This is a genomic window from Geodermatophilus obscurus, from assembly GCF_900115395.1.
GTDB classification, from domain to species: Bacteria; Actinomycetota; Actinomycetes; order Mycobacteriales; family Geodermatophilaceae; genus Geodermatophilus; species Geodermatophilus obscurus_B.
Window position 1 is genome coordinate 55,591 of sequence record NZ_FOWE01000007.1, and the last position, 57,457, is coordinate 113,047.

A 57,457-nucleotide genomic window follows, 5' to 3' on the forward strand; every position below is an offset into this window, starting at 1 on the left:
CAGCGGCCCCCGTCGAGCTCCCCGACGGCGGTCTCGAACACGCGGGAGGTGGGGTGCTCGGTGCGGGCGTAGGCATCGGCGCCGTGCGCCCGGGGCGGCAGGTCGCCGAGGTGGTAGGGCGCGGCGAAGACCGGCGAGGGGCGCAGCGGCGTGCCGGGCACCGGCGGCGCCTCACCGGCGCGGACGGCGCGGGTGCCGTCACCCCAGCCGGGAGGGGGACCGCTCACTCCGGCTCGGCCCGGGCGTGCGTCGTCACTCCGGCTTCGCCTCCCGCGACATGATCTCCTTCACCATCTGCCCCGCCGGGACGCCCTCGTGGCAGACCCGCACGACCGCCTCGGTCACCGGCACGTCGACGCCGTGGGCGCGCGCCAGGTCGAGCACCGGCCGGCAGCTCTTGACGCCCTCGGCGGTCTGGCGGGTGGTGGCCTGCACCTCCTCCAGCGACAGGCCGCGGCCGAGCTTCTCCCCGAACGTGCGGTTGCGCGACAGCGGCGAGCTGCAGGTGGCCACCAGGTCGCCCAGGCCGGCCAGCCCGGCGAAGGTGGTCAGCTCCGCGCCCAGCGCGATGCCCAGGCGGGCGGTCTCGGCCAGCCCGCGCGTGATGAGCGAGGCGCGGGTGTTGTCGCCGAACCCCATCCCCTCGGCGATGCCGCAGGCCAGCGCGATGACGTTCTTCACCGCCCCGCCGAGCTCGCAGCCCACCAGGTCGGTGTTGGTGTAGGGCCGGAAGTAGGGCGTGTGGCAGGCCGCCTGCACGGTCGCGGCCCGGTCGCCGTCCGGGCAGGCGATGACGGTGGCCGCCGGCTGCTCCTCGGCGATCTCGCGGGCGAGGTTCGGCCCCGACAGCGCCGCCACCCGCTCGGGGCCGGCGCCGGTCACCTCGCAGATGACCTCGCTCATCCGCTTGGTGCTGCCCAGCTCGATGCCCTTCATCAGCGACAGCAGCGTCGCGTCCGGCGGCAGCAGCGGCGTCCACTCGAGCAGGTTGGCGCGCAGCGACTGGGAGGGGACGGCGAGCACGACGACGTCGGCGCCGTCGAGCGCCCGCCCGGCGTCGGTGGTGGCCGTCAGCAGGCCGGGCAGCTTCACCCCGGGCAGGTAGTCGGGGTTCTCGCCGGTCGCGGTGATCGCCGCGGCCAGCTCCGCGCGGCGGGCGTGCAGGGTGACCGTGCAGCCGGCGTCGGCGAGCACCTTGGCGAACGTCGTCCCCCAGGAGCCCGCGCCGAGGACGGCGGCGCGCATCCCGTGCCCGGAGCGCTCCGGGCCGCTCACGCAGCGCTCCCGGGCAGGTCGCCGGGCAGCGACCGCCGCGGGCGCGCCGCGAACCCGGGTGGCGCCGGTTCGCCGCGGACGTCGGCCAGGAGGTCACGCACCCGGCCCATGATGGTGTCGGTGACCTCGCGCAGCAGGTCGGGGGTCAGCGGCCGCCCGTCGCGGACCTCGGCGCGCAGCGCGGTGAGGTCGACCGGCTCACCGATCGAGTAGTCCGTGGGCGTGCGCAGCCGCAGGCGCAGCTTCCTGGTGTGGTAGTCGTGCACGCGCTGCGGCCCCCACTGCGCCACGGGCAGCACGACGGCGTCCGTGGTCAGCGCCAGCCGGGCGACCCCGGTGCGGGCCTGCATCGGCCACCAGTCGCCGTCTCGGGTGACCGACCCCTCGGGGTAGATGACGACGACGTTCCCGGCCTCCAGGTCGGCGGCCGCGGCGGCCAGCGCACCGCGGGCCTCGGACGAGCCGCGGGCCACCGGGATCTGCCCGGCGTCGCGCAGGATCACCCCGGCCAGGCCCTTGAACACCGCCTCCTTGGCCAGGAAGTGCGGCACCCGCCCGTGGTCGTAGACCAGCCGGGCGCAGGCCAGCGGGTCGAGCACCGAGACGTGGTTGGCCACCAGCAGCACCGGGCCGGTGCGCGGCAGCCGCTCGCCGTTCCGGTAGCGCAGCCGGAACAGCAGCGAGGCGATGGGATAGATCACGACGACGGCCAGCTTCAGCGACCAGGGCAGCCGTCCGCGCTCGTGCAGCAGCCGCGGTGCCGGCAGCCCGGGGACCGCGGGGGTCCCCCGGGTCGGGTCCTGGGTCACCGGCATCCCTCCGCTCGTCGTGACGACGGCCCATGATCGACCCTGCCCCGGGCCGGTGCGCGCACCGGGGGTCCCGCGCCGCGCGTCCTCCTCCCCCAGGTGTGCTCACATGGGATCGTGCGGTGGTCCCTGGTCGTGCCGGCCAAGCGTCTGGAGGCGGCCAAGACCCGCCTGACGCCGCTCACCGGCGGCGGCCGCGCCGACGGCCGGGGCCTGCACACCGAGCTGGTCCTCGCCCTGCTCGCCGACACCGTCGCCGCGGCGCGGGCCTGCCCGGCGGTCGACGACGTCGTCGTGGTCACCGACGACGCGCGGGCCGCGGCGACGGTGCGGGCACTGGGCGCGCGCACCGTCCCCGACGAGCCCGATGGCGGCCTCAACCCGGCGCTGGCGCACGGGGCGCGAGCCGCCGGCTCCCCCGCCGTCGCGGCGCTGTCCTCCGACCTGCCAGCGCTACGGCCGGCCGAGCTGGCCGCCGCGCTCGCCGCGGCCGCCGCCGCGCCACGGGGCTTCGTCGCCGACGCCGCCGGGACGGGCACCACGCTGCTGACCGCCGCCGGTGTGCCGCTGGACCCGCGGTTCGGCCGGGACTCCGCCGCCGCGCACGCCGCCTCGGGAGCACGGGCGCTGGCCGGGGACTGGCCGGGCCTGCGCCGCGACGTCGACACCCCCGCAGACCTGCGCGAGGCCACCGGGCTCGGCCTCGGGACGGCGACGGCGGCTCTGCTCCCGCGACTGCCCCCGCACCCGGCCTGAGACCCGGCGGCCGGTCCTCGCCGTTTCCCCGGGTGGGGCACGATGGCGGCGTGGCAGCCGAGACGACCTCCCCCATCGCAGGGCCCGCGACCAGCGCGCCACCCGAGGGCACGCCGCTCCCGGGGACCCCGGCGTCACCCGCGCTGCCGGCCGACCGGTTCCTCAACCGCGAGCTCTCGTGGCTCGACTTCAACGCCCGCGTGCTGGAGCTGGCCGAGGACGAGTCGATGCCGCTGCTGGAGCGGGTCAAGTTCCTGGCGATCTTCGCGGGCAACCTCGACGAGTTCTACATGGTGCGCATCGCCGGGCTGAAGCGGCGGCAGAGCACGGGACTGACCGTGCGCTCCCCCGACGGGCTGACCATCCGCGAGCAGCTGGCGCGGATCACCGCCCGCACCCAGGAGCTGGTGCACCGGCACGCGCTGGCCTTCGAGCAGGACATCGCCCCGCGCCTGGAGGCCGAGGGCATCCGGATCGTGCACTGGGCCGACCTCGCCGAGTCCGAGACGCGGCGGCTGCGCGAGTACTTCCGCGACCAGGTCTTCCCGGTGCTCACCCCGCTGGCGGTCGACCCCGCCCACCCGTTCCCCTACATCAGCGGGCTCTCCCTCAACCTCGCCGTCTCGGTGCGCGACCCCGAGACCGGCGCCCCCCGCTTCGCCCGGCTCAAGGTGCCCAACAACGTGCCGCGGTTCGTCGCCGTCGGGCCGCCGGACTCCGCGATGTTCCTGCCGCTGGAGGAGCTCATCGCCGCGCACCTGTCGGCGCTGTTCCCCGGCCTCGACGTCGTCGACCACCACCTGTTCCGGGTCACCCGCAACGCCGACGTCGAGGTGGAGGAGGACCGCGACGAGGACCTGCTGCAGGCCCTCGAGCGCGAGCTCGCCCGCCGCCGCTTCGGCCCGGCGGTCCGGCTGGAGGTGACCGAGACGATGGACCCGCAGATCCTCGGCGTGCTGGTCTCCGAGCTCGAGGTCGACCCGCAGGACGTCGTCACCGTCCCGGGGCTGCTGGACCTGTCGGCGCTGTGGGCGCTCTACGCCCTGGACCGCCCCGAGCTCAAGGACGAGCCGTTCGTGCCGGCCACCCACCCCCGGCTGTCGGAGGGCGAGACGCCCAAGAGCGTGTTCGCCACCCTGCGGGAGGGCGACGTGCTGGTGCACCACCCCTACCACTCGTTCGCCACGAGCGTGCAGCGCTTCATCGAGCAGGCGGCCGCCGACCCGCACGTGCTGGCGATCAAGCAGACGCTGTACCGGACCTCGGGCGACTCCCCCATCGTCACCGCGCTCATCGAGGCGGCGGAGGCCGGCAAGCAGGTCGTCGTCCTGGTGGAGGTCAAGGCCCGGTTCGACGAGGAGGCCAACATCAGCTGGGCCCGGTCGCTGGAGCGGGCCGGCTGCCACGTGGTCTACGGCCTGGTGGGCCTGAAGACCCACTGCAAGACGGCGCTCGTGGTGCGGCGGGAGAACGGCGTCATCCGCCGCTACGTGCACATCGGCACGGGCAACTACAACCCCAAGACCGCGCGCCTGTACGAGGACCTCGGCATCCTCACCGCCGACCCACGGGTGGGTGCCGACCTCACCGACCTGTTCAACGTGCTGACCGGCTACTCCCGTCAGACCTCCTACCGGCAGCTGATGGTGGCCCCCCACGGCGTGCGCTCGGGGCTGCTGGAGAAGATCCGCCGCGAGGCCCGGCACGCCGCCGAGGGCCGGCCGGCCGGCATCCGGATCAAGGTCAACTCACTGGTCGACGAGCGGCTCATCGACGGCCTCTACGAGGCCTCCCGGGCGGGGGTGCCGGTGGAGCTGTTCATCCGCGGCATCTGCGCGCTGCGGCCCGGGGTGCCCGGGATGTCGGAGGACATCCGGGTCCGCTCGATCGTGGGCCGCTTCCTGGAGCACTCGCGCGTCATGTCCTTCGCCAACGGCGGGGAACCGGAGTGGTGGATCGGCAGCGCCGACCTCATGCACCGCAACCTCGACCGCCGCGTGGAGGTGCTGCTGCGGGTCTGCGACGACACCGCGCAGCGGGAGCTGCAGGGCGTCTTCGACGCCGCGATGGCCCCGGGGGTGCGGTCCTGGGAGCTCGGCCCCGACGGCACCTGGGTGCGCAGCGGCACCGACGACTACCAGGCCCGGCTCATGCGCGCGGTGACCGAGAATGCCGGCTGAGCGGACCCGCGTCGTCGCGGCGGCCGGGGGTGCGGTGTGGCGCCCGGCCGACGGCGGTGGCATCGAGACCGTCGTCGTGCACCGCCCGCGCTACGACGACTGGTCGCTGCCCAAGGGCAAGCTGGACGCCGGCGAGAACGCCCTGGCCGCCGCCGTCCGGGAGGTGTGCGAGGAGACCGGCCTGCGCGTGGTCGCCGGGCGGCGGAGCGTGCGCACGCACTACACCGTCGCCGCCGGCCCCAAGCACGTCGACTACTGGCTGATGCAGGCGGTCGGCGGGGCGGCGTTCGAGCCCAACGACGAGGTCGACGAGCTGCGCTGGCTGCCCGTGGCCGAGGCCTCGGCGCTGGTCACCCACCACCACGACCGCGCGGTGCTCGCCGACCTCGACCGCGACGACGTCCCGCGGGCGCCGTCGCTGCTGCTGGTGCGGCACGCGCGGGCCGGCAGCCGGCGTGACTGGGACGGCCCCGACGAGGAGCGCCCGCTGGACGGGCAGGGCCGGCGCCAGGCCGCGCAGCTGGCCGCGGTGCTGCCGGTGTTCGGGCCGCTGGAGCTGCACAGCGCCGAGCGGGTGCGCTGCCGGCAGACCCTGGAGCCGCTGGCCGCGCGCACCGGGCTCGAGCTGCAGGGGCTGCCGGAGCTCGGCGAGGAGGAGTTCTCCGCCGACCCGGAGGCGGGGATGGCCGCGATCGAGCGTCTGCTCGAGCCGCCGGACACCCCCGGCGTCCGGGTGGTGTGCAGCCAGGGCGGGGCCATCCCGTCGGTGGTGGCGGCCCTGGGCGTGCGCTTCGGCGGCACCCGGGTGCACCCCCCGGCGGCCAAGGGCAGCGTGTGGGCGCTCGGGGGCCGGCCCGGGGCGCTGGCCGCCGACTACTACCGCGACCTCGGCCCCGACCCCGACGCGCCCTCCTGAGCGCGCCGGGGCCGGTGGCTCACGCGGACGGGACGGGGAGCGCCCGGGGCAGCCAGGCCGGGCGGCGGGACTCGTAGGCCTCGACGTCGTCGAGGTGCCGCTCGGTGAGGCCGACGTCGTCGAGCCCCTCCAGCAGCCGCCAGCGGGTGTACTCGTCGACCTCGAACGGCACCGTGGTGTCGCCGTGGGAGACCGTGCGCGCCTGCAGGTCGACCGTCACCGGCGTCACCGGCTCGGCCTCGAGCGCCTGCCACAGCGCCTCGACGTCGGCCTGCGGCAGGACGACGGTCAGCAGCCCCGACTTGGTCGAGTTGTTCCTGAAGATGTCGGCGAAGCGCGAGCTGATGACCACGCGGAACCCGCCGTCGAGCAGCGCCCAGCAGGCGTGCTCGCGGGAGGACCCGGTGCCGAAGTCGGGGCCGGCGACCAGGATCGAGGCGTCGGCGTACCGGGGCTGGTTGAGCACGAAGTCGGGCTCGTTGGTGCGCCAGGCGACGAACAGCCCGTCCTCGAACCCGGTGCGGGTGATCCGCTTGAGGTACTCGGCCGGGATGATCTGGTCGGTGTCGACGGCGCTGCGCCGCAGCGGGGCCGCGGTGCCGGTGTGCGTGGTGAAGGGCTGCATCTCAGACTCCAGCGCTCGTCAGGTCGGCGGACTGCAGGTCGGCGGGGGCGGTGAGCCGGCCGGTCAGCGCGGTGGCCGCGGCGACCGACGGCGACACCAGGTGCGTGCGCCCGCCCTTGCCCTGCCGGCCCTGGAAGTTGCGGTTGCTCGTCGACGCCGACCGCTCCCCCGGCTGCAGCTGGTCGGGGTTCATGCCCAGGCACATCGAGCAGCCCGCGCCGCGCCACTCGGCGCCGGCCTCGGTGAACACCCGGTCCAGGCCCTCGGCCTCGGCCTGTGCCTTGACCCCGATGGAGCCGGGGACGACGAGCATCCGGGTGTCCGGGTCGATCCGCTTGCCGCGCAGCAGCTCGGCGGCGACCCGCAGGTCCTCGATGCGGCCGTTGGTGCACGAGCCGAGGAAGACGGTGTCCACCTCGATCTCCCGCAGCGGCGTGCCCGGCGTCAGGCCCATGTAGGCCAGGGCCTGCTCGGCGGCGCGCCGCTCGTTGTCGTCGGCGAGGTCGGCCGGGTCGGGCACGCGGCCGGTGATCGGCAGGCCCTGGCCGGGGTTGGTGCCCCAGGTGACGAACGGCGCCAGCTCGGCGGCGTCGATGACCACCTCGGTGTCGAAGACGGCGCCCTCGTCGGTGTGCAGCGTCGCCCAGTACTCCACGGCGGCGTCCCAGTCGGCGCCCTGCGGGGCGTGCGGGCGGCCGCGCAGGTAGGCGAGGGTCGTCTCGTCGGGGGCGATCACGCCGGCGCGGGCGCCGGCCTCGATCGACATGTTGCAGATCGTCATCCGGGCCTCCATCGACAGCGCCCGGATCGCGCTGCCGCGGTACTCGATGACGTGGCCGGCGGCGCCGTTGGTGCCGATCCGGGCGATGACGGCGAGGATGACGTCCTTCGCCGACACGCCCTCGGGGAGCTCGCCCTCGACGGTGACCGCCATGTGCCGGGGCCGGCTCTGCGGCAGCGTCTGGGTGGCCAGCACGTGCTCGACCTCGCTGGTGCCGATGCCGAAGGCCAGCGCGCCGAACGCGCCGTGGGTGGAGGTGTGGCTGTCGCCGCAGACGATCGTCAGCCCCGGCTGGGTCAGGCCCAGCTGCGGGCCGATCACGTGCACGATGCCCTGGTCGCGGTCGCCCATGGGGGCCAGCCGGATGCCGAACTCGGCGGCGTTGCGGCGCAGCGCCTCCACCTGGGCCCGGCTGACCGGGTCGGCGATGGGCCGCAGGACGTCGAGCGTCGGCACGTTGTGGTCCTCGGTGGCCATGGTCAGCTCGGGACGCCGCACGGTGCGGCCCGCTGCGCGCAGGCCGTCGAAGGCCTGCGGGCTGGTGACCTCGTGCACGAGGTGCAGGTCGATGTAGAGCAGGTCGGGCTCGCCGTCGGCGCTGCGCACGACGTGGGCGTCGTAGACCTTCTCCGCCAGGGTCTTCGGCACGGGTCCCTCCAGATGGGTGTCCCCACGGTGGTCATCCCGCTGTGTGGGATGAGAGTATCGCGGTGTGGGACAGCCTAACGCCGTCGCGGTGCTGGACAAAGCAGTCGCGATCCTCCGCGCCGTGGCGCACGAGCCGGCGGCGCTCGCCGACCTGGTCGCGCGCACCGGTCTGCCCCGGGCGACGGCCCACCGCCTGGCCGTCGCGCTGGAGGGCCACCGGCTGCTCCGGCGGACCCCGGCCGGCACGTGGACGCCCGGTCCGGCGCTGGCCGAGCTCAGCCACGGCAACGTCGACCTCGCGCAGGTGGCCGGCCGGCACCTGCCCGCGCTGCGGGACGCGAGCGGCGAGAGCGCGCAGTTCTACGTCCGCGAGGGCGGCTCGCGGGTGTGCGTGGCGGCGGCCGAGCGGGCGCACGGCCTGCGCGACACCGTCCCGGTCGGGGCGCGGCTGCCCATGACGGCGGGGTCGGCGGCGCACGCGCTGCTGGCCTTCGCACCGCCGGAGGAGGTCACCCCGCTGCTGCCGAGCGCGAGCTTCACCGCCCGCACGCTGCTCGACGTGCGCCGGCGCGGCTGGGCGCACAGCGTCGCCGAGCGCGAGGCCGGGGTGGCCTCGCTGTCGGCACCGGTGCGCGACCCCGCCGGCGCCGTGCTCGGCGCGGTGTCGATCTCCGGCCCGGTCGAGCGGCTGGGCCGCCGGCCCAGCCCCGAGGTGGTCGGCGCGGTCCTGGAGACGGCCGCCGCCATCGCCCGCGCGGCGGGTTAGTCCTTCCGCAGCGAGGGCCCGGCCGCACCGCTGCCGGCCCCCCTGCCGTCGTCCTCGGGGTCCTGCCGGTCCGGCGGGGCGTCGACGGCGATCGGGCGCAGCCGGGACCACAGCGCGAAGGCCGCGGCGAAGACGAGCATCGCCAGTCCCGCCCACAGGTTGGCGTTGACGTCGCCGGTCCGCTCCCGGTCGGCCGCGGTGTCGCTGAACAGTCCGAGGAGGACGAGGACGACGCCGTAGAAGCCGATCAGCGCGGCGATGACGTTGCGGACGTCGAAGGCGCCGGCCGCCTGCTTGGTCCCGCCGGAGCCGGAGGTGCTGCTGCTCATGACCGTGCTCCTGACGTCAGCGGAAGATGACATTGAGGACGACGACCATGACCAGCGCGATCCCGGCCAGCTTGGTCGGCGACTGGTACCAGGGCAGCCGGTGCGCGTCGGGGTCGGTGCGCTGCTCCCTGGGCGTCTCGGAGTAGACGAGCCCGGCGAGCTCGGAGACCGGCTTGGGCGCGGTCACCTGGCTGACGACGACGCTCACCACGATGTCGACGACGAAGGCGGCGCTCGCGGCGAGGAAGCTCGCACCCTGCCCGCCGATCGGCAGCACGCCCAGCGACACCGTCCCGAACGCGTCCTCGCTCAGGAAGGCGACCGCGACCGCGGCCAGCGTCCCGGACACCAGGCCCATCCAGCCCGCCGTCGGCGTCATCCGCTTCCAGAACATGCCGAGGATGAACGTGGCGAACAGCGGGGCGTTGAAGAAGCCGAACAGCGTCTGCAGGTAGTCCATCAGGTTCGTGTAGCCCGACGCGATGATCGCCGTCCCGATGGCGGCCACCGTCGCGCCCACGGTCGCCCACCGGCCCACGGCCAGGTAGTAGGCGTCGGGCCGGTCCTTCTTCACGTACTGCTGCCACAGGTCGTAGCTGAAGACGGTGTTGAAGGCGGAGATGTTGGCCGCCATGCCGGCCATGAACGCCGCCAGCAGGCCGGCGAGGGCGATGCCGAGCAGGCCGTTGGGCAGGGTGTCGCGGATCAGCAGCAGGATCGAGTTGTTGTAGTCGAAGTCGGCGTCGGCGTTGGCCCGCGCCTCGGCGACCTCCGGGACCAGGACCGTGGCGATGATGCCCGGGATCACGACGATGAACGGGACGAACATCTTCGGGAAGGCGCCGATGATCGGCGTCGCGCGGGCCGCCGACATCGACTTGGTCGCCATCGCCCGCTGGACCTCGACGAAGTTGGTCGTCCAGTAGCCGAAGGAGAGCACGAAGCCGAGGCCGAAGACGATGCCGATCACCGACAGGACGGGGCTGCCGATCCCGGACAGCTCCGTGGCCGGCCACGAGGTGAGCTCCTCGGCGCGACCGGCGTCGGTCACCCGGTCGACCAGCCCGCCGACGCCGCCGACCCGGTTCAGGCCGATGAGCGTCAGCGGGAGCAGCGCGGCGACGATGACGAAGAACTGCAGGACCTCGTTGTATATGGCCGCCGACAGCCCGCCGAGGGTGATGTAACTGAGCACCACGGCCGCGGCGACGATCAGGGACAGCCACAGCGGCCAGCCCAGCAGGGCCTCGACGATGGTGGCCAGCAGGAACAGGTTGATGCCGGCGATGAGGATCTGGGCGACGGCGAAGCTCAGCGCGTTGACCAGGTGGGCGCCGGTGCCGAACCGGCGGCGCATGAACTCCGGGACGCTGCGGACCTTCGACCCGTAGTAGAAGGGCATCATCACCACGCCCAGGAACAGCATGGCCGGGACCGCGCCGATCCAGAAGTAGTGCATGGTGCTCATGCCGTACTGCGCGCCGTTGGCCGACATCCCGACGATCTCGACCGCACCGAGGTTGGCCGAGATGAACGCCAGGCCGGTGACCCACGCGGGCAGCGAGCGGCCGGACAGGAAGAAGTCGAGGCTGTCGGACACCCTCCGGCGGGCGGCCGCGCCGATGAGCAGCACGACGAGGAAGTAGGCGGCCACCAGCAGGTAGTCGACGAAGGACGCGTCCAGTCTCAGGTCGTCCACTGCAGCCTCCACTCGGCTCGGGTCAGGACAGGCGACGCACTCCCGCCGAGGGGACCACGACGAAGGACCGGGGTGCCCCGGCGCGCTCGGTGACGGCGCTGCTGACGGCGTCCACGGCCCCGGCGTCGACCAGCGCCACGGCGCTGCCGCCGAAGCCGCCGCCGACCATCCGCGCGCCGTACGCGCCGGCGTCCAGGGCCGCCTCGACGACGGCGTCGAGCTCGGGGACCGAGATCTCGAAGTCGTCGCGCAGCGACGCGTGGCCGGCGGTGAGCACCGGACCGATGTCGCGCGGGTCGGCGCCGGCGCGCAGCAGCGCGACGACCTCGGCGACGCGCGCGTCCTCGGTGACGACGTGCCGGGCCCGGCGCAGCAGCAGCGCGCCCTCCGCCGTGCCGTCGTCGAGGGCCGCCAGGCCGGCGACGTCGGGCACGTCGCAGAGGAACTCCACGCCCAGCCGGCGGGCTCCCTCCTCGCACTCCCGGCGGCGGTCGCCGTAGCCGCCGACGGCGTGGTCGTGGGTGGTCCCGGAGTCGACGACCAGCAGCGCCAGGCCGGCGGCGGCCAGGTCCAGCGGCACCTGCTCGGAGCTGCGGTCGCGCGTGTCGAGGTGCAGTGCGTGGCCGGCGGTGCACAACACCGACGCCGACTGGTCGAGGATGCCGGTGGGCGCGCCGACGAAGTCGTTCTCCGCCCGCCGGGCCGTGTCGACGAGCTGGTCGGGGGTCAGCCCGAGGCCCAGCAGGTCGCTGACGGCGAGCGCGACGGCGCACTCGAGCGCGGCGGAGGAGGACAGCCCCGCCCCGGCCGGCACGTCGCCGTCGACGAGCAGGCTCAGCCCGCCCGGGACCGACGTCCGCACCTGGACGACGACGCCGGCCGGGTAGCCGGCCCACCCGCCCGGCGTGCCGGGGACGAGGTCGTCCACCGCGACGTCGGCATCGGCGTCCGGGTGCTGCAGCGAGGTCAGGACCAGCCGGCCGTCGTCGCGGCGGGCGACCGCGGCGCGGGTGGTGTGCGGCAGGGCGACCGGCAGCACGTGACCGCCGTTGTAGTCGGTGTGCTCGCCGATGACGTTGACCCGGCCGGGTGCGGCCCACACGCCCTCCGGCGCGGTGCCGAACCGGTCGGTGAAAGCGGCGACGGCGCGGGCCGCGGCCTCCTCGTCGGTGGGCAGGTCGGTGTCCACGGCGCGGCTCACGGGACCTCCACGGCACGCAGCTGCTCGGCGACGTCCTCGGGGTTGGTGTCGGTGATGAACGCACCCATGCCCGACTCCGAGCCGGCGAGGTACTTGAGCTTGCCGGGCGCGCGGCGCAGCGAGAACAGCTGCAGGTGCAGCCACCAGTCCTCGCGGCCGGTGCGCACCGGGGCCTGGTTCCAGGCGGCGATGTAGGGCATCGGGGTGTCGAAGCGGTGCGCGAAGCGGCCCAGCACGTCGAGGTAGATCGCGGCGAGGTCGTCGCGCTCGGCGTCGTCGAGGGCCGGCAGGTCCGGGACGCGGCGGGTCGGGAACAGCTGCACCTCGTAGGGCCAGCGGGCCGCGGCGGGCACGAAGGCCACCCACGAGTCGTTGGCCGCCACCACGCGCGGGCCGCTGCGCTCGGCCTCGACCACCTCGGCGAACAGGTCGCCGCCGGTGGCCTCCCGCTGCCGGCGCACCGAGGCCAGCAGCCGCTCCACCCGCGGGGTCAGGAACGGGTAGGCGTAGATCTGCCCGTGCGGGTGCGACAGCGTCACCCCGATCTCCTCGCCGGAGTTCTCGAAGCAGAACACCTGCTCGACGCCGTGGATCGCGCCGAGCGCGGCCGTCCGGTCGGCCCACACGTCGACGACGAGGCGGGCCCGGTCCCGGCCCAGCCCGGCGAAGTGCTGGTCGTGGTCGCTGGTGAACAGCACGACCTCGGTGCGGCCGAGGCCGGGGCGCAGCTCCGCCAGCGGGGACCCGGGTGCGGTCGGCGGGACGTCGGTGTCGACGGCCGTGGCCAGCGACGGGAACCGGTTCTCGAACACCACCACCTGGTAGTCGCCGTCGGGCACCTCGGTCGGCCGGCCGGGCCGCGAGGGGTCCAACGGGCACTGGTCGGCCGGCGGCAGGAAGGTGCGGGTCTGCCGGTGTGCGGCCACGACGACCCACTCCCCGAGCAGGGCGTCCCACCGCAGCTGCGAGCGGGTGCTCACCGGTGGGAGGTCGCGGGTGTCCGCGACGTCGTGGGCGCCGTGTTCGGGGACGCTGCCGTCCGCGTCGAAGTAGATGATCTCGCGGCCGTCAGCCAGCCTGCGGGAGGTCCGGATCACCCTGCTCTGCCTCCGTTCGGGCCCGAGGAGGGGGGCCCCGGGAACGCTACGTCCGCTCGCGATCACGGTCCACTCGGAGCCGGTCGCCGACACGCGCAGGGCCCCCGGCCGGCCGGCCGGGGGCCCTGCTGCGCTGTAGCCCCGAAGGGATTCGAACCCTCGCTACCGCCGTGAGAGGGCGGCGTCCTGGACCGCTAGACGACGGGGCCGTGGACGAGCGGATCGTGCCACAGCGCGGCACCCGCCCGGCAGCCGGGTCCGCACACGACGAGAGCCCCCGGTCGGTGTGACCGGGGGCTCTCGCTGCGCTGTAGCCCCGAAGGGATTCGAACCCTCGCTACCGCCGTGAGAGGGCGGCGTCCTGGGCCGCTAGACGACGGGGCCGTGCGGTGGTGCTGGTGGTGCTGAGGAGGTGGTGCTTCCTCGCTGGGGTACCAGGACTCGAACCTAGACTAACGGAGCCAGAATCCGTCGGGCTGCCAATTACCCCATACCCCAAGGTCTTGGCTGGCACCTCGCGGCGCCGCGGACGACGATACCCGACGCCCGGACCGGACGTGTCACCACCCCCGGGCCCGCGGGTCGCCGGCCGGGACGCGCAGGTCCCGCGCCTCCGTGAGCACCTCGAACCGCAGCCGCCGGCGCGAGGCCGCCACCAGCGCCACGTAGGAGCCCATGGCCAGCAGCGTGAGCAGCAGGGACACCAGCCCGACGCCCGCCGGGACCTCCTCGGTCGCGACGCCGTCGCCGAGCGTCCCGAACAGGACGAAGACCAGCACGTTGTTGACCGCGTGCAGCACGATCGCGGCCTCGAGGCCGCCGGTGAGCCACACCACGGCCGAGGCGGCCAGGCCGAAGGCGAACCGGTCGAGGAAGGTGACGACGTCGCCGGGCGCGTGCGCCAGCGAGAACAGCGCGGCCGTGAGGACCGCGGCGGTCACCGCCCCGGCGCGCGGGCTGCGCATCCACCCGGCGATCGCCTGCGAGAAGTAGCCGCGGAACACGTACTCCTCGGCGGCCGACTGCAGCGGCGTGGTGAGCACCACGACCAGCAGCAGCCAGCCGAGGTCGTCGACCGGGCCGGTCACCTCCGTGTCGTCGAGCAGGAACGTCAGCGCCACCGACAGGCCGATCCCCACCCCGAGGGTGGCCAGCGCCCGCAGGGTGAGCGGCACGAACAGCCGCCACCGCAGCCGCGCCAGCACCGACGACGACCACCCCGACCGCATGCCGTGGGCGGCCACCCACAGCAGCCAGACGATCGGGATCGCCACGATGAGCGAGAGGTTGGTGAGCAGCAGCACGCCCGGGTCGACCAGGTCGAGCAGCTGCAGGTCCGGCTCGACCCCGGTCAACAGGACCAGCAGCACGACGACGAAGGCCGCGACGACGTAGGCCACCGTGAACAGCAGCAGGCCCAGCAGCGGCCGCCACCACGCCCAGTCCCGGGTGCGCATCGCCAGCAGGTAGGGCACCGGCACGTCGTGGGGCGACGTCCCCGGCGGCGGCGCGAGGCGCACCCCCGGCGGGAACGGCGCCGGGCCCGCCGGCTGCCACGGCGGGGCGCCCGGCGGGTGGCTGTGCGGACCCTGCTGCGGCGGCACCGGCCCCAGCGGCCAGGGCACCGGCCCGAGGACGCCGCCGGGCGGCCCGGCGCCGCGGTGCGGGGCCCCGGGGACGAACGGCGGCGCGCCGTAGGGGCCCGTGGGCGGCGGGCCGGTGTAGGGCTCGTCGGCGGGCTCGCCGGGGGGCGGCCCGAACGGCCCCGCCCAGGGGGCGCTCATCCGCGCGTGTGCTGCTCGCGGGCGGTCTCGAGGCGGCGCACCGTCCGGTCCCGGCCGAGCAGCTCGATCGACTCGTAGAGCGGCGGGGAGACCGCCCGCCCGCTGACCGCCACCCGCACCGGCCCGAAGGCCTGGCGCGGCTTACGGCCGAGCCCCTCGACCAGCGACTCCTTGAGCGCCTGCTCGATGGCCGGTGTCGTCCACTCGGGGAGGTCGCGCAGCGCGGTGGCCGCGGCGTCGAGCACCTCGCCGTCCTCGGGCCGCAGGTTCTTGGCCGCGGCGGCGGGGTCGACCACGACGTCCTCGGTGAAGAGGAAGCCCAGCAGGTTCACGGCGTCGGAGAGGACCACGGTGCGCTCCTGGGCCATCGGCGCGATGGCGCGCAGCACCCGGTCCTGCTCGGGCGTGGGCGGCTCGGCGACCAGCCCCGCGGCGGCGAGGAACGGGACGACCCGGGCGACGTACTCCTCCACCGGCAGCGCGCGCACGTGGGTGGCGTTGATCGCCTCGGCCTTCTTGACGTCGAAGCGCGCGGGGTTGGCGCTGACCCGGGTGACGTCGAAGCTCTCGGCCAGCTCGGCCATCGAGAACACGTCGCGGTCCTCGGCGATCGACCAGCCCAGCAGCGCCAGGTAGTTGGCGAACCCCTCGGGCAGGAAGCCGCGCTCGCGGTAGACGTCGACGTTGGACGTGGGGTCGCGCTTGGAGAGCTTCTTGTTGCCCTCGCCGGTGACGTAGGGCAGGTGGCCGAACCGGGGGGTGCCGCTCGCGACCCCGACGTCGGTCAGAGCGGCGTAGAGGGCGAGCTGGCGGGGCGTGGAGGGCAGCAGGTCCTCGCCGCGCAGCACGTCGGTGACGCCCATCAGGGCGTCGTCGACGGGGTTGACGAAGGGGTACAGCGGGGCGCCGTTGGCGCGGACGACGACGAAGTCGGGCACCGAGCCGGCGGCGAAGCGCACCTCCCCGCGCACCAGGTCGGTCCAGGTGAGGTCCTCGTCGGGCATCCGCAGCCGCAGCACCGGCTCGCGGCCCTCGGCGCGGAAGGAGGCCTTCTGCGCGTCGGTGAGAAAGCGGTCGGCGTCGTCGTAGCCGAGCTTGGGGTCCTGCCCGGCGGCCAGCCGGCGGGCCTCGACCTCCTCGTTGGTGGAGAACGACTCGTAGAGGTGCCCCGCCTCGAGCAGCTTCCCGGCCACCTCGCGGTAGACGTCGGAGCGCTCGGACTGCCGGTAGGGGCCGTGCGGGCCACCGACCTCGGGACCCTCGTCCCAGTCCAGGCCGAGCCAGCGCAGGCTGTCGAGCAGGTGCCGGTAGGACTCCTCGGAGTCGCGGGCGGCGTCGGTGTCCTCGATGCGGAAGACGAACGTGCCGCCGGTGTGCCGGGCGTGCGCCCAGTTGAACAGGGCGGTGCGCAGCAGCCCGACGTGCACCGCGCCCGTCGGCGAGGGGCAGAAGCGGGTGCGGACGGTGGTCGCCGGGGTGGTCATCGGGCGCCGCCCGCGGTGGAGGCGGTGTCGGCGCCGCTCACGCCGTTGACCAGCGAGCCGAGGCCCTCGACCGCGCACTCGACGCGCTGGCCGGGCCGGATGGGCCCGACGCCGGCCGGGGTGCCGGTGAGCACGACGTCGCCGGGCAGCAGCGTCATGACCTGCGAGATGTAGCTGACCAGCGTCGGGACGTCGAACAGCAGCTGGCTGGTGCGCCCGGCCTGCCGCGGCTCGCCGTCGACGGTGCAGGTGATCTCCAGGTCGGACGGGTCCTTCCCCAGCGCGGGGAGGTCGGTCTCGATCCACGGGCCGAGCGGGCAGAAGGAGTCGAACCCCTTGGCGCGGGTCCACTGCCCGTCGGCCCGCTGCATGTCCCGCTCGGTGACGTCGTTGCCGATCGTGTAGCCGAAGACCGCGCCCGGGACCTGCTCGGGGGTGAGGTTGCGGGCCCCCCGTGCACCGATGACGACGGCGAGCTCCACCTCGTGGTGCACGTCGGTGCTGCCGGCGGGGATGCGGATGGCGTCGCCCGGGCCGATGACCGACGTCGAGGGCTTGAGGAACAGCAGCGGGCGCTCGGGCGCGTCGCCGGTGTTCATCTCCTTGACGTGGTCGGCGTAGTTCTTGCCGACGCAGACCACCTTGCTCGGCAGGATCGGCGAGAGCAGCCGGACGTCGGCCTGCGGGAAGCGCTGGCCGGTGAAGGAGATGGTCCCGAACGGGTGGCCCTCGATCTGGGCTACCTGGCCGTCCCCGTCGAGGACGCCGAAGGACATGCCCGAGGGCGAGGCGAAGCGGACGATGCGCACGCCGTCGAGGCTACTGACCCCGCGCACCGCGGCCGCCCGCCCTACGGTGACCGGGTGGCCTGCCGCCTGAGCGAGATCGTCGTCGACAGCCGGGACCCGGAGGGCCTCGCCGCGTGGTGGGCCGAGGTGCTCGGGTACCGGGTGCTCGGCCGCGACGACGACGGCGCCGTGGAGATCGGGCCGGAGGCCGGCTTCGGCGGCGCGGCGCCGACGCTGGTGTTCGCGCCGGTGGCCGACCCCTCGCCGCAGAAGTCGCGGCTGCACCTCGACGTCAACGCCACCGACCGCGACCAGGACGCCGAGCTGCAGCGCCTGCTCGACCTCGGCGCGACGCGCGCCGAGGTCGGCCAGACCGGCGAGGAGTCCTGGTACGTGCTCGCCGACCCCGAGGGCAACCCGTTCTGCCTGCTGCGCCGCCGGCTCGACCCGCTGTGACACCGAGGAGGTCCCCGTGATCCTGATCGTCATCAAGTTCCCCGTCCGCCCCGACCGGATCGAGGAGTTCCGGGCGAAGGCCGACGAGTACGCGGCCGCGGTGAACGCCGAGGAGGGCAGCCTCTTCTTCGAGTGGTCGCGCAGCGTGCTGGAGCCGGACACGTTCGTCTGCATCGAGGGCTTCCGCGACTCCGACGCCGGCGCCTCGCACGTGGCCACCCCGCACGCGAAGGCGGCCTTCGACTGGATGTCGGACCTGGTCGCCGAGCAGCCGCAGATCATCTACGTGGACGCACCCGAGGTGAGCGGCTTCGGCCCGATGGGCGAGGTGCAGCCGAGGGGGTGACGCCGCCCGTCGCGGTGACGTGCGGTCGGGGCGCGTTCCGTGCACGGGGAGCGCCACGGCCGCACGTCACCGGCGGGGCGCCGGCCTACCGGTGGCGGACGGCGTAGGTGAGCGCGTCGACCAGCGCGTGCCAGGAGGCCTCGACGATGTTGGCGTGGACGCCCACGGTGGTCCACTCCCCCGCGCCGTCGGTGGTGTCGACGAGCACGCGGGTGGTCGCCCCCGTGCCGCCGTTCCAGCCGAGGATGCGGACCTTGTAGTCGGCCAGCGAGACGTCGGCCAGCTGCGGGTGGCGGCTGACCAGCGCCTGCCGCAGTGCGTTGTCCAGGGCGTTGACCGGGCCGTTGCCCTCGGCGGTGCTGATCACCCGCTCGGTGGTGCCGTCGGCGGCGGGCAGGTGCACCTTCACCGTCGCCTCGCTGACGACCACGCCGTTGCCCCAGTGCTCGACCGTCGTCCGGTAGCTCTCCAGCGTGAACAACGGATCGGGCGCACCGAACAGCTGGGCGCGCAGCAGCAGCTCGAAGGAGGCGTCGGCGGCCTCGAACGACCAGCCCTCGGCCTCGAGCACCTTCACCTGGTCGACGACGCGGCCGATGGCGTCGGCGTGCCCGGCGAGGTCGACGCCGAGCTCGCGGCCCTTGAGCTCGACCGAGGCCCGGCCGGCCATCTCGGTCACCAGGATCCGCATGTCGTTGCCGACGACGGCCGGGTCGAGGTGGTTGTACAGCTCGGGGGCGACCTTGATCGCGCTGGCGTGCAGGCCGGCCTTGTGCGCGAACGCCGAGGCGCCGACGTAGGGCTGGTGGTCGTCGGGGGCGATGTTGGCCAGTTCGGCGACGGCGTGGCTGACCCGCTGCAGCTCGGCCAGGCACTCCCGCGGCACCACCTGCAGGCCCATCTTGGTCACCAGGTTGGCGACCAGCGCGAAGGTGTCGGCGTTGCCCGCGCGCTCGCCGTAGCCGTTGGCGGTGCCCTGCACGTGGGTGACCCCGGCCTCGACGGCGGCCAGTGAGTTGGCGACGGCGCACCCGGTGTCGTCCTGGCAGTGGATGCCCAGCCGCCCCTCGACCCGCGACCGGACGTCGGCCACCACCCGGCCCACCCCCATCGGCAGCATGCCGCCGTTGGTGTCGCACAGGACGCCGACCTCCGCGCCGGCGCCGAACGCGGCCTGCAGCACCTGCACGCCGTAGCCGGGGTCGGCGGCGTACCCGTCGAAGAAGTGCTCGCAGTCGACGAACACGCGGCGGCCGTGCGCGACGAGGAACGCGACGGTGTCGGCCACCATCGCGAGGTTCTCCTCGAGCGTCGTGCGCAGCGCGTCGCGGACGTGGCGCACGTCGGACTTCGCCACCAGGCACACCACCGGCGTCTGCGCATCGAGCAGAGCGCGCACCTGGGGGTCGTCCTCGACGGCGACGCCGGCCCGGCGGGTGGCGCCGAACGCGACGAGCACCGCGTGCCGCAGGTCCAGCTCGGTGCGGGCACGGGCGAAGAACTCGGTGTCCTTCGGCAGCGCCCCGGGCCAGCCGCCCTCGATGTAGCCCACGCCCACCTCGTCGAGCAGCCGGGCGACGGCGAGCTTGTCGGCGACGGAGAAGCTGATCCCCTCGCGCTGCACGCCGTCCCGCAGCGTGGTGTCGAAGACGTGGAGGTCGGGGGTGCTGGTGTCGCTGGCCACGGGGACTCCCGGGAGACGGACGGCGATCGGGCCCCTCACACGAAGAAGACCCCCCGGGAACGGAGGGTCTGCGCGCGGTCGGGGTGGTGACCGCGCGCTAGCCGATGATGAGGGTGGTGCCGATGGGGACCATCGCGGCGCAGTCTAGCCCCGCCTCCCCGGTCCCCCGCCCGTGCCTATCCCCCGGCCAGGGCGGCCAGCCGGTCGCCGACCTCGGTCGTGCGCACCCGGCCGCGCGGGTCGCGCGTGGACAGGTCGAAGGCGACGGCGGCGCCGACCTTGCGCGCCTGGTCGGTGCGGCCCAGGTGGTCGAGCAGCAGGGCCACCGACAGCACGGTCGCCGTCGGGTCGGCGACGCCCTGACCGGCGATGTCGGGTGCCGATCCGTGCACCGGCTCGAACATGCTCGGATTGGTGCCCGAGACGTCGAGGTTGCCGCTGGCGGCCAGGCCGATGCCGCCGGTGACCGCCGCCGCGACGTCGGTGACGATGTCGCCGAAGAGGTTGTCGGTGACGATGACGTCGTAGCGGCCCGGGTCGGTGATGAAGAACATCGACGCGGCGTCGACGTGCTGGTAGGTGACGGTGACCTCGGGGAACTCCGCGCCGACCTCCTCGACCGTCCGCGACCACAGCGACCCGGCGTGGGTCAGCACGTTGGTCTTGTGGATCAGCGTGAGGTGCCGGCGCGGGCGGGCGGTGGCCCGCTCGAAGGCGTAGCGCACCACCCGCTCGACGCCGAAGGCGGTGTTGAGGCTGACCTCGGTGGCCACCTCGTGCGGGGTGTCCCGGCGCAGCACGCCGCCGTTGCCGACGTAGGGACCCTCGGTGCCCTCGCGCACGCAGAGCATGTCGATCTCGCCCGGCTCGGCGAGCGGGCTGCGGACGCCGTCGTAGAGCTTCGCCGGCCGCAGGTTCACGTGGTGGTCGAGCTCGAAGCGCAGCCGCAGCAGCAGGCCGCGCTCGAGGATGCCCGGCGGCACGCCGGGGTCGCCGATCGCGCCGAGCAGGATCGCGTCGTGCCCGCGCAGCTCGTCGAGCACGGTGTCGGGCAGCAGCTCACCGGTGCGCTGCCAGCGGGTGGCGCCGAGGTCGTAGTCGGTCGTCTCCAGGTCGGGCGCGACCGACCGGAGGACCTTGAGGCCCTCGGCCACCACCTCGGGGCCGATGCCGTCTCCCGCGATCACAGCCAGGCGCATGGCGACGACCCTAGGTCAGCGCGGGTCGAGGTCGGCGGAGCGGGCCTCGCGCGCGCCGATCCGCTCGGCGATGTCGGCGAGGAGGTCCGCGCCGACCGGGCTGTCGACGGTCACCGCCATGAGCGCCTCGCCGCCGCGGGTGGTCCGGCTGACCTGCGCGCCGGCGATGTTGATCCCGGCCTCGCCGAGCGCCGCGCCGACGGCGCCGACGACCCCGGGGCGGTCCTGGTAGACGAAGAACAGCAGGTGGCCCGACAGGTCGAGGTCCATGTCGAACCCGTCGACCTCGACCAGCTTCGGCACCTGGTTCTTGCCGAACAGCGTCCCCGCGACGGCGACCTCGCGGCCGTCGGCCATGACACCGTGCACCCGGACGAGGTTGCGGTAGTCGGGGCTCTCGACGTCGCTGGTGAGCGTGACGTCGAGCCCGCGCTGCTCGGCCAGCAGCGGCGCGTTGACGTAGGTGACCTGCTCCTCGACGACGTCGGAGAAGACGCCCTTGAGGACGGCGAGCTGCAGCACGGAGTCGTCGAACTCGGCGAGCTTGCCGCGCACCTCGACGACCACCGACTGGGCCAGGCCGCCGGCCACCGCGGTGAACACGGTGCCGAGCTTCTCGGCCAGCGGCAGCCCGGGCCGGACCTCCTCGGCGACCACGCCGCCGGCCTGCACGTTCACCGCGTCGGGCACGAACTCGCCCTGCAGCGCCAGGCGCACCGAGTGGGCGACGGCGGTGCCGGCCTTGTCCTGCGCCTCCGTCGTCGAGGCACCCAGGTGCGGGGTGACCACGGTGTTGGGCAGCGCGAACAGCGGGCTGTCGGTGGTCGGCTCGGTGGCGTAGACGTCGATGCCCGCGGCTCCGACCTGGCCCGAGCGCAGCGCGTCGGCCAGCGCGGCCTCGTCGACCAGGCCCCCGCGGGCGGCGTTGACGACGATCACCCCGCGCTTGGTGGTGGCCAGCTCCTCCGCGCCGATCAGCCCGAGGGTCTCCGGCGTCTTCGGCAGGTGGACGGTGATGAAGTCGGCCTCGCGGAGCAGCTCCTCCAGCGACACCATGCGCACCCCGAGCTGGGCGGCGCGGCCGGGCTGGATGTAGGGGTCGTAGGCGATCAGCGTGGTGCCGAAGGCGGCCAGCCGCTGGGCGACCAGCTGGCCGATCCGGCCCAGCCCGACGACGCCCACCACCTTGTCGGTGACCTCGACGCCCATGAACCTCGACCGCTTCCACGCCCCCTCGCGCAGCGACGCGTCGGCGGCCGGGATCTGGCGGGCGGCGGCCAGCAGCAGCGCGACGGCGTGCTCGGCGGCGCTGACGATGTTCGACGTCGGCGCGTTGACCACCATCACGCCGCGCTCGGTGGCGGCCGCGACGTCGACGTTGTCCAGGCCGATGCCGGCCCGCGCCACGACCTTCAGGTTCGGCGCTGCCGCCAGCGCCTCGGCGTCGATCCGGGTGGCGCTGCGGATCATCACCGCGGCGGCGTCGGCGAGGGCGGGCAGCAGGGCGGACCGGTCGGCGCCGTCGACGTGGCGGACCTCGACGTCGCCGCCGAGCACCTCCAGCACGCTGGGAGCGAGTTCCTCGGCGATCAGGACGACGGGCGCGCTCGGGGTCACGGGACCACAGCGTAGGGACGAGGGGCGCCGCTCCCCTCCCCCGCCCCTGCGTCCGCGCCGGTCACGGGCCGGGAACTTCCCGCACCAGCGGCCACGACACCCCGCCCGGGTGAGGAGCGTGTTTGCCGTCGCCGGGACGCCCCCGCATCCTGGCGGCCAGCAGCACCGGCACGGGCCGGCGCCTCGGAGGGGACCATGACCGACTTCAGCAAGGACCGGGACGGGAACCAGGATCCCGGCCAGGGGGGCGCCACGCCGTACGGCTCGTCGCCCCACGGCCAGCAGGACCCGTCGTCCGGCTCGTCCTACGGGCAGCCGCCGGAGCAGTACGGACAGCAGCAGTACGGACAGCAGCAGTACGGCCAGCAGCAGTACGGCCAGCCGCAGTACGGCCAGCAGCAGTACGGCACCGAGCCCTACGGCCAGCAGGGGTACCCGCAGCAGTACGGGCAGCAGTACGGGCAGCCCTACGGCCAGCCGGGGTACCCGCAGCAGTACGGGCAGCAGGGCTACGACGCCCAGCAGTACGGCCAGTACGGCCAGGGCGCGGTCCCGGCCAAGCCGGGCGGCGTCGTCACCGCGGCCGTCCTCGGCTTCGTCTTCGGCGCCATCGGCGTCCTGGTCAGCCTGCTGCTGATCTTCGCCGGGGCGGTGGCGAGCGGCGCCGGCGGCGGCCTGGACGAGGAGATCCCCGGCTTCGGCGCGGTCGCCGGCGCCGTCGGTGGCGTCATCCTGGTGTTCGGCCTGCTCGTGCTGCTGTGGACGGTCCTGACCATCTGGGGCTCGATCTGGGCGCTGACCGGCCGCAGCCGGGTGCTGCTCATCGTGGCCGGCTCGATCGCGCTGGCCTTCACCGGCCTGGGGCTCGTCGGCAACCTGGCCGACGCCGGCGACGCGGGTGCGGGCGGCATCATCACCAGCCTGCTGTTCTTCCTCGGCGCGCTGGCGATCGTCGTCCTGCTGTCGCTGAAGCCGGCCGCCGCGTTCTTCGCCGCCCACCGCGCCCGCCGGGGCCGCTGACGGTGGCCGACGGCCGCACGCCGGTCCCGCGCCCGGTCCCGGTCCGCGTCGCCGCGGGTCTGGGCCTGCTGGTGGCCGCCTACACCCTGGTGTCTGCCGTGCCCCTGTTCGCAGGCGTCTCGATCGGCGTCGGCTACGCGCTCTTCGGCGCCGTGTTCCTGGGCGTCTCCGTGCTCGCGGCCGTCGGCTCCGTCCGCGCGCTGAGCGGCCGGGGCGGCGGGCTCCTCTCCGCCGCGGGCGCCGTCTTCGCCGGCCTGGCGGCGCTGGGCCTCGTCCTGGGTGTGGTCAGTGGCCGCGACGCCGGGGTCCTGCCCCTGGTGCTGATCGCCGTCGGGGTGGCCGTCGTCGTGCTGCTCACCCGTCCGGAGTCCCGGGCCTTCTTCGCCGCCACCCGCGGCGGGCGCTGAGCCCTCACCCGTCCGGGGCGGTCGGCGTCCTCGGTACCGCCGCGGGCCTCCGGACTCCCCCTACGCTCCGCCGACCGCCCGACCGGCGCGGTTCCGTCCAGAGGAGAACGCAGCCATGACCACCCCGAGCCCCCACGAGCCCACCCCGCCGGGAGGTCAGCCCGGGTCCTACGGCCAGCAGCCCCACGGCCAGGCGCCCTACGGCCAGCAGCCGTACGAGCAGCAGCCCTACGGGCAGCCGGCGCCCTACGGCGGCTCCGGCGGACCGTCCCCGTACGGCGGTGCCCCGGCCGGCAGGCGACCCGGCACCGTGACCGCCGCGGCGGTCATCGGGATCGTGTGGGGCGCGATCGGCGCGCTCTTCTCCCTGCTGGTCATGCTCGCCGCGTTCAGCCTGGGCGCGACCCTGATCGGGCTGCTCCTGCTGCTCTCCCTGGCGGCCTACGTCGCGCTCCTGGCCGGCGGCATCTCGGTGCTGCAGGGCAAGTCGCCGAAGCTGCTGCTCTACACCGCCTACGCACTGGTGGCGCTGGGGCTGCTGAGCTTCGTCCTCTCGCTGTTCCAGGACGGCGGCAACGCGGCCAGCGGCATCATCGGCCTGCTGATCACCGCGGCCATCGCGGTGCTGCTGCAGCAGCCGCAGTCGAAGCAGCACTTCGCCGCGCGGGGCACGTCGTACTGACCTCCCGACACAGGACGGCCCCCGCTGCCGGCAGGCAGCGGGGGCCGTCCTCCGTTCCGGGACCTCACCCGCGGGCGGCGGTGCCCGTGTAGTCGTCGGAGGCCGACACCCAGCTCATCAGGCCACGCAGCTTGCGCCCGGTCTCCTCGATCGGGTGCGCCTCGGCCTCGGCGCGGCGGCGCTTGAAGTCCGGCGCCCCGGCGTCCTGGTCGGCGATGAAGGCCGCGGCCCAGGAGCCGTCCTTGATGGCGGCCAGGACCTCCTGCATCGACTGCTTGACGCGCGCGTCGATGATCTTCGGGCCGGAGGTGTAGTCGCCGTACTCGGCGGTGTCGGACACCGACCAGCGCTGCTTGGCGATGCCGCCCTCGTACATGAGGTCGACGATCAGCTTGAGCTCGTGCAGGCACTCGAAGTAGGCGACCTCGGGCTGGTAGCCGGCCTCGGTGAGGGTCTCGAACCCGGCGGTGATCAGCGCGCTGGCGCCACCGCACAGGACGGCCTGCTCGCCGAAGAGGTCGGTCTCGGTCTCCTCGGCGAACGTCGTCCTGATGACGCCGGCGCGGGTGCCGCCGATGGCCTTGGCATAGGACAGCGCCAGCTGCAGCGCCTCCCCGCTCGCGTCCTGCTCGACGGCGACCAGGCAGGGCACGCCCTTGCCGTTCTCGTACTCGCGGCGCACCAGGTGGCCGGGGCCCTTGGGGGCGACCATCGCGACGTCGACGCCGGCCGGGGGCTTGACGTAGCCGAACCGGATGTTGAACCCGTGGCCGAAGAACAGCGCGTCGCCGTCCTGCAGGTTGGGCTCGACCGACTCGGTGTAGAGCGTCCGCTGCACGTGGTCGGGCGCCAGGATCATCACGAGGTCGGCCTCGGCCGCCGCCTCGGCGGGGGTGACCACGCGCAGGCCCTCGGCCTCGGCCTTCGCGCGGCTCTTCGAGCCCTCCGGCAGGCCGACGCGGACGTCGACCCCGGAGTCGCGCAGCGACAGCGCGTGGGCGTGGCCCTGGCTGCCGTAGCCGATGACGGCGACGGTGCGCCCCTGGATGATCGACAGGTCGGCGTCGTCGTCGTAGAAGATCTCGGCGGCCATGCGGTGGTGCTCCTTCGTGGGTGGGTCGGGCGGGTCTAGGCGGTGCGGTCGACCGGGCGCAAGGTACCGGCGCCGCTCATCGAGCGCGGTCCCCTGCCCAGGGCGACGGTGCCCGACTGCGCCATCTCCTTGATCCCCAGCGGGGCGAGGACGGCGAGCAGGGCCTGCAGCTTGTCGGGGGTGCCGGTGGCCTCGAGGGTCACCGTGTCGGTGTTGACGTCGACGACGCGGGCGCGGAAGAGCTCGGCGGTCTGCAGCACGGTGGTGCGGTCGGCCAGGGGTGCGCGGACCTTGACCAGCAGCAGCTCGCGCTGCACGGCCGCGCCGCCGTCCAGCTCGACGATCTTGATGACCTCGATCAGCTTGTTGAGCTGCTTGGTCACCTGCTCCAGCGGCGCGGACTCGGCGTCGACGACGATGGTCATCCGCGACAGGTCGGGGTTCTCCGTCGGCCCGACGGCCAGCGACTCGATGTTGAACGCGCGCCGGCTGAACAGCGCCGAGACGCGTGCCAGCACACCGGACTTGTTCTCGACCAGGACGGACAGGGTGTGGCGGGTCATGTGCCCGACGTTCCTTTCGAAGCGGATCGCCACCGGCGGCCGGCCCCGCTTCAGGGACCCGCGCCGAGCGGAGCGAGGGGTGGGGGGAAGCGGGGTCCTTACACCTGGTTGTCGCCGAAGACGGGGCGCAGCCCGCGTGCGGCCAGGATGTCGTCGTTGCTCGCACCGGCGGCGACCATCGGCCACACCTGGGCGTCGGCGCCGACGACGAAGTCGATGACGACCGGGGCGTCGGTGATGGCCATGGCCTTCTCGATCACCGAGTCGACGTCGTCCTTGGACTCGCAGCGCAGGCCCACGCAGCCCAGGGCCTCGGCCAGCGCGACGAAGTCGGGGATGCGCACCGCCTTGGGGGTGCCGTCGGCGTTCCGGGCGTGCAGCCGGGTGTTGGAGTAGCGGCCCTCGTAGAACAGCGTCTGCCACTGGCGGACCATGCCGAGGTTGCCGTTGTTGATGACGGCGACCTTGACCGGGATGCCCTCGATGGCGCAGGTGGCCAGCTCCTGGTTGGTCATCTGGAAGCAGCCGTCGCCGTCGATGGCCCAGACGGTGGCCTCGGGCCGCCCGTACTTGGCGCCCATGGCCGCGGGGACCGCGTAGCCCATCGTGCCCAGCCCGCCGCTGTTGAGCCAGGTGCCCGGCTTCTCGTAGCGGATGAACTGGGCGGCCCACATCTGGTGCTGGCCGACGCCGGAGGTGTAGATCGCGTCGGGGCCGGCGATCGTGCCGAGCCGCTCGATGACGTACTGCGGGGACAGCGAACCGTCCTCGGGCTCGTCGTAGCCGAGCGGGTAGCGGGTGCGCCAGTCGTCGAGCTGCTCCCACCAGGCGGCGAGGTCGGGCGTGCGGCCGGCCTCGTGCTCGGCCCGCAGCGCGGTCACCAGCTCGGCGATCGTCTCGCGGGCGTCGCCGACGATCGGGACGTCGGCCTTGCGGTTCTTGCCGATCTCGGCCGGGTCGATGTCGGCGTGCACGACGAGCGCGCCGGGCGCGAAGGTGGCCAGCTGGCCGGTCACCCGGTCGTCGAAGCGGGCCCCGAGGGCGACCAGGACGTCGGCCTTCTGCAGCGCGGTGACCGCGGCGACGGTGCCGTGCATGCCGGGCATGCCCAGGTGCTGCGGGGAGCTGTCGGGGAAGGCGCCGCGGGCCATCAGCGTCGTCACGACGGGCGCGCCGGTCAGCGCGGCGAGCTCGGCGAGCTCCTCGGTGGCGCGCGCCTTGAGCACGCCCCCGCCGACGTAGAGGACCGGGCGGCGGGCGCCGGCGATCAGCGCCGCGGCCTCGCGGACCTGCTTGCCGTGCGGGCGGGTGGTCGGCTTGTAGCCGGGCAGGTCCATCCGCGGCGGCCAGGCGAAGTCGGTGGTGGCCTGCAGGACGTCCTTGGGGATGTCGACGAGGACCGGGCCGGGGCGGCCGGTCGAGGCCAGGTGGAAGGCCTCGGCGATCCGCTGCGGGATGGACGCCGGGTCGGTGACCAGGAAGTTGTGCTTGGTGACCGGCATCGTGATGCCGCGGATGTCGGCCTCCTGGAAGGCGTCCGTGCCGATCGCGGCGCTGGGCACCTGGCCGGTGATGGCGACCATCGGGACGGAGTCCATGTAGGCGTCGGCCAGCGGGGTGACCAGGTTGGTCGCGCCCGGCCCGGAGGTGGCGATGCAGACGCCGACCCGGCCGGTGGCCTGCGCGTACCCGGTGGCCGCGTGGCCGGCGCCCTGCTCGTGGCGGACGAGGACGTGGCGCACGCGCGAGTCGAACAGCGGGTCGTAGGCCGGGAGGATCGCGCCGCCGGGGATGCCGAAGACCACCTCGACCCCGACGGCCTCCAGCGAGCGGACGAGGCTCTGCGCGCCGGTGATGCCGGTGGCGGGCTCGGCGGCGGACTCGGCGAGCGAGCGGGCCGTCGTCTCGACACCGGTGAGCGCCGCGGCGGCCTCACGGGTGGCGGACTCACTCGGGGTGGTGCTCATGCGGGGCGTCTCCTGGGCCGGACGTGCGGGTGGTCGTGCGGTTCGGGTGCCTGCTCGGGCAACAAAAAACCCCTCGTGCCGAGGGCACAGAGGGGTCCAGCGCGTCGGTCGGGCGACCGGCGCGCTAGGCGACTACGGGGAGCAGGCAGGCGGAGGGCACGGGGACAGAGTGCGCCTCCGCCCGCCCCGGCGTCAACCAGGCCGTCCCGCACAATGGGACCGTGTCGGCCGGCCTATGGGACGGCGAGCGGCACCGGGGCCGGGCCGGGCAGCACCGCGGGGTCGAAGCCGTCGACGACCGCGGGCAGGTCGGCGGCCGCGACCGGGCGCCCGACCAGCCAGCCCTGCAGGAAGCGGCACCCGAGCCGGCCGAGCACCTCGGCCTGCTCGCGGGTCTCCACGCCCTCGGCGACGACGTCCATGCCCAGGGTGCGGCCGAGGTCGATGACACTGCCGACCAGCGCCGCGCCGCGGGGGTCGGTCTCGATGCCGGAGACGAACCCGCGGTCCATCTTCAGCACCTGCACCGGCAGCCGGGCGAGGTAGGCCAGCGAGGACCAGCCCTTGCCGAAGTCGTCGAGGGACACGATGCAGCCCAGCGCCGACAGTTCGGCGAGTTCGGCGAGCAGCCGCTCGTCGTCGTCCATGAGGACGCTCTCGGTCACCTCGATCATCAGCATCCGGGGCGGCAGGCCGCTGCGCTGCAGCGCGCGGGTGACGTCGGCGACCAGGCACCGGGCCTGCAGGTGGCGCACGGACATGTTCACGCCGAGCTTGAGGTCGCGGCCGCAGGCGACCAGCCGCGCGTGCGCGGTGGTCGCCTGCTCCAGGACCCACCGCTGCAGCGGGACGATCAGGCCGTCCTCCTCGGCCAGGCCGATGAACTCCTCCGGGGACACCACCCCGAGCTCGGGGTGGTCCCAGCGGACGAGCGCCTCCACCCCGAGGACGCGCCGCTCCGCGGTGCCGGCCACCGGCTGGAAGACCAGCCGAAGCTGGCCGCCCGTGATGGCGGTGGGCAGGTCGCGGGCCAGGCGGCTGCGCCGGGCGGACTCCGCCACGAGGGCCTCCCCCGACGCCCGGACGCCGTTCTTGCCCTGCGCCTTGACGGTGCGCAGCGCGAGGTCCGCCTCGCGGACGGTCGCCGAGGCGTCGGCCCCGGCGAGCACCTCGGTGACGCCGACGCTGGCCGAGACGCGCAGCAGGGGCCCCGTCTCGCCGTGGCGGCGGGTGGAGTCCAGCCGGGCGACCAGTCGCTCGGCGAGGGTGAGTGCCTGCGCGGGCCCGCCGTCGACGACGAGGGCGAACTCGTCACCGCCGAGCCGGGCGACCAGGTCGGTGTCGCGTGCCTCGGCGCGCAGCGAGTCGGCCACCTCGCGCAGCAGCCGGTCCCCCGCGTCGTGGCCGGCGACGTCGTTGACCGCCTTGAACCCGTCGAGGTCGACGAGCAGCACACAGGAGCTGCGGCCCCGGCCGGCGCGGTCGAGGGCGTCCTGCAGCGCGGCCATGAACCGGGCCCGGTTGGGCAGGCCGGTCAGCGAGTCGGTGTAGGCCATCCGCTCGAGCTCGCGGTGGCTGGCCCGCCGCTCGGTGACGTCGCGCAGGTGCAGGACCAGGCCGTCACCGGTGCGGCGGCCGCCGGTGCGGGCGGCGCCCGAGACCTCGACGTCGCGCCAGCTGCCGTCGGGGGCGCCCAGCCGGCCGGTCGCCGGCAGGCCCTCGGAGGAGCCGTCGTCGAGGGCCGCGACGACCCGCGCGACGAGGTCGGCGTCCTCCTCGTGCAGCAGGTCGACCAGCAGGCGGCCGCGCAGGTCGGCCTCGTCCCGGCCGAGCTGGGCCCGCACCGGACCGGACGCCGAGGTGATCGCGCCGGTCGCGTCGAGGACCACGGTCACGGCGTCGCCGCTGTGCACCAGCGCCCGGAACCAGCCCTCGGTGCGCTGGAGGCGGCGGGTCAGCCGGGCGGCGTCGAGGGCCCAGAACAGCGTGCGCGCCGAGGTGAGCAGGAGCAGCAGCACGGCACAGACGGCCTCGGCGACCTCCATCGGCCGTCCCACGACCACGCCGCCGGTGAGGCCGAGGAGCGCGGCGGTGGCCGCGGCGTGGGCGACGACCCCGCCGCGCAGGGGCAGCGCGCGACGCCGTCCGCGGGCGGGCCCGGTGCCGGGCCGGTCGGCGGCGGCCGCGCAGACGGCGGCGGCGAGCATGGTCAGCCAGGCCAGGGCGGTGACCGCCCGCCACGGCTCGGCGCCGGCGTGCGGGGCGCGGCCGGCCGCGCCGCAGACCGCGACGACGGCCATGGCCACGAAGCAGGCCAGCAGCCAGGCGGCGGGACGGCGGCGGTCCTCGGACACGGCGGTGACGGTGACCAGGCCGACGCCGCACAGGACCGCGCCGACCAGCGGGTAGCCGACCGCGATGAGGCCCTGAGCCGGTCCGCGGACGGCGTCGAGCAGGCCGCTGAGCAGGACGTCGCCGAGCAGCGCGACCGCTCCGGTGACGACCAGGCCGTCGAGCCACACGCGGGTCCCCAGGCGCCGCTGCTCCCGCGGCGGCAGCAGGAGCACGGCGGCGGCCACGGAGACCGGGAGGGCGAGCAGGGTCGGCAGGTCCTCCACGCCGCCGGACGTGAGGTCACGCGCGGGCCGGGCGAGGGCGAGCAGCTGACCGGCGGCGAGCAGGGCGCCGGCGACGGCGAGCGCGTCCCACGGGCGGCGCACCGGCTGCGGCAGCTGCCGCGCCCGGCGGGCCAGGACCAGGGCGACGGCCGCCGAGCCGAGGGCCAGGGCTGCCGGCACCATCCGGTCCGCGGCCGCGGCGTCACCGGCGTGCAGCGCGGCGACGCCGCCCCCGAGCAGGACGAGGAGGGCGAGGACGGCGCGGGAGGAGGCGTCAGGCACCGCGGGTCACCTGCACCGCCGGCTGCTCCTCCGGCTGCTGCGCCGGCGCTACCGACCGGCCGACGAGGCCCGGCCACAGCGTGCCGGCGTCGTCCTCCAGCACCTGCACCAGCTCGGCGAGCGGCAGCGGGCGCGACAGGAGGAACCCCTGGGCGAAGCCCATGCCCATGCCCCGCAGCACGCCGAGCTGGGCCGGGGTCTCCACGCCCTCGGCGACGACGTCGACGCCCAGCGCGCGGCCGATGGTCACCACCGACTCGCACAGCGCGCGGCTGTGCCGGTCCCGGTCTACCCGGGAGACGAAGGCGTGGTCGAGCTTGAGCACGTCGATCGGCAGCCGGGTCAGGTCCGCCAGCGAGGAGGAGCCGGTGCCGAAGTCGTCGAGGGCGACGTGCACTCCCATGAGCCGCAGCGCCGCCATGTCGCCGGCTGCCACGCCTCCGGTGGCGGGGTCGCCGTCGGAGGGGACAGCGGCCTCGGTGATCTCGAGGACCAGGCGCTCGGGGGTCAGCCCGGAGGCCGACAGGGCGGTGACGACGTCGTCGACGAGGGTGCGGGCGGCGATGTGCGCGGCGGAGATGTTGACGCCCAGCCGCAGCGGGACGCCGGTGGGGGCGGGCAGCCCGGCGACGGCCGCGGTGGCCTCGTGCAGCGCCCACCGCTGGAGCTCGGCGATGGCGCCGGCCCGCTCGGCGATCGGGACGAACTCCCGCGGCGGGACCTCCCCGAGCTCGGGGTGCCGCCAGCGCAGCAGCGCCTCGACGCCGGTGATCCGCTGCTCCTCCATCGACACGATCGGCTGGAAGGCCAGCCACAGCTCACCGCGCGCGGCGGCGCCGGCGACGTCCTGGCGCAGCCGCTCCCTGCGGATGCCGGCCTGGCCGAGCGCCGGGGTCCACACGGTGGCGCGGGCGCGGCCGGAGGTCCGGGCAGTGGCGACCGCCAGCTCGGCACGCGCGGTCAGCTCCGCGACGTCGAGACCCGGCTCGACGAGCACGACCCCGACGTCGGCGGTGAGGTCGAAGACCCCGGCGGCCGTGACCACCGGCTGCTCCACCACCGCCACGCAGCGGTCGGCCAGCAGGACAGCGGTGTCGGCGTCGCCGGCCGCGAGCACCCCGAAGGTCCCGCCGGCCATGCGGGCGACGACCTCCTCGCCCCGGACGGTGGCGCGCAGCCGCCCGCCGAGCTCGACCAGGACGGCCGTGACCGTGTCGCGCCCGGCGTGCTCGCGCACCTCGTCGAGGCCGCGGACGTCGACCACGAGCAGCGCGGTCGCCGGCCGTCCGGCCTCGCCTGCCTCGGCGGTGACGGCGCCGGTCGCGGTCTCGAGCGCGACGTCCCAGCCGGCCCGGTTGGGCAGCCCGGTCAGGGCGTCGGTGTAGGCGACCTCGGCCAGCGCGCGCTCCCGGGCCTCGCGCTCGGTGACGTCGCGGCAGTGCAGCACCACCGCGCCCACGACGTCGTCGCCGCGCAGGTCGGAGATGCTCGCCTCCAGGCGGCGGGTGCCGCCGGCGGCGTCGCGGACGCGCAGGGTGAGCAGGCCGGGGTCCTCCTCGGCGCCCTCACCGGTGCTCTCGAGGACCCGGCGCAGGGCGGCGGCGTCGGCGGGGTGCAGCGTGCCCGGCCGACCGGCCGCGCCGGTGAGCAGGTCCCGGCCGGCGAGCTCCGCGGGCGTCGTGCCGAGCAGCGCGGCCAGGGTCGGGGAGGCCCAGCCGACCCGGAGCCGGCGGTCGAGCAGGAGGACCGCCTCGCGCGTCGAGTGCAGCAGGTTGCGCAGGTAGGCCACGTCGTGGCGCAGCCGGGCGCTGCGCTGGTGCTCCTCGCGGGCGGTCACCCAGCGGTGGGCCGCCGCGAGGGCGACGCACAGCAGCGCGCCGGCGAGGGTGACGCGGGTGGGCCGGGCGCCCAGGGCCAGGGGGACGACGACGAGGCCGACCACGGCGACGAGGGCCAGGTGCGGCAGCACCGAGCGCAGCTGGACGGCGGGGCCGCTGCCGGCACCGGGGCGCTCCCCCGTCCGCGCGCCGGTGTCGAGGACCCGGGCGAGCACGAGCAGCGCCAGGCCGACGACGACGGCCACCCGCGTGGCCGGGACGACGTCGGAGGCGCCGAGCAGCGCCGCGGAGGTGCCGGTGCCGCGGCCGGCGCACAGGGCGAGGACACCACCGAGGAGCGCGACGGCCATGCGCTGCCGGTGCGCCTCGACGGCGCCGAGCACGGTGAGCGCGGCCGCCATGGTGGCGGCGGTCGCGACGACGGCCGCGCCGAGCACCAGCTGGGCGCCGATCGAGAGCGTGCCCCAGCTGTTGCCCGGGCCCACCAGGAGCAGCTGCATGACCACGACGGCCGCGACGCCGAAGAGGGCCAGCTCGAGCACCGTGCGCCGGCAGGCACCGCGCAGCCGGGGGCGCTCCACCATGCCGAGCAGCGCCACCACGGCGACGACGTAGCCGGGGACCGTGGGCAGCCACCGCAGCACCACCTGGTGCAGCGTGGTGTCCGACCGCACCGCGAGGCTGAGCACCAGGCCGAGGACGGGGAAGAGCGGGGCGAGGGCGAGCAGTCGCCAGGGCCGGTCGGCGGGGTCGGCCGAGCGGCTGGCCGTCCACAGCGCGGCCGACGTGGCGACCCCGGCCAGGGCGGCGACGCCGTCACCCAGGGGGTGCAGCGCCGGGACGACCGCGGCGAGGACGCAGGTCGCAGCCGCCGGCACGGCGGCCGCGAGCAGCCACCTCGTCGCTTGGGTCACACCCCCCTGTCGGCACCGCGGGAGCCCGGGGACAGGGCTGACGGGCTCCGCTCACCCCATGGGGGTGCTCAGCCGCAGATGGCCCCCTGGGCGGCCGAGCCGACGAGCTTGGCGTACTTGCCGAGGACGCCGGTGGTGTAGCGCGGGGGCAGCGGCTGCCAGTCCTGCCGGCGCCGGGCCAGCTCGTCGTCGTCGACCAGGAGGTCCAGCGTGCGGGCGGCCAGGTCGAGCCGGATGCGGTCGCCGTCCCGCACGAACGCGATCGGGCCGCCGTCGGTGGCCTCCGGCGCGACGTGGCCGACGCACAACCCGGTCGTCCCGCCGGAGAAGCGCCCGTCGGTGAGCAGCAGGACGTCCTTGCCGAGGCCCGCCCCCTTGATCGCGCCGGTGACGGCGAGCATCTCGCGCATGCCGGGGCCGCCCCGCGGGCCCTCGTAGCGGATGACGACGACGTCGCCGGGCTGCAGCGTGCCCTCGGTGACGGCGTCCATGGCGCCCTGCTCGCCGTCGAAGACGCGCGCGGTGCCCTCGAAGACGTCGGCGTCGAAGCCGGCCGACTTCACGACCGCGCCCTCCGGCGACAGCGAGCCGCGCAGGATCGTCAGGCCGCCGGTCTTGTGGATCGGGTCGCTCATCGCGTGCACGATCGTGCCGTCGAGGTCGGGCGGGGCGATCTCGGCGAGGTTCTCGGCCATCGTCCTCCCGGTCACGGTGAGCGTGTCGCCGTGCAGCAGGCCGGCGTCGAGCAGCGCCCGCAGGACCACCGGGACCCCGCCCACGCGGTCGATGTCGGTCATCACGAACCGGCCGAACGGCTTGACGTCGGCCAGGTGCGGGGTGCGGTCGCCGATCCGGTTGAAGTCGTCGAGGGTGAGGTCGACCTGCGCCTCGTGCGCGATCGCCAGCAGGTGCAGGACGGCGTTGGTGGAGCCGCCGAGCGCCATGACCACGGTGATCGCGTTCTCGAACGCCTGCTTGGTCATGATCTGGCGGGCGGTGATGCCCTGGCGCAGCAGGTTCACCACGGCCTCGCCGGAGGCGACGGCGAAGGCGTCGCGGCGGCTGTCGGGGGCCGGCGGGGCGGCGCTGCCGGGCAGGGCCATGCCCAGCGCCTCGGCCACGCTGGCCATGGTGTTGGCGGTGTACATGCCGCCGCAGGAGCCCATGCCCGGGCAGGCGGCGCGCTCGACGGCGGCCAGCTCGTCCTGGGTGATGAGCCCGCGGGCGCAGGCGCCGACGGCCTCGAAGACGTCGATGATCGTGAGGTCGTCGCGGTCGCCGAGCTTCCCGGGCAGCGTGGAGCCGGAGTAGAGGAAGACGCTGGCGAGGTCGAGGCGCGCGGCGGCCATGAGCATCCCGGGCAGCGACTTGTCGCAGCCGGCGAGCAGCACCGAGCCGTCGAGGCGCTCCGCGAACATGACCGTCTCGACCGAGTCGGCGATGACCTCGCGGCTGACCAGCGAGGCGCGCATGCCCTCGTGGCCCATGGAGATGCCGTCGGAGACGGAGATGGTGCCGAACTCCAGCGGGAAGCCGCCGGCGGCGTGCACGCCCTCCTTGGCCCGCTTGGCCAGGCGGTCCAGCGACAGGTTGCAGGGGGTGATCTCGTTCCAGGACGAGGCGACGCCGATCTGCGGCTTCTCCCAGTCGTCGTCGCCCATGCCGACGGCGCGCAGCATCGCCCGGGCCGGGGCCCTGGTGATGCCGTCGGTCACCTCGCGGCTGCGGGGCTTGACGTCGGCGCTGGTGCGGGGCTCCACGGTCGTCACGAGCGCCGAGGGTAGGCGCGGTCCGGGCCCCTGCCGAGGGGGCGTTGATACTGGTACCGCCACCACCACCGAGGAGGTCGTCCGTGGACCCCGCCGCGCGCCGCGAACTCGCCGAGTTCCTGCGCTCGCGCCGCCACCAGGTCGACCCGCGGGACACCGGGCTGCCGCCGGGGGGCGCGCGCCGCACCCCCGGCCTGCGCCGGGAGGAGGTCGCGCTGCTGTCGGGGGTCAGCTCCACCTGGTACACGTGGCTCGAGCAGGGCCGCGACATCCACCCCTCGCGCCAGGTGGTCGACGCGCTGGCCCGCACGCTGCGGATGTCGCCGGCCGAGCACGGCTACGTGCTGCGGCTGACCGGCCACGGCGGCCCGGCCCCGGCCGACCCCGCGCAGGAGGTGCCGGGGCACGTGCAGCGCCTGCTCGACGCGCTGGGCCCCTCCCCCGCCTACGCCCTCACCGCGGGCTGGACGATCGCCGGCTGGAACCGCGCCTACCAGCGGCTCTACCCCGGCGTGGCCGCCGTCCCGGCGAGCGGACGCAACCTGCTGGAGCTGGTGTTCACCGACCCCGCGGTGCGCGCACTCCTCGGCGACTGGCCGACCGACAGCCGGCGCTTCCTCACCCAGTTCCGCGCCGAGGTCGGCGCCCGGCTGGCCGACCCGGTCGTGGTCGACCTGGTCACCCGGCTGGAGGCGGCCAGCCCGGACTTCCGCGCCGGCTGGGCCAGCCACGACGTCGACCGCTTCAGCTCCGCCGAGCGCCGCTTCGAGCACCCGGAGGTCGGCACGCTGCTGCTGGAGCACCACCAGCTCACGCCCGCCGACGCGCCCGGACTGCAGGTGGTCGTCTACACCGCGGTCGCCGGCAGCGGGACCGCCGCGCGGCTGGCGGCGCTGGCCGGTCAGGCGGAGGGCGGCTGAGGGACGTCGAAGCGCCCCCCGGACCAGCCGGCCAGCCGCGGCAGGTCGCGGGCCCGCAGCACCGGCAGCCGCACCTCCCCGCCGCCGCGGGTGACCAGTCGCAGCCGGGCGCTGCGGACGACCCGGATGCCGGTCAGGTCGTCCCAGGCCACCCGGCGCTGCCCGAGCAGCCCGCGCGTGGTGATGCCGCCGTCGTCGACGTCGACGCCCACCCGCAGCACCCAGACCGCCGCGAGCAGCGGCAGCAGCAGGACGAGGGCGGCGAGCGGCGAGGCCGCCGCGAAGGGCAGCATGCAGACGGCGAGGAACACGACGGGGAGCAGTGCGACCCGGCTCAGCCGCATCCGTGCGAGGACAGCCACGTCCGCCCATGATCCCCGCTCAGTAGGCGTCGACGACGTCGGCCAGCGGCTCGCCGGCCAGCACCCGCCGCAGCTGGGCCAGCACGGCGGCCTGCGCGCGGGCACCGCTGTCGGGCACCGCGCCGCCCACGTGCGGGGTGAGCAGCAGCCCCGGCGCCGACCACAGCGGGTGGCCCTCGGGCAGCGGCTCGGGGTCGGTGACGTCGAGCGCGGCGCGCAGCCGCCCGGCGGTGAGCTCGGCCAGCAGCGCCCCGGTGTCGACGACGACCCCGCGCGCGGCGTTGACCAGCAGCGCGCCGTCGGGCATGGCGGCGAGGAAGGCCGCGTCGACCAGGCCGGTGGTCTCGTCGGTGACCGGCACGATCAGGACCACGACGTCGGCGTGCGGCAGCAGCGCCGGCAGCTCGTCGGTGCCGTGGACGCCGTCGCGGGCGGTGCGGCCGACGAACGTCAGCTCGACGTCGAAGCCGGACAGCATCGCGCCGATCCGGCGGCCGATGTCCCCGGCGCCCACGACGAGCACCCGCGTCCCGACCAGCGAGCGGTGGGTGCCGGGCGCCCACCGGCCGGCGTCCTGCGCGCGCACGAACTCCGGCAGTCCCCGCTGCGCGGCGAGGGTGGCGGCCACGGCCCACTCCGCCGTCGCGGGGGTGTGCGCGCCGCGGGCGTTGCAGAGCACGACGCCGTCGGGCAGCCGGCCGGCGAACTGCTCGGCGCCGGCGCTGAGCAGCTGCACGAGGCGCAGCCGCGGCAGGGCCGCCAGGAAGTCCGGGACCGGGCGCGCCCCGCCGAAGGCGGGGACCCAGACCTGCGCCTGCGCGGCCTCCCCGGCCGGCGGGCCGTCGCCGGCGTCGACGGGGAACGCGCGGACCCGCGGGTCGAGCGCCGCGACGGCGTCGGCCATCTCGCGGGTGGGGAGGAGCACGGTCAGCGTCTCGTCGGGACCGACGACGTCGGTGCCGCGGATCTCGGGGGCCACGGATCTCGGGTGCACGGTCCCCGACCCTGGCAGGCGCCCGCCGCGGCCGCCCGGCGGGCCGGCGCCCGTACTGTGGAGGGGGTGAGGCGGCGACGAGGACGGCGGCCGGCCGGCGCCGCGTGCGCGGCGGCCCTGACCCTCGTGCTCGCCGCGTGCGGGGACGACGGGTACGAGCCCGCGGGCCCCTTCCGGCCACTGCCCGAGGGCCCGCCGCCGCAGGTCGGCCCGCCGACCGAGTCCACGCCCGCGCCCTCGCCGGGCGACCCGGCCGACCCCGGCTCGGGGCAGGCCGGCGGGGACCCGAACGTCGTCGCCACCGGGCTCACCGTGCCGACCGGGCTGGTCGTGCTGCCCGACGGGACGGCGGTGGTCGGCGAGCGCGAGACCGGCCGGCTGCTGCAGGTCTTCCCCGACCGGTCACCGCCGCGCGAGCTGATGGTCGTGCCGGGGATCGACACCGCCGGCGACGGCGGGCTCCTCGGGCTGGCGCTGTCGCCGACGTTCCCCGAGGACGGGCTCTTCTACGCCTACGTCTCGACCGCCACGGACAACCGCGTCGTCCGGTTCCCGATGGGCGGCACCCCCAACCCGGTCCTCACCGGCATCCCGCGCGGGGAGACGCACAACGGCGGCGGCCTGCAGTTCGCCGCCGACGGCACCCTCTACGTCGGCACCGGGGACACCGGCAACCCCGCCCTCGCCCAGGACCCGGCGTCGCTGGGCGGCAAGGTGCTGCACGTCGACGTGTTCGGGCAGCCGGCGGGTGCCGCGGGCCCGGTGTTCGGCAGCGGGTTCTCCGACGTGACCGCGGTCTGCCTGACCGGCGACGAGCCGACCACCGTCTACGCCGTCGACGAGTCCACGACCGGGCCCGACGCGCTCGACGTCGTCGCCGAGGGCAGTGACCACGGCTGGCCGGACGCCCGCCCCGGCACCGTCCCGCCGGTGCTCGAGATCGACAACGCCGAGGGCGGGCTGGGCGGGTGCACGGCGGCCGGCACCGTCGTCTTCCTCGGCGCGCTGGACGGCCAGCGGGTGCACGTCGTGCAGCTCGACGGCAGCGGCACCGTCCTGGAGGAGCCGGAGGAGCTGCTCGGCGGCCGCTACGGCCGGCTGCGCACCGTCGTCCTGGACGCCGAGGGCGCGCTGTGGATCACCACGTCCAACCGGGACGGCATCGGGGCACCCGTCGAGGACGACGACCGGGTGCTGCGCATCATGCCGCCGAGCTCGGCCAGCGACTCGCCGCTCTGAGAGCGCACTTCCGCGGACGTGCACGGTGCACATCCGCGGAAGTGCACGGTCTCAGCTGCCGAGGACCCGCTCCTCGAGCATGCGGCGCACGGTGGCGGCGTCGGCCTTGCCGCGGGTGGCCTTCATGACCGCGCCGACGAGGGCGCCGAGGGCCTGGACCTTGCCGCCCTGCACCTTGGCGACGACGTCGGGCGCACCGGCGATCGCGGCGTCGACGGCGGACACCAGTTCGTCGGACTCCCCCAGCACCGCCAGGCCGCGGGCCTCGACGACGGCGCGCGGGTCGCCCTCGCCGGCCAGCACGCCGTCGAGCGCCTGGCGGGCGAGCTGGTCGTTGACGGTGCCCTCGGCGACCAGCGCCGTGAGCTCGGCGACCTGGCGCGGGGTGACCGCCAGCGCGGACAGCTCCACGCCGGCGTCGTTGGCCCGGCGGGCCAGCTCACCGAGCCACCACTTGCGGGCGTCGGCGGGCGTCGCGCCGGCGGCGACCGTCTCCTCGACCAGCCCCAGGGCGCCGGCGTTGACCAGCCAGGCCATCTCGGTGGCCGACAGGCCCCACTCCTCGCGCAGCCGGGCGCGGCGGGCGGCCGGCAGCTCGGGCAGCGCGGCGGCCAGTTTCTCGATCCACTCGGCGTCGGGGGCCAGGGGCACGAGGTCGGGCTCGGGGAAGTACCGGTAGTCGGTCGCCTCCTCCTTGCTCCGCCCCGACGAGGTGCTGCCGGTGTCCTCGTGGAAGTGGCGGGTCTCCTGCACGATGCGCCCGCCGGCGTCGAGGACGGCGGCCTGTCGGCGCATCTCGAAACGGACCGCCCGCTCCACCGACCGCAGCGAGTTGACGTTCTTCGTCTCGGTGCGGGTGCCCCACGTGCCGCTGCCCGCGGGCGCCAGCGAGGTGTTGACGTCGCAGCGCAGGCTGCCCTGCTCCATGCGGACGTCGGAGGCGCCGAGCGCCTGGACGATCTCCCGCAGCTCGGTGACGTAGGCGCGCGCGACCTCCGGGGCCTTCGCGCCGGCGCCGGCGACCGGCCGGGTGACGATCTCGACCAGCGGGATGCCCGCCCGGTTGAAGTCGACCAGCGAGTGGTCGGCACCGTGGATGCGGCCGGTGGCCCCGCCGACGTGCAGGTTCTTGCCGGTGTCCTCCTCCAGGTGCACCCGCTCGATCTCCACCCGGTACGTCTCGCCGTCGACCTCGACGTCGAGGTGCCCGTCGACGCACAGCGGCTCGTCGTACTGGCTGGTCTGGAAGCCCTTCGGGATGTCCGGGTAGAAGTAGTTCTTCCGGGCGAAGCGCGACCACGGGGCGATCCGGCAGCCCAGGGCCAGCCCGATGCGGATGGTGGACTCGACGGCGGCGGCGTTGGCCACCGGCAGCGAGCCGGGCAGGCCCAGGCACACCGGGCAGGTCTGGGTGTTGGGCTCGGCGCCGAAGGTGGTCGAGCAGCCGCAGAACATCTTCGACTCGGTGCCCAGCTCGACGTGGGTCTCCAGGCCGATCACCGGCTCGTAGCGGGTGAGGACCTCGTCGAACTCCACGAGGGTCTCGGTCACGGAGCGGGGTCTCCCTTCGGGGCGGTGCTGCGCCCGGACAGCCAGGCGCCGACGGCGGTGACCAGCCCCAGGACGATGAAGACGGCGAAGAAGACCTCGCCGGTGGTGATCCAGCCGACCAGGCCCACCAGGACGACGAAGGCCGTCAGCGCCCAGGCGGCCTTGAGCGCGCCGTTCACGCGGCACGCTCCAGGAGCCGGTCGGTCAGCGGGGCGCCCAGCGCCGCCTCGACGGCGGCCGCGACGCGGTAGCAGCGGTCGTCGGCCAGCGCCGGCGCCATCACCTGCAGGCCGACCGGCAGGCCCTCGGACAGCCCGCACGGCACCGAGATCGCCGGGACGCCGGCCAGGCTCGCCGGCAGGGTGCACAGGTCGGCGGCGTACATGGCCAGCGGGTCGTGGACGCGGGCGCCGATCGGCCAGGCCACGGTCGGGCTGGTGGGGCTGACGAGCACGTCGACGCCACCGGAGGCACCGCCGTCGAAGGCGGTGGAGAAGTCGCGGCCGATGAGCGTGCGGACCTTCTGCGCCTGCCCGTAGTAGGCGTCGTAGTAGCCCGCCGACAGCGCGTACGTGCCGAGGATGATCCGCCGTTTCACCTCGGGGCCGAAGCCCTGCTCGCGGGTCAGCGCCATGACCTCGTCGACGTCGCGGCCGCCGTCGTCGCCCACCCGGATGCCGAACCGCATGCCCTCGAAGCGCGCCAGGTTCGACGACGCCTCGCTGGGGGCGATCAGGTAGTACGCCGGCAGCGCCAGGCCGAAGGACGGGCACGAGACCTCGCGGACCTCGGCGCCGGCCGCCTCGAGCAGCGCCACCGCCCCGGCGAACCGGTCGAGGACACCCTGCTCGTAGCCCTCGCGGGCGCCCTCCCCGCCGAGCTCCCGGACGACGCCGACGCGCAGGCCCGCCAGGTCGCCCCCGGCGCCGCGGCGGGCGGCCTCGACGACGGCGGGCACGGGCGCGTCGATGCTCGTGGAGTCACGCGGGTCGTGGCCGCCGATCGCCTCGTGCAGCAGCGCGGCGTCGAGGACCGTGCGGGCCATCGGGCCGGCCTGGTCGAGGCTGGAGGAGAAGGCGATGAGCCCGTACCGCGACACCGAGCCGTACGTGGGCTTGTGCCCCACCAGGCCGGTCAGGGCCGCGGGCTGGCGGATCGAGCCGCCGGTGTCGGTGCCCAGGGCCAGCGGCGCCAGGTGCCCGGCGACGGCGGTGCTGGACCCGCCGGAGGAGCCGCCCGGGATGCGGTCGCGGTCCCACGGGTTGCGGGTCGCGGTGTAGGCGGAGTTCTCGGTGGAGGAGCCCATCGCGAACTCGTCCATGTTGGTCTTGCCGAGCATGACGGTGCCGGCGTCGCGCAGCCGGGTCGCGACGGTCGCCGAGTACGGCGGGCGCCAGCCCTCGAGGATGCGGGAGCCGCTCGTGGTCGGCACCCCCTCGGTGACGAAGACGTCCTTGAGCGCGACCGGGATGCCGGCCAGGCCCGTGCCGGCGGTGCCCGAGGCGTCGACCTCGGCGGCCCGGGCGAGCGCGGCGTCGCCGTCGACGTGCAGGTAGGCCCCGAGGGCACCGTCCTCGGCGGCGATCCGGTCGAGGTGGGCGCGGGTGACCTCGACCGACGTCGTCTCGCCGGCGGCCAGGGCCGCCTGCAGCTCGACGGCGGTGAGGGTGGTGAGGTCGCTCACTCCTCCTCCCCCAGGATGCGCGGCACGCGGAAGCGGCCGTCCTCGGCGGCGGGGGCGCCGGCCAGGACGACGTCGCGGGGCAGGCAGGGGGTGGTGACGTCGGCCCGCAGGACGTTGGTCAGCGGGACGGCGTGCGTGGTGGGGGCGACGTCGCCGACGTCAGCGCGCTGCACCTGGGCCACCGCGTCGAGGACGGCCCCCAGCTGGCCGGCGAAGCGGTCGAGCTCCTCGTCGGTGACGGCCAGGCGGGCCAGGCGCGCGAGGTGCGCGATGTCCTGACGGCCGAGGGCGGGGTGCTGCCCGGGATCGGGGAGGGACTCGGTGCTCATGCTGGGGCGGTACTCCTGTCGTCGGCGCCCGGCCGGCGCCAGGGACGCAACCCGGCCACTGTACGTGGCACGCTCCCGCGCCCCGTCGGCCCGCACGTGCTCGACCGGGCGGCCCCGATGCGGGAAGCTGCTCGGGCAGACGATCGACGCGGATCGGCGGCACCTGGACGTCGACCCCCGGAGGAAGCGTGTCCTATCTCCTGCGCCTGGTCGTCCCCGACCGCCCCGGCCTGCTGGGGGCGGTGGCGACCGCGCTGGGCACGGCGGGCATCGACATCGTCTCCGTGGACGTCCTCGAACGCGGGGGCGGGGTGGCCGTCGACGACATCGTCGTCGAGCTGCCGCCCGACCGGCTGCCGGACAGCCTGATCACCGCCGCGCAGGCGGTCCCGGGCGTCGAGGTCGAGTCGCTGCGCCCCTTCGCCGGGCCGCTGGACACCCACCGCGAGCTCGACCTGCTCGAGGCGCTGGCCCGCGCACCCGAGGGCACCGCGGTCAAGCTGCTGGCCGCCGAGCTGCCCCGGGTGTTCCACGGCGGCTGGGCGGCCGTGGTGCACGCCGACGGCGACGACGACTGCGAGGTGCTCGCCGCCTCCGACGCCGCCCCGGCGCTCGAGGGGATGCCGCTCCCCTGGCTGCCGCTGTCCACCCCGCGGCTGCTGCCCAGCGAGGACGGGTGGCTGCCCGAGCGCTGGCGGGAGATGGCCATCGAGATGATGGCCGCGCCGTTCGGCGCCCCGGACACCGCCGTCGTGCTGGGCCGCTCCGGCGGTCCGGCCTTCCGTCGCTCGGAGCTGCTGCGGCTGACCCACCTCACCGGCATCGCGGCCACCGTCGCCTCGCTGCCGCCCGTCTGAGGTTCCGCAGAAGGCACGGCGGGCCGCGGCCGGCCGGTGTCGACGGGGGGGCTCCGCGCCGTCTGCGCCGTCCGCGGCGGGCGTGGCGGACGGCGGCGTGCCGGTCCTCCCGTGGCTGGCCGCGGTTCACCCGATCGGGTGACGCTTCAGGCCGCCGAGCTGCGCCTTTCTGTCGGTGGTCACCCGTAGCGTCGTGGCGTGGACGACGTGCTGACCGCTGCAGCTGCTCCGCCGGTCGGGCTGTCGTGCGGTCCGTTGGGGGCGGTGCAGGCCGCCGATCGGGAGATCGGGCGGCAGACGGCGGTGCGGGCGCGGGCGGTGGCGGAGTTCGCGGCGTCGCGGCCGGCGTCGGTGGATCGGCCGCAGGGGTCGCCGGGGGCGATGTCGGCCGAGCGGTGGGCCGGGCGGGCCGACGTGCTGCGGCCGGTGAGTGAGTGGGCCACCCAGGAGCTGGTCGTGGCGCTGTCGGTCAGCTCGGGCGCGGCCGAGGTGTTGCTGGAGCGGTCACTGACGCTGGTGCACCGGCTGCCGGGCACGCTGACCGCACTCGAGGACGGGGTCCTGCACGCCGGGCACCTGGGTCCGCTGCTGGACCACGTCGCGCCGATCGCCGACGACGCGCTGCGCGCCGCGGTCGAGCGTGACCTGCTCACCTGGGCGGCCGGGCGGGTGACCACGCCGGCGCAGCTGCGGGACAAGGCGCGGCGGGAGGTGCTCAAGCGGGCGGCCCGCTCCGCCGCCGACGACCTCGCCCGCGCCGTCCGCCAGCGCGGCGTCAGTGTGCGGCCCGACCGGGTCGAGGGGATGAGCGTGGTGTCGGCGCTGTTCACCACGCCGGAGGCCGCCGCGCTGATGGCAGCGCTAGGTGCCTACGCCGACGCGCTGCCCGAGGACGGGCGCACCCGCGGGCAGAAGATGGCCGACTGCCTGCTCGACCTGGTCCTGCGCCCGACCGAGTCCGCGCTGCCGCCGGTGCAGGTGACCCTCGACGTCGTCGCCCCGATCGGTGCCCTGCTCGGCGGGGACCAGCCGTGCGAGATCGACGGGCAGGTCGTGCCCGCCGAGATGGTCCGCACCCTGCTCGCCGCGCTCACCGGCCACCCCCTCGTCACCACCACGGACACCGCGCAGCACGACACCACGCCGGCCGATAGCACTCCGGCCGATAGCACTCCGGCCGACGGCACTCCGGCCGATCCCGCGCCGGCCGACACCACCCCGGCCGGCACCGCGACGGCTGCCGGTCCGGCGCTGAGCGAGGACGAGGACTTCGCCTTGTGGGCGGAGCAGCTGGAGGACCGCATCCTCGCCGGGGACTTCGACGCCGAACCGCCACCGGACGCCCCCGACGAGGACCACCCGCCACCGGTCATCGACAGCCCTGCCGCACCTGACCCCACCGTGCCCGACGGCTGGTGGGCGCGCGCCGACGCCGCCGTCGACGACGCCAGCGCCGCCGTGCTCACCGCCCAGCAGGCCCTCGGCCACGCCCCCCGGCTGGTCGCCACCGCCCGACGCGCTGACACCACCGACGAGACCACCTGGGCAACCGGCCCCGCCGGGCGGGTCACCGCCGCCCCCGACACCCTCACCCAGCTGCACGCGGCCACCGGCCGGGCCCGCGACACCCTCGCCGGCCTGCTCGGCGCCACCGCCGGCGGCGGACTCGCCGACCGGCCCCGCCTCCTGCTCACCGACGCCCTCACCGGCGCCCTGCTCGCCCTCACCGACCTGCCCGCCCTGCACCGCGCTGACCGCGCCGGCACCGGCCTCACCCCACCCGGCCCGAGCGGCGGCTACCGGCCCGGCGCCGCCCTCGACCGCCACGTCCGCGCCCGCGACCGCCGCTGCCGCTTCCCCGGCTGCCGCCGCCCCGTCCCCAAGCAGGGCGAACTCGACCACACCACCCCCTGGCCCACCGGCCAGACGGACGCGGCCAACCTCACCGGCTACTGCACCGGCCACCACCGCGGCAAACACCAGGCACCCGGCTGGCGACACCACATGACACCCGACGGCACCCTCACCGTCACCACACCCACCGGCCTCACCGCCGCCACCACCCCACCGCCCTACTGAGGGACGGAGCGCGGCGTGCCGCGGCTCAGCCGCGCGGTGACGTCACCGTGTCCGGGGCGATCCGGACGAGGAGCCGGACCTGGTCCCGGCCCCCGAACCACGGATAGGGCCGACCGATGTAGCGCTGGGAGAGCTCGTCGATGTGCTTCCGGGCCCCGTCCTCGGTGACCTCGACGACGCGGCCGCGAACCTCGAAGTACCGGCTCGGGTCGTCGGGGTCGGCCACGTTCAACGCCACCCGCGGGTCCCGCTCGACGTTCCGGGCCTTCTGGTGCCCCCGGACGGTGTTGATCAAGACGTCGCGCCCGTCGGTGTCCACCCAGGTCTGCGTCATCTGCGGCGAGCCGTCGGGCATGAGGGTCGCGAGGAAGCAGGGGCTCGGACGGCGGAGCAGGTCGAGCAGGGCATCGGGCAGCTGCACGCGGTGGTCCTTCCGGGGGGATGGACCACTCCCCTACCCGCATCCCCTCCCGCACGTGCCCGCGGGCCGCCGCTCCGCGTCACTCCTCCGCGGGCTCGCTGCCGTCGCCGATCGTGGCCACCGCCCGGGCGGCGTCGGGCCCCTCCTCGAGCAGCACCCGCAGGCCGTCGTCGTCGAGGATCGGCGCCTTGACCTGCACGGCCTTGTCGTACTTGCTGCCCGGGTCGGCCCCCACGACGACGAAGCCGGTCTTCTTCGACACCGAGCCGGTCACCTTCCCGCCGCGCTCCTGCACCGCCGCGATCGCCTGGTCCCGGGACACGTCGCGCAGCGAGCCGGTGATGACGACGGTGACGCCGGTCAGCGGCCCCGGCGCCGCGTCCTCGCCGGCGTCGGCCAGCCGCACCCCGGCCCGACGCCACTTCTCCACGACCTCGCGGTGCCAGTCGACGGCGAACCAGTCGCCCACCGACCGGGCGATCGTCGGGCCCACCCCGTCGGCGGCGGCCAGCTCCTCCTCCGAGGCGGCCATGATGCGGTCGAGCGAACGGAAGTCCCGCGCCAGCGCCTGCGCGGCGGTCGGGCCGACGTGCCGGATCGACAGCCCCACCAGCACCCGCCACAGCGGGACGTCCTTGCGGGCCTGCAGGTTGGCCAGCAGCCGCTGTCCGTTGGCCGACAGGGTGCCGTCCTTCTTGGTGAAGAACGCGGTGCGGCTCAGCTTCTCCTCGGTGAGGTCGAAGACGTCGCCCTCGTCCTCCAGCAGGTGCTCGGCGAGCAGCGCGATCGCGGCCTCGTAGCCGAGCACCTCGATGTCGAAGGCACCGCGGCCGGCGACGTGGAACACCCGCTCCCGCAGCTGCGCCGGACACGACTGCGCGTTGGGGCAGCGGATGTCGGCGTCGCCCTCCTTCTCGTGCCGCAGCTCGGTGCCGCACTCGGGGCAGTGCGTCGGCATGACGAACTCGCGCTCGTCGCCCGTGCGGGCGGCGGCCACCGGGCCGAGGATCTCCGGGATGACGTCACCCGCCTTGCGGATGACGACGGTGTCGCCGATCAGCACGCCCTTGCGCCGCACCTCGCTGGCGTTGTGCAGGGTGGCCAGCTGGACGGTCGACCCGGCGACCTTGACCGGCTCCATGTAGCCGAACGGCGTCACCCGGCCGGTCCGCCCGACGTTCACCCGGATGTCGAGGAGCTTGGTGGTCGCCTCCTCCGGCGGGTACTTGAACGCGATCGCCCAGCGCGGCGCCCGCGCCGTCGAGCCCAGCCGCCGCTGGAGCGCGACCTGGTCGACCTTCACGACGACGCCGTCGATCTCGTGCTCCACCGAGTGCCGCTGCTCGCGGTAGCGCTCGACGTAGGCCCGGACCGCCTCGAGGTCCCCGACGACCTCGTACCGGCTGCTCACCGGCAGCCCCAGCGCGCGCAGCCGCTCGTAGGCCTCCGACTGCCGCTCGGCGTCGAAGCCGCGGCGCGCCCCGAGGCCGTGCACCACCAGCCGCAGCGGCCGGGACGCGGTGACGCGCGGGTCCTTCTGCCGCAACGATCCGGCCGCGGCGTTGCGCGGGTTGGCGAACGGCGCCTTGCCCTGCTCGACCATCCCGGCGTTGACGTCGGCGAAGCCGGCGATCGGGAAGTAGATCTCGCCGCGGACCTCGAGCAGCTCGGGCACGTCGTCACCGGTGAGCTGCTGCGGGACGTCGTCCATCGTGCGCACGTTCGCGGTGACGTCCTCGCCCGTGGTGCCGTCGCCGCGGGTGGCCGCACGCACCAGCCGGCCGTTCTCGTAGACCAGCGCCACCGCGACGCCGTCGACCTTCAGCTCGCACAGCCAGGTCACGCCCGCCCCGGCGTCGCGGGTGACCCGGCCGGCCCACGCCGACAGCTCGTCGCTGTCGAAGACGTTGTCCAGGCTCTGCATGCGCTCGAGGTGGGCGACCGGCGCGAAGGTGGCGGTGAAGCCGCCGTTGACCTTCTGGCTCGGCGACTCCGGCGTGACCAGCCCCGGGTGCTCGGCCTCGACGGCCTTCAGCTCGGCCATCAGCTCGTCGTACTGGCCGTCGCTGACCAGCGGCTCGTCGCGCACGTAGTACGCGAACGCGTAGCGGTCGAGCTCCTCCGACAGGTCCCGGTGGCGGGTGCGCGCGGCGTCGGGCACCTCGGTGAGGTCCTGACGGTCGGCGGTCGCGGCGACGTGCGGGGTGTCGACTCCGGCGTCCGTGCTCACGCAGGGGACGGTATCCGGCGGCTACGACGGCACACCCGCCGCGCTCACCCGTTCGTGCTCACTCCGGCAGCAGGTACCTCGCGGCCTCGCGGACGTGCGTCATCGCCGCCCGGGCGTAGGACGGCGAGGCGCCGGCCAGGCCGCACGACGGGGTGAGGGTGACCGCCGCGTGCAGGTCGTCGGCGGGGAAGCCGAGCTCGCGCCACCAGGCCCGCAGCCGCGACGCCGTCGCCGCGGGTGAGGGCAGCGGGACGTCGGTGCCCGGGACGACGCCGGTGACCAGGTGCGTGCCGGCGTCGACGGCGGTGCCGAGCGCGTCGAGGTCCTGCACCAGGCCGAGGTCGAACGACAGCGCGTCCGCACCGGCCGCCCGCAGCAGGTCCAGCGGTGCCCGGTCCGCGCAGCAGTGCACGACCACCGGTCCGGGCACGGCCGCGACGACGGCGGCGAGCTCGGCCTCGACGTCGGGCGCGGCGACCGCCGGGAGCCTGCCGAAGCCGCTCGCCGTCGGCAGGCCGCCCTGCAGCACCGCGGGCAGCGAGGGCTCGTCGAGCTGGACGACGACCCGGGCACCGGGCAGCCGCGCGGCGACGGCGGCGGCGTGCGCGGCGACGCCCTCGGCCAGCGACTGCGCCAGGTCCCGCCGGGCGCCGGGGTCGACGACGGCCCGCTCCCCGCGCTCCCGCTCCAGCCCGGCGGCCAGCGTCCACGGCCCGGCCGCCTGCACCTTGAACAGCCCGCGGTGGGCCCCGGCGACGTCGTGCAGGGTGTCGAGGTCGCGCGCCATCGTCTCCTGCGCCCGCCGCAGGTCGATCCCGCCGCGGGGCACCAGCCGCCACCCGGCCGGGGTGAGGTCGACGGCGAGGTCGACCAGCAGCGCCGCGCTGCGCCCGATCAGGTCGGCACCGGGGCCGCGCGCGGGCAGCTCGGGCAGGTGCGGGAGGTCCGGCAGCTCGCCGAGGACGATCCGCAGCGCCTCCGCCGGGTCGGTCCCGGGCAGCGACCCGACGCCCGTGGCCCCGCCCCAGGGCACCGGACCGGTCACGACCGGACCGTCCCCTGGCCCAGCACCAGGTCCCCCAGCACCGGGTCGGGCGCGTAGAGCACCGCCGACTGCCCGGGGGCGACGCCGCGCTGCGGCTCGGCCAGGGCGAGCTTCAGCCCGCCGTCCACGCCCGCGGTGACCTCGCAGGCGACCGCGGTGCCGTGGGCGCGCAGCTGCACCTCCGCCCGCAGCGGCAGCCGCGGGGCCGGGCCGGTCCAGGTGGGCGGGCCGGTCCGGACGACGTCGACGCCGGCGAGGTCGGCGGTCCCGACCGTCACCGTGCGGCTGACCGGCTCGATGGACAGCACGTACCGCGGCCGCTGGTCCCCCACGGCCACACCGAGGCCCCGCCGCTGCCCGACGGTGAACCCGTGGGTGCCCTCGTGCGTGCCGAGCGTGGCGCCGGTGGCGGCGTCGACGACCGGGCCGGGACGGGCGCCGAGCCGGCGGGTGAGGAAGCCGCGGGTGTCGCCGTCGGGGATGAAGCAGATGTCGTGCGAGTCGGGCTTGGTGGCGACGGCGAACCCGCGCTCGGCGGCGATCGCGCGCACCCGGTCCTTGGTCATCGACCCCAGCGGGAAGAGCGCCCCGGCGAGCTGCTGCGAGGTGAGCACGCCGAGCACGTAGGACTGGTCCTTGGCGGCGTCGACCGAGCGGCGCAGCCGCCCGTCCGCCAGCCGCGCGTGGTGGCCGGTGACGACGGCGTCGAAGTCCAGCGCCCGCGCCCGGTCGAGCACCGCGGTGAACTTGATCTTCTCGTTGCAGCGCAGGCACGGGTTGGGCGTGCGGCCGGCCGCGTACTCCGCGACGAAGTCGTCGACGACGTCCTCGCGGAACCGGTCGGCGAGGTCCCACACGTAGAACGGGATGCCGAGCTCGTCGGCGACCCGGCGCGCGTCGTGGGCGTCCTCGACGCTGCAGCAGCCGCGGGCGCCGCTGCGCAGCGTCTGCCGGTCGGGCGAGAGCGCGAGGTGCACGCCCGTGACGTCGTGACCGGCGTCGACGGCCAGCGCGGCGGCCACGGCGGAGTCCACTCCCCCGCTCATGGCGGCGAGGACGCGCACTACCGCCCCGTCCCCGCGCGGCGGGCGCGCTCGACCACGGGGGCGACGACGGCCAGCAGGGCGTCGACGTCGGCGTCGGTGCTGGTGGAACCGAGGCTGAAGCGCAGCGAGCTGCGAGCCCGGTCGGCCTCGGCGCCGATCGCGGTCAGCACGTGGCTGGGCCGGGCCACCCCGGCGCTGCACGCCGAGCCGGTGGAGCACTCGATGCCGCGGGCGTCGAGCAGCATGAGCAGCGCGTCGCCCTCGGCGCCGGGGAAGGACAGGTGGGCGTTGCCGGGCAGCCGCCCGGGCCCACCGGCGAGGACGTCGTCCAGCGGGGCGCCGTTGAGCCTGGCGTCGGGGAGCTGCTCGAGCACCCCGGCCACCAGTCGGTCGCGCAGCGCCGCCAGCCGGACGGCCCGCTCGGGGCGGGCGGCGACGGCGGTGGTGGCCGCGACGGCGAGGCCGACGATGGCCGGGACGTCGAGGGTGCCGGAACGGACGTCGCGCTCCTGGCCGCCGCCGTGCAGCAGCGGCATGCACTCGGCGTCGCGCCGCAGCAGCAGCGCACCGGCGCCCATCGGCCCGCCGAGCTTGTGCCCGGTCAGCGTGAGGGCGTCGACCCCGCTGGCGGCGAAGTCGACCGGCACCTGGCCCACGGCCTGCACCGCGTCGGTGTGCACCGGCACCCCGACGTCGTGGGCCACCGCGGCCAGGGCGGCGACGTCGCTGACCGTGCCGATCTCGTTGTTGGCCCACATCACGCTGACGACGGCCACGTCGGAGCCGTCGCCGAGCGCGTCGGCCAGCGCCGCCGGCGTCACCCGCCCGGTGGGCTCGAGGCCGAGCCAGGTGATCTCGGCACCGTCGTGCTTGGCCAGCCACTCGGCGCTGTCGAGGACGGCGTGGTGCTCGGCGGGGCTGATCACCAGCCGGCGCCGCCGGGAGTCAGCCTCGCGGCGCGCCCAGTAGATGCCCTTGACCGCGAGGTTGTCGCTCTCGGTCCCGCCGCCGGTGAACAGCACCTCCGACGGGCGGGCGCCCAGCGCCTCCGCCAGTCGCTCGCGGGACTGTTCGGCGACCCGCCGCGCGGCGCGGCCGCTGGCGTGCAGCGACGAGGCGTTGCCGACCCGGCCCCACTGCTCGGTCATGGCGGCGAGCACCTCGGGGAGCACCGGCGTGGTCGCCGCGTGGTCGAGGTAGGTCACCGGCCCAGGTTAGTCGCGCACGACCGACCCGCTCGCCCGAGCCGGGGCGACGGTGCGGCCGGCCACCCGGGCGCCCAGGAGCGCCGGCACGGTCAGCCCGGCGACCGCCGCGAGCACCGCGGGCCAGAGCGGGCCACGCCCCTCGGCGGCCCCGGCCACCAGGACGCCGGCCAGCCCGACGCAGAGGGCCGACGCGGTGACGTCGGAGATCTGCAGCGCCGCCGAGTTGGCCCCGCGCTCCGCCTCCGGGGACTGGTCCAGCAACAGGACGCCGACGCTGGGCATCCCCAGCCCCATGCCGACCCCGGCCACCGCCCACGAGAGGTAGGCCGGCCAGCCCCCCAACGCGGGGACCGCGGTCGCCGCCGTGGCGGCGAGGCCGGCCGCGAGCACGAGGCAGCCGAGCCGGAGCACCCGCTGGCGCGGGACGTCGGGCCGCCGCCCCTGGAGCTGCGCGGCGACCACCCAGCCGACGGCGCCCGCGGTCAGCGGCAGCCCCGCGGTGGCCGCACTCCACCCGTGCTGCTCGGTCAGGACGAACGGGAGCAGGGCGTCCATGCCGAAGAAGGCCCCGGCCAGCAGGCCGCGCGAGGCGACCACGGCCGGGATGCCGGCACGGGCCCGGACGGTGCCGCTCGGCAGCAGCCGGCGCAGCGCCACGGCCAGACCGGCCGCACCGGCGAGGGCGATCACGACGGCGGCGAGGTCGAGTCGCTGGGCGGCGTACTGCAGCGCTGCGATGCCGGTGCCCGCCAGCACGGCCCACGCCGCCCGGCCGCGCCCGCGCGGCGCCGCCTCACCGCCGGGCGCCCTGCCGGGACCGGCGGTGAGCAGCAGCGCGAGGCCGGCCGCGACCAGCGGCACGAGCCCGAGGAAGACCGCCCGCCAGCCGACGTGGGTGGTGACCAGGCCGGCCGCGAGCGGCCCGACCAGCGCCGGCAGGACCCAGCCCGCGGCGAACGCGCCGAAGAGGCGGGGGCGCAGCCGGGAGGAGTAGGACCGCCCGGCGACGACGTAGAGCAGCACGATGACCACGCCGGCCCCGAGTCCCTGGACCGCGCGGCCGAGGACGAGCACGGCCATGTGCTGGGCGACGCCGGCGACGACCAGTCCGGCGGCGAACACCAGCACGCCGGCGAGGACGCCCGGTCCCGGTGGCCGCCGGTCCCCCACCTCGCCGCCGACGACCATGCCGACGACCGAGGTGACGAGGAAGGCGCTGAACGTCCAGGCGTACCAGGCGACGCCGTCCAGCTCGGCGACCGCGCGCGGCATCGCCGTCCCGACCGCCATCGCCTCGAAGGCGACGAGGGTGACGAGGGTGAGCAGGCCGATCGTCGTCCGCCGGTGGGCGGCGTCCCAGATGCTCGCCCCGTCGGCCTCGGGCCCGTCCACGTCCCGCCCGTCCTCCTGACCTGTCTCGTCCTGTCCCGGAACGCGTCGAGCGCCGGCCCCGCGAGGGACCGGCGCTCGACTGTGCTGTTCAGGCCTCGCTGCAGGGGCCCGCGCCGAGCGTCAGCGAGGCGTGGGGGGCAGCGAGGTCCTTCATTTGCGGGCGGCGATCTGCTCGGTGGCGGCGGGCACGACCTGGAACAGGTCGCCGACGACGCCGAAGTCGGCCAGCTCGAAGATCGGGGCCTCGGCGTCCTTGTTGACGGCCACGATGGTCTTCGACGTCTGCATGCCGGCGCGGTGCTGGATGGCACCGGAGATGCCGACGGCGATGTAGAGCTGCGGCGAGACGGTCTTGCCGGTCTGCCCGACCTGGAAGCTGTGCGGGTAGAAGCCGGAGTCGACCGCGGCGCGCGAGGCACCGACGGCCGCGCCGAGCGAGTCGGCCAGCGCCTCGATGATCGCGAAGTTCTCCGCGCTGGCCACGCCGCGGCCGCCGGAGACGACGATCGAGGCCTCGGTCAGCTCGGGCCGGTTGCTCTTCATCTCGACGACCTTGTCGACGACCCGCGTCTGCTTGGCCTGCTCGGAGAGCTGGACCTGCACCGGCACCTCCTCGGCGGCGGCGGGCGCCGGCTCGGGGGTGACGGAGTTGCCGCGCAGCGTGTAGATCGGCGTGCCGGTCGTCACCCGGGAGTGCACGATCTGGGCGCCGGCGAAGATCACCTGGGTGGCGGTGCCGTCGGGGGCGATCTCGGTGACGTCGGTGAGGAAGCCGCTGCCGGTCTTGAGCGCCAGCCGGCCGGCGACCTCCCGGCCCTCCGGGGAGGACGGGATGACGACGGCGGCCGGCGAGACCTGCTGCACCAGCTGCGCGAGGACCTCGGCCTTGGGGGCGACGAGGAACTCGTCGATCTCGGGGGACTCGGCGACGTAGACCCTCGCCGCGCCGTACTCGGCCAGCTGCTCACGGACGCCGGCGGCGACCCCGGGGCCACCGGCGACGACCGCCGAGACCTCACCGAGCGCACGCGCGGCGGTGAGTGCCTCCAGGGTGCCCTTGCGGACGGTGCCGTCGGCCGGGTTCAGCTCGACGAGGACCAGGACCTCTGCCATGGGTGTTCGCCTCTCCTGTTCGCTAGGTCCGGGCCGGTCAGACGAGCTTCTGCTCGGCCAGGAAGCCCACGAGCTTCTGCGCGCCGTCGCCCTCGTCGGTGACCTTCACGCCCTCGCCCTTCGGCGGGCGGCCGGTGACGTCGACGACGGCGCTGGTGGCGGTCGCCAGGCCCACGGTGGCGGGGTCGATGCCGAGGTCGGCCAGCGACTTGGTCTCCACCGGCTTCTTCTTGGCGGCCATGATCCCCTTGAAGGAGGGGTAACGCGGCTCGTTGATGGTGTCCCAGGTGGACACGATGGCCGGCATCGGGGCCTCCAGGGCCCAGAAGCCGCCGTCGGTCTGCCGCTCGACCTTGACCGTGGAGCCCTCCACGGTGAGCTTCTGGGCGCCCGACAGCTGCGGGATGCCCAGCCGCTCGCTGAGCAGGGCCGGCATGACCGCGACCTGGCCGTCGGTCGACGTGGCGCCGGTGAGAACCAGGTCGTAGTCCATCTGCTGCAGCGCCGCGGCGAGGATGCCGGAGGTCTGAATCGCGCACGAGCCGTGGATGGCGTCGTCGACGACGTGCACGGCCCTGTCCGCGCCCATCGACAGGGCCTTGCGGATGGCGTCGGTGGCCGAGGCGGGGCCGACGGTCAGGATCGTGACCTCGCCGCCCTGGGCCTCCTTGACCTGGAGGGCCTCCTCGATGGCGTACTCGTCGATCTCGTTGATGACGTTGTCCGCGGTGGCGCGGGCGACGGTGTTGTCCGAGGCGTCCAGCGAACGCTGGGTGCCCGAGTCGGGGACCTGCTTGACCAGAACGACGATGTTCATCGCCAGACCTACCTCCGCAGTCGGTCATGGGGGACGCGGGCTGTGGCCCGCCTGGCTCCGATGATGGAGGTTACTGCCGGGTAACGGGGCAGCGCGCCGGGGTGCCGGTGAGCCCGGTCACCCCGCCCACCGGCCGGTCGCGGTGAACTCCTCCAGCACCGCCGCGTGGGGTGCAGAGTCGAGTCCCTGGGCGGCCACCCAGGCGTCGGAGTACAGGGTGTTGCCGTACCGCTCGCCGCCGTCGCAGAGCAGGGTGACGACGCTGCCGGTGCGCCCGGCGGCCACCATCTCCGCGACCAGCCGGAACGACCCCCACAGGTTGGTGCCGGTCGAGCCGCCGGCGCGCCGGCCGGTGACCCGCTCCAGGTGGCGCACCGCGGCGAGGGAGGCGGCGTCGGGGACGCGGATCATCCGGTCGACCACGGTGGGCAGGAACGACGGCTCCATCCGCGGGCGGCCGATGCCCTCGATGCGCGAGGGCGCGCCGGTGGTCCACGCCGGCTCGTCCTCCACCCAGCCGGGGAAGAACGCCGAGTGCTCCGGGTCCACGACGGCCAGCCGCGTCGGGTGGCGCATGTAGCGCAGGTACCGGCCGAACGTGGCGCTCGTGCCGCCGGTCCCCGCCCCGACGACGACCCACTCGGGCACCGGGTGGCGCTCGAGGGCCATCTGCTGGAACACCGACTCGGCGATCGTGTTGTTGCCCCGCCAGTCGGTGGCCCGCTCGGCGTGGGTGAACTGGTCGAGGTAGTGGCCGCCGCACTCGGCGGCCAGCCGGCGCGCCTCGTCGTAGACCTCCGCCGCCCGCTCGACGAAGTGGCACCGCCCGCCCTGCCGCTCGATCAGCGCGATCTTCTCCCGGCTGGTCGAGGCGGGCATCACCGCGACGAACGGCAGGCCGAGCAGCCGGGCGACGTAGGCCTCGCTCACCGCCGTCGACCCGCTGGAGGCCTCGACGACGGTGCTGCCCTCGGTGATCCAGCCCGAGCAGAGCGCGTGCAGGAACAGCGAGCGGGCCAGTCGGTGCTTGAGGCTGCCGGTCGGGTGCGTCGACTCGTCCTTGAGGTACAGGTCGACGCCCCACTCCGGCGGCAGCGGGTACACCAGCAGGTGGGTGTCGGCGCTGCGCAGCGCGTCGGCCTCGACGATCGCCACCGCCCGGTCCACCCAGGCGCGCCCGGCGGGGTCGGAGCGGTCGACGTCGGAGCGGTCGACGTCGGAGCGGGCGGGGGCCGGTCCGGTGTCCACCCGGCCATCCTCGCCCAGCCGCGGGCGGACAACGCACACCCTCCGTCGCCGGGGAGTGGCACTGCGGCGGGACGCGGCGGCGCGGACCCGGGGGTCCCGGTCGCGGGGACGGCCGCACCCCCGGCCGAACCGCGGCGTCCCTACCCTCCGCCCGACCCGGAGGTCCGACGTCCGGCCCGCGATCCGCCCGGACAGCCGAGGAGCACATCCATGCCGCGAGAGTTCGGCCGCTACCTGCTCGAGGAGGTGGTCGGCGCCGGCGGCATGGGCGAGGTGTGGCGGGCGCGCGACACCCGCTTCGACCGGCTCGTCGCCCTCAAGCTCCTGCCGGAGTCGCTCAACCGCGACGCGGAGTTCGCCTCCCGGTTCCGCCGCGAGTCGCACGTCGCCGCCCGGCTGCGCGAGCCGCACGTCGTCCCGATCCACGACTTCGGCGAGATCGACGGCCGGCTCTACATCGACATGCGGCTGGTCGACGGCCGCGACCTCGGCCGCATCCTCGAGGACGGCCCGCTCCCGCCCGAGCGCGCACTCACCCTGCTGGGCCAGGTCGCCGACGCCCTCGAGGCCGCGCACGCCGACGGGCTCGTCCACCGCGACGTCAAGCCGAGCAACGTGCTGGTGACCGCCAACGACTTCGTCTACGTCGTCGACTTCGGCATCGCCCGCTCGGTCGGCAGCACGCGCACCTCGCTGACCATCACCGGCGCCACGGTCGGGACGCTCGACTACATGGCGCCCGAGCGGTTCACCGACCAGCCGATCGACGGCCGGGTCGACGTCTACTCGCTGGCCTGCGTCCTCGCCCAGACCCTCACCGCGCGCAAGCCCTTCGGCGGCGAGGACCTGCCCGCGCTGCTCTACGCGCACCTCTACACCGAGCCACCGCGGCCGAGCGAGGTGGTGCCCGGACTGCCCCGCGCACTGGACGACGTCGTCGCGCGCGGGATGGCGAAGCGGCCCGAGGACCGGTACGCCACCCCCGGTGCGCTGGTCGCGGCGGCCCGGGAGGCCCTGAAGGAGTCGCCGGCGCGGACCGCCCGGCCTCCCGTCACGCCTCTCGCGACGCCGACCGTCCCCGGTGACCGGCCGGTGCCGGCCGCGGCGCCGACGGTCCTCGGCGTGCAGTCGGGCGACGGCGGGCACAGCTCGGTGCAGCAGCTCGTGCCCGCTCCGCCGGGTCGTCCGGGTCCACCGGCCGCGGGCGGGCCGCCCCGCCGGGGGCGGGCCCGCCAGGTCGCGCTGGCCGCCGCCCTGGTGCTGCTGCTGGCCGGCGGTGGCCTCACCTGGTGGCTCTGGCCGCGCGCGGAGGACGCCGGCTCCGCGGCC

General features: G+C 75.3%; 50 protein-coding genes and 3 tRNA genes (2 of these 53 running past the window's edge). 14 read left to right on the forward strand and 39 right to left on the reverse strand.

Annotation, left to right across the window (positions count from 1 at the left end):
- The 3 genes in view from BM165_RS14700 to BM165_RS14710 are tightly spaced (at most 25 nt apart) and all read right to left on the reverse strand, a layout consistent with a single transcriptional unit that may run on beyond the window.
- On the reverse strand, positions 1-227 hold the start of the coding sequence (locus BM165_RS14700; protein ID WP_075014312.1) for a cystathionine gamma-lyase. Its footprint begins 937 nt before the window's first position; 227 of the gene's 1,164 nt are visible here — the first part of the coding sequence; its start codon is at positions 225-227; the stop codon falls past the left edge of the window.
- A gap of 25 nt (positions 228-252) precedes the next feature.
- A complete protein-coding gene (locus BM165_RS14705) occupies positions 253-1,275 on the reverse strand; it encodes an NAD(P)H-dependent glycerol-3-phosphate dehydrogenase (protein ID WP_244274235.1) in 1,023 nt (340 codons plus the stop codon).
- Complete coding sequence (locus BM165_RS14710) at positions 1,272-2,090, reverse strand: lysophospholipid acyltransferase family protein (RefSeq protein WP_083427376.1); 819 nt, start codon at positions 2,088-2,090, stop codon at positions 1,272-1,274. Before BM165_RS14710 ends, BM165_RS14705 begins: the two co-directional genes overlap by 4 nt.
- Before the next feature lie 111 nt (positions 2,091-2,201).
- Here BM165_RS14710 and cofC point away from each other — a divergent pair, with 111 nt between their 5' ends.
- The 3 genes from cofC to BM165_RS14725 are packed head-to-tail and all read left to right on the forward strand — an operon-like array spanning position 2,202 to position 5,936.
- A complete protein-coding gene (gene cofC, locus BM165_RS14715; protein ID WP_244274236.1) occupies positions 2,202-2,840 on the forward strand; it encodes a 2-phospho-L-lactate guanylyltransferase in 639 nt (212 codons plus the stop codon).
- 50 nt (positions 2,841-2,890) lie between these two features.
- Positions 2,891-5,020, forward strand: coding sequence for an RNA degradosome polyphosphate kinase (locus tag BM165_RS14720; protein ID WP_244274237.1), 2,130 nt, complete (start codon positions 2,891-2,893; stop codon positions 5,018-5,020).
- A complete protein-coding gene (locus BM165_RS14725) occupies positions 5,010-5,936 on the forward strand; it encodes an NUDIX hydrolase (protein ID WP_075014314.1) in 927 nt (308 codons plus the stop codon). Before BM165_RS14720 ends, BM165_RS14725 begins: the two co-directional genes overlap by 11 nt.
- A 19-nt stretch (positions 5,937-5,955) precedes the next feature.
- Here BM165_RS14725 and leuD read toward each other — a convergent pair whose 3' ends face one another.
- Together leuD and leuC are read right to left on the reverse strand one after the other, a co-directional pair.
- The gene (gene leuD / locus BM165_RS14730; protein ID WP_075014315.1) at positions 5,956-6,561 is read right to left on the reverse strand and encodes a 3-isopropylmalate dehydratase small subunit; all 606 of its coding nucleotides are present in this window, start codon (positions 6,559-6,561) and stop codon (positions 5,956-5,958) included.
- Between the two features lies 1 nt (position 6,562).
- Positions 6,563-7,990, reverse strand: a complete 1,428-nt coding sequence (leuC, locus tag BM165_RS14735; RefSeq protein ID WP_075014316.1) for a 3-isopropylmalate dehydratase large subunit — start codon at positions 7,988-7,990, stop codon at positions 6,563-6,565.
- 88 nt (positions 7,991-8,078) lie between these two features.
- Between leuC and BM165_RS14740 the strand changes: the two genes are divergently transcribed.
- Complete coding sequence (locus BM165_RS14740) at positions 8,079-8,756, forward strand: IclR family transcriptional regulator (RefSeq protein WP_244274238.1); 678 nt, start codon at positions 8,079-8,081, stop codon at positions 8,754-8,756.
- Here BM165_RS14740 and BM165_RS14745 read toward each other — a convergent pair.
- The 10 genes from BM165_RS14745 to BM165_RS14790 form a co-directional block, all read right to left on the reverse strand.
- The gene (locus BM165_RS14745; RefSeq protein WP_075014318.1) at positions 8,753-9,085 is read right to left on the reverse strand and encodes a hypothetical protein; all 333 of its coding nucleotides are present in this window, start codon (positions 9,083-9,085) and stop codon (positions 8,753-8,755) included. The genes BM165_RS14740 and BM165_RS14745 overlap by 4 nt on opposite strands.
- 16 nt (positions 9,086-9,101) lie before the next feature.
- Positions 9,102-10,784, reverse strand: a complete 1,683-nt coding sequence (locus BM165_RS14750; RefSeq protein WP_177225208.1) for a sodium:solute symporter family protein — start codon at positions 10,782-10,784, stop codon at positions 9,102-9,104.
- Positions 10,785-10,806: 22 nt separating this feature from the next.
- On the reverse strand, positions 10,807-11,985 hold the full coding sequence (galK, locus tag BM165_RS14755) for a galactokinase (RefSeq protein ID WP_083427377.1): 1,179 nt from the start codon (positions 11,983-11,985) through the stop codon (positions 10,807-10,809).
- The gene (galT, locus tag BM165_RS14760; protein ID WP_143108175.1) at positions 11,982-13,082 is read right to left on the reverse strand and encodes a galactose-1-phosphate uridylyltransferase; all 1,101 of its coding nucleotides are present in this window, start codon (positions 13,080-13,082) and stop codon (positions 11,982-11,984) included. The genes galK and galT overlap by 4 nt, the downstream gene beginning before the upstream one ends.
- 136 nt (positions 13,083-13,218) lie before the next feature.
- Positions 13,219-13,291 (reverse strand) — tRNA-Glu (locus BM165_RS14765).
- 102 nt (positions 13,292-13,393) lie between these two features.
- Positions 13,394-13,466: transfer RNA gene (locus tag BM165_RS14770), tRNA-Glu, on the reverse strand.
- A 42-nt stretch (positions 13,467-13,508) separates the two neighbouring features.
- Positions 13,509-13,580: transfer RNA gene (locus BM165_RS14775), tRNA-Gln, on the reverse strand.
- Between the two features lie 62 nt (positions 13,581-13,642).
- Positions 13,643-14,866 carry a CPBP family intramembrane glutamic endopeptidase gene (locus BM165_RS14780; RefSeq protein ID WP_075014320.1) on the reverse strand — a complete coding sequence of 408 codons (1,224 nt, stop codon included), beginning with the start codon at positions 14,864-14,866 and terminating at the stop codon, positions 13,643-13,645.
- Positions 14,863-16,350, reverse strand: coding sequence for a glutamate--tRNA ligase (gene gltX, locus BM165_RS14785; RefSeq protein ID WP_075014321.1), 1,488 nt, complete (start codon positions 16,348-16,350; stop codon positions 14,863-14,865). Before gltX ends, BM165_RS14780 begins: the two co-directional genes overlap by 4 nt.
- On the reverse strand, positions 16,347-17,159 hold the full coding sequence (locus tag BM165_RS14790) for a fumarylacetoacetate hydrolase family protein (protein WP_075014322.1): 813 nt from the start codon (positions 17,157-17,159) through the stop codon (positions 16,347-16,349). Before BM165_RS14790 ends, gltX begins: the two co-directional genes overlap by 4 nt.
- Positions 17,160-17,213: 54 nt before the next feature.
- Here BM165_RS14790 and BM165_RS14795 point away from each other — a divergent pair, with 54 nt between their 5' ends.
- Together BM165_RS14795 and BM165_RS14800 are read left to right on the forward strand one after the other, a co-directional pair.
- Complete coding sequence (locus BM165_RS14795) at positions 17,214-17,594, forward strand: VOC family protein (protein WP_075014323.1); 381 nt, start codon at positions 17,214-17,216, stop codon at positions 17,592-17,594.
- A gap of 16 nt (positions 17,595-17,610) precedes the next feature.
- A complete protein-coding gene (locus BM165_RS14800; protein ID WP_075014324.1) occupies positions 17,611-17,940 on the forward strand; it encodes a putative quinol monooxygenase in 330 nt (109 codons plus the stop codon).
- 85 nt (positions 17,941-18,025) lie between these two features.
- Here BM165_RS14800 and cimA read toward each other — a convergent pair whose 3' ends face one another.
- The 3 genes from cimA to serA all read right to left on the reverse strand — a co-directional run bounded on the left by cimA (position 18,026) and on the right by serA (position 22,440).
- Positions 18,026-19,624, reverse strand: coding sequence for a citramalate synthase (gene cimA / locus BM165_RS14805; RefSeq protein ID WP_075014325.1), 1,599 nt, complete (start codon positions 19,622-19,624; stop codon positions 18,026-18,028).
- Between the two features lie 176 nt (positions 19,625-19,800).
- Positions 19,801-20,823 carry a 3-isopropylmalate dehydrogenase gene (locus BM165_RS14810; protein WP_075014326.1) on the reverse strand — a complete coding sequence of 341 codons (1,023 nt, stop codon included), beginning with the start codon at positions 20,821-20,823 and terminating at the stop codon, positions 19,801-19,803.
- A gap of 15 nt (positions 20,824-20,838) precedes the next feature.
- Entirely contained in the window at positions 20,839-22,440 is a 1,602-nt protein-coding gene (gene serA, locus BM165_RS14815; protein ID WP_075014327.1) for a phosphoglycerate dehydrogenase, read from the reverse strand.
- Positions 22,441-22,635: 195 nt separating this feature from the next.
- On the opposite strand from serA, the gene BM165_RS24815 reads away from it, so the two are divergent.
- From BM165_RS24815 to BM165_RS14830, 3 genes are all read left to right on the forward strand, one after another.
- A complete protein-coding gene (locus tag BM165_RS24815; protein WP_075014328.1) occupies positions 22,636-23,460 on the forward strand; it encodes a hypothetical protein in 825 nt (274 codons plus the stop codon).
- A 2-nt stretch (positions 23,461-23,462) separates the two neighbouring features.
- Positions 23,463-23,867 carry a hypothetical protein gene (locus BM165_RS14825; RefSeq protein ID WP_075014329.1) on the forward strand — a complete coding sequence of 135 codons (405 nt, stop codon included), beginning with the start codon at positions 23,463-23,465 and terminating at the stop codon, positions 23,865-23,867.
- A 115-nt stretch (positions 23,868-23,982) separates the two neighbouring features.
- Positions 23,983-24,549 (forward strand): hypothetical protein, encoded by a 567-nt coding sequence (locus BM165_RS14830; protein WP_075014330.1) that lies wholly within the window; start codon positions 23,983-23,985, stop codon positions 24,547-24,549.
- A 64-nt stretch (positions 24,550-24,613) separates the two neighbouring features.
- Here the strand turns inward: BM165_RS14830 and ilvC are convergent, their stop codons facing one another.
- From ilvC to ilvD, 6 genes are all read right to left on the reverse strand, one after another.
- Positions 24,614-25,642 (reverse strand): ketol-acid reductoisomerase, encoded by a 1,029-nt coding sequence (gene ilvC, locus BM165_RS14835; RefSeq protein WP_075014331.1) that lies wholly within the window; start codon positions 25,640-25,642, stop codon positions 24,614-24,616.
- 35 nt (positions 25,643-25,677) lie between these two features.
- Positions 25,678-26,205 (reverse strand): acetolactate synthase small subunit, encoded by a 528-nt coding sequence (gene ilvN, locus BM165_RS14840; protein WP_075014332.1) that lies wholly within the window; start codon positions 26,203-26,205, stop codon positions 25,678-25,680.
- A gap of 98 nt (positions 26,206-26,303) precedes the next feature.
- Positions 26,304-28,172, reverse strand: coding sequence for an acetolactate synthase large subunit (locus BM165_RS14845; protein WP_075014333.1), 1,869 nt, complete (start codon positions 28,170-28,172; stop codon positions 26,304-26,306).
- A 233-nt stretch (positions 28,173-28,405) separates the two neighbouring features.
- A complete protein-coding gene (locus tag BM165_RS14850; RefSeq protein ID WP_075014334.1) occupies positions 28,406-31,072 on the reverse strand; it encodes a putative bifunctional diguanylate cyclase/phosphodiesterase in 2,667 nt (888 codons plus the stop codon).
- Positions 31,065-33,824, reverse strand: a complete 2,760-nt coding sequence (locus BM165_RS14855) for a putative bifunctional diguanylate cyclase/phosphodiesterase (RefSeq protein WP_143108176.1) — start codon at positions 33,822-33,824, stop codon at positions 31,065-31,067. The genes BM165_RS14850 and BM165_RS14855 overlap by 8 nt, the downstream gene beginning before the upstream one ends.
- A gap of 68 nt (positions 33,825-33,892) precedes the next feature.
- A complete protein-coding gene (ilvD, locus tag BM165_RS14860; RefSeq protein ID WP_075014336.1) occupies positions 33,893-35,593 on the reverse strand; it encodes a dihydroxy-acid dehydratase in 1,701 nt (566 codons plus the stop codon).
- 83 nt (positions 35,594-35,676) lie between these two features.
- Between ilvD and BM165_RS14865 the strand changes: the two genes are divergently transcribed.
- Positions 35,677-36,513: a helix-turn-helix transcriptional regulator gene (locus BM165_RS14865; protein ID WP_075014337.1), complete on the forward strand. Its 837-nt coding sequence runs from the start codon at positions 35,677-35,679 to the stop codon at positions 36,511-36,513.
- Here BM165_RS14865 and BM165_RS14870 read toward each other — a convergent pair.
- Both BM165_RS14870 and BM165_RS14875 read right to left on the reverse strand, forming a co-directional pair.
- On the reverse strand, positions 36,495-36,875 hold the full coding sequence (locus BM165_RS14870; protein WP_244274239.1) for a PH domain-containing protein: 381 nt from the start codon (positions 36,873-36,875) through the stop codon (positions 36,495-36,497). The genes BM165_RS14865 and BM165_RS14870 overlap by 19 nt on opposite strands.
- A 19-nt stretch (positions 36,876-36,894) precedes the next feature.
- On the reverse strand, positions 36,895-37,854 hold the full coding sequence (locus tag BM165_RS14875; protein WP_244274240.1) for a 2-hydroxyacid dehydrogenase: 960 nt from the start codon (positions 37,852-37,854) through the stop codon (positions 36,895-36,897).
- An 81-nt stretch (positions 37,855-37,935) separates the two neighbouring features.
- Here BM165_RS14875 and BM165_RS14880 point away from each other — a divergent pair, with 81 nt between their 5' ends.
- Complete coding sequence (locus BM165_RS14880) at positions 37,936-39,108, forward strand: PQQ-dependent sugar dehydrogenase (RefSeq protein WP_075014339.1); 1,173 nt, start codon at positions 37,936-37,938, stop codon at positions 39,106-39,108.
- 51 nt (positions 39,109-39,159) lie between these two features.
- Here BM165_RS14880 and gatB read toward each other — a convergent pair whose 3' ends face one another.
- From gatB to gatC, 4 genes are read right to left on the reverse strand one after another with little or no spacing between them, the layout of a single operon-like run.
- Positions 39,160-40,659 carry an Asp-tRNA(Asn)/Glu-tRNA(Gln) amidotransferase subunit GatB gene (gene gatB, locus BM165_RS14885; RefSeq protein WP_075014340.1) on the reverse strand — a complete coding sequence of 500 codons (1,500 nt, stop codon included), beginning with the start codon at positions 40,657-40,659 and terminating at the stop codon, positions 39,160-39,162.
- On the reverse strand, positions 40,656-40,838 hold the full coding sequence (locus BM165_RS14890) for a hypothetical protein (protein WP_075014341.1): 183 nt from the start codon (positions 40,836-40,838) through the stop codon (positions 40,656-40,658). Before BM165_RS14890 ends, gatB begins: the two co-directional genes overlap by 4 nt.
- Positions 40,835-42,343: an Asp-tRNA(Asn)/Glu-tRNA(Gln) amidotransferase subunit GatA gene (gene gatA / locus BM165_RS14895; RefSeq protein ID WP_075014342.1), complete on the reverse strand. Its 1,509-nt coding sequence runs from the start codon at positions 42,341-42,343 to the stop codon at positions 40,835-40,837. The genes BM165_RS14890 and gatA overlap by 4 nt, the downstream gene beginning before the upstream one ends.
- Positions 42,340-42,672, reverse strand: coding sequence for an Asp-tRNA(Asn)/Glu-tRNA(Gln) amidotransferase subunit GatC (gatC, locus tag BM165_RS14900; RefSeq protein WP_075014343.1), 333 nt, complete (start codon positions 42,670-42,672; stop codon positions 42,340-42,342). Before gatC ends, gatA begins: the two co-directional genes overlap by 4 nt.
- A 188-nt stretch (positions 42,673-42,860) precedes the next feature.
- On the opposite strand from gatC, the gene BM165_RS14905 reads away from it, so the two are divergent.
- A complete protein-coding gene (locus BM165_RS14905; RefSeq protein ID WP_075014344.1) occupies positions 42,861-43,529 on the forward strand; it encodes an ACT domain-containing protein in 669 nt (222 codons plus the stop codon).
- Between the two features lie 198 nt (positions 43,530-43,727).
- The gene (locus BM165_RS14910; protein ID WP_075014345.1) at positions 43,728-45,608 is read left to right on the forward strand and encodes an HNH endonuclease signature motif containing protein; all 1,881 of its coding nucleotides are present in this window, start codon (positions 43,728-43,730) and stop codon (positions 45,606-45,608) included.
- A gap of 25 nt (positions 45,609-45,633) precedes the next feature.
- Here the strand turns inward: BM165_RS14910 and BM165_RS14915 are convergent, their stop codons facing one another.
- The 9 genes from BM165_RS14915 to BM165_RS14955 all read right to left on the reverse strand — a co-directional run bounded on the left by BM165_RS14915 (position 45,634) and on the right by BM165_RS14955 (position 56,128).
- On the reverse strand, positions 45,634-46,029 hold the full coding sequence (locus BM165_RS14915) for a PPOX class F420-dependent oxidoreductase (protein ID WP_075014346.1): 396 nt from the start codon (positions 46,027-46,029) through the stop codon (positions 45,634-45,636).
- 79 nt (positions 46,030-46,108) lie between these two features.
- Positions 46,109-48,259 (reverse strand): NAD-dependent DNA ligase LigA, encoded by a 2,151-nt coding sequence (gene ligA, locus BM165_RS14920; protein WP_075014347.1) that lies wholly within the window; start codon positions 48,257-48,259, stop codon positions 46,109-46,111.
- Between the two features lie 58 nt (positions 48,260-48,317).
- Positions 48,318-49,304: a methionine synthase gene (locus BM165_RS14925; protein ID WP_075014348.1), complete on the reverse strand. Its 987-nt coding sequence runs from the start codon at positions 49,302-49,304 to the stop codon at positions 48,318-48,320.
- Positions 49,301-50,368 (reverse strand): tRNA 2-thiouridine(34) synthase MnmA, encoded by a 1,068-nt coding sequence (mnmA, locus tag BM165_RS14930; protein ID WP_075014349.1) that lies wholly within the window; start codon positions 50,366-50,368, stop codon positions 49,301-49,303. Before mnmA ends, BM165_RS14925 begins: the two co-directional genes overlap by 4 nt.
- On the reverse strand, positions 50,368-51,555 hold the full coding sequence (locus BM165_RS14935) for a cysteine desulfurase family protein (RefSeq protein ID WP_075014350.1): 1,188 nt from the start codon (positions 51,553-51,555) through the stop codon (positions 50,368-50,370). Before BM165_RS14935 ends, mnmA begins: the two co-directional genes overlap by 1 nt.
- A 9-nt stretch (positions 51,556-51,564) precedes the next feature.
- The gene (locus BM165_RS14940; protein WP_075014351.1) at positions 51,565-52,950 is read right to left on the reverse strand and encodes an MFS transporter; all 1,386 of its coding nucleotides are present in this window, start codon (positions 52,948-52,950) and stop codon (positions 51,565-51,567) included.
- Between the two features lie 150 nt (positions 52,951-53,100).
- Positions 53,101-54,063: an electron transfer flavoprotein subunit alpha/FixB family protein gene (locus BM165_RS14945; RefSeq protein ID WP_075014352.1), complete on the reverse strand. Its 963-nt coding sequence runs from the start codon at positions 54,061-54,063 to the stop codon at positions 53,101-53,103.
- Positions 54,064-54,100: 37 nt separating this feature from the next.
- The gene (locus BM165_RS14950) at positions 54,101-54,880 is read right to left on the reverse strand and encodes an electron transfer flavoprotein subunit beta/FixA family protein (protein WP_075014353.1); all 780 of its coding nucleotides are present in this window, start codon (positions 54,878-54,880) and stop codon (positions 54,101-54,103) included.
- A gap of 117 nt (positions 54,881-54,997) precedes the next feature.
- On the reverse strand, positions 54,998-56,128 hold the full coding sequence (locus tag BM165_RS14955) for an L-cysteine desulfhydrase Cds1 (RefSeq protein WP_075014354.1): 1,131 nt from the start codon (positions 56,126-56,128) through the stop codon (positions 54,998-55,000).
- A 210-nt stretch (positions 56,129-56,338) separates the two neighbouring features.
- Here BM165_RS14955 and BM165_RS24820 point away from each other — a divergent pair, with 210 nt between their 5' ends.
- Positions 56,339-57,457 carry the 5' portion of a serine/threonine-protein kinase gene (locus tag BM165_RS24820; RefSeq protein WP_075014355.1) on the forward strand. 1,011 nt of this gene lie beyond the right edge of the window, so only the first 1,119 of its 2,130 coding nucleotides appear in the window; it begins with the start codon at positions 56,339-56,341; the stop codon falls past the right edge of the window.

Bases quoted from the DNA above. Each gene is read 5' to 3' on its own strand.
- BM165_RS14710 (WP_083427376.1), bottom strand. From the start codon at position 2,090: ATGCCGGTGACCCAGGACCCGACCCGGGGGACCCCCGCGGTCCCCGGG.
- BM165_RS24815 (WP_075014328.1), top strand. From the start codon at position 22,636: ATGACCGACTTCAGCAAGGACCGGGACGGGAACCAGGATCCCGGCCAG.
- ilvN (WP_075014332.1), bottom strand. From the start codon at position 26,205: ATGACCCGCCACACCCTGTCCGTCCTGGTCGAGAACAAGTCCGGTGTG.
- BM165_RS14780 (WP_075014320.1), bottom strand. From the start codon at position 14,866: ATGAGCGCCCCCTGGGCGGGGCCGTTCGGGCCGCCCCCCGGCGAGCCC.
- BM165_RS14950 (WP_075014353.1), bottom strand. From the start codon at position 54,880: ATGAACATCGTCGTTCTGGTCAAGCAGGTCCCCGACTCGGGCACCCAG.
- leuD (WP_075014315.1), bottom strand. From the start codon at position 6,561: ATGCAGCCCTTCACCACGCACACCGGCACCGCGGCCCCGCTGCGGCGC.
- BM165_RS14810 (WP_075014326.1), bottom strand. From the start codon at position 20,823: ATGCGCCTGGCTGTGATCGCGGGAGACGGCATCGGCCCCGAGGTGGTG.
- gltX (WP_075014321.1), bottom strand. From the start codon at position 16,350: ATGACCACCCCGGCGACCACCGTCCGCACCCGCTTCTGCCCCTCGCCG.
- BM165_RS14745 (WP_075014318.1), bottom strand. From the start codon at position 9,085: ATGAGCAGCAGCACCTCCGGCTCCGGCGGGACCAAGCAGGCGGCCGGC.
- BM165_RS14945 (WP_075014352.1), bottom strand. From the start codon at position 54,063: ATGGCAGAGGTCCTGGTCCTCGTCGAGCTGAACCCGGCCGACGGCACC.
- BM165_RS14845 (WP_075014333.1), bottom strand. From the start codon at position 28,172: ATGAGCACCACCCCGAGTGAGTCCGCCACCCGTGAGGCCGCCGCGGCG.
- BM165_RS14725 (WP_075014314.1), top strand. From the start codon at position 5,010: ATGCCGGCTGAGCGGACCCGCGTCGTCGCGGCGGCCGGGGGTGCGGTG.
- BM165_RS14830 (WP_075014330.1), top strand. From the start codon at position 23,983: ATGACCACCCCGAGCCCCCACGAGCCCACCCCGCCGGGAGGTCAGCCC.
- gatC (WP_075014343.1), bottom strand. From the start codon at position 42,672: ATGAGCACCGAGTCCCTCCCCGATCCCGGGCAGCACCCCGCCCTCGGC.
- ilvC (WP_075014331.1), bottom strand. From the start codon at position 25,642: ATGGCCGCCGAGATCTTCTACGACGACGACGCCGACCTGTCGATCATC.